This window comes from Acinetobacter sp. 797_lipA (genome assembly GCF_058243025.1).
In genome coordinates this window covers 1,038,084-1,095,754 of the sequence record NZ_JBZAYQ010000001.1, presented here as the reverse complement: position 1 = coordinate 1,095,754, position 57,671 = coordinate 1,038,084, and the positions used below count along the sequence as shown (strand labels likewise).

At 41.0% G+C, this 57,671-nt stretch carries 54 protein-coding genes and 2 pseudogenes (2 of these 56 cut by a window edge); 21 read left to right on the top strand and 35 right to left on the bottom strand.

Going from position 1 to position 57,671, the window contains the following annotated elements; all coding sequences use genetic code 11:
* From AC4CU2_RS05310 to pheA, 3 genes are all read right to left on the bottom strand, one after another.
* Positions 1–1,423, bottom strand: partial view of a bifunctional prephenate dehydrogenase/3-phosphoshikimate 1-carboxyvinyltransferase gene (locus AC4CU2_RS05310; RefSeq protein ID WP_490768386.1) — the 5' portion only. It extends 827 nt beyond the left edge of the window; 1,423 of the gene's 2,250 nt are visible here — the first part of the coding sequence; its start codon is at positions 1,421–1,423; the stop codon falls past the left edge of the window.
* A gap of 3 nt (positions 1,424–1,426) precedes the next feature.
* Entirely contained in the window at positions 1,427–2,518 is a 1,092-nt protein-coding gene (gene hisC, locus AC4CU2_RS05305) for a histidinol-phosphate transaminase (protein WP_490768385.1), read from the bottom strand.
* Positions 2,519–2,585: 67 nt separating this feature from the next.
* The gene (pheA, locus tag AC4CU2_RS05300) at positions 2,586–3,695 is read right to left on the bottom strand and encodes a prephenate dehydratase (RefSeq protein ID WP_004696123.1); all 1,110 of its coding nucleotides are present in this window, start codon (positions 3,693–3,695) and stop codon (positions 2,586–2,588) included.
* A gap of 456 nt (positions 3,696–4,151) precedes the next feature.
* Here pheA and AC4CU2_RS05295 point away from each other — a divergent pair, with 456 nt between their 5' ends.
* Entirely contained in the window at positions 4,152–4,670 is a 519-nt protein-coding gene (locus tag AC4CU2_RS05295) for a DJ-1/PfpI family protein (RefSeq protein WP_490768384.1), read from the top strand.
* Between the two features lie 49 nt (positions 4,671–4,719).
* On the opposite strand, the gene AC4CU2_RS05290 is transcribed toward AC4CU2_RS05295, so the two are convergent.
* Both AC4CU2_RS05290 and AC4CU2_RS05285 read right to left on the bottom strand, forming a co-directional pair.
* Positions 4,720–5,862, bottom strand: a complete 1,143-nt coding sequence (locus AC4CU2_RS05290; RefSeq protein ID WP_490768383.1) for an acyl-CoA dehydrogenase family protein — start codon at positions 5,860–5,862, stop codon at positions 4,720–4,722.
* Positions 5,863–6,005: 143 nt separating this feature from the next.
* A complete protein-coding gene (locus tag AC4CU2_RS05285; RefSeq protein WP_087526574.1) occupies positions 6,006–7,349 on the bottom strand; it encodes a dicarboxylate/amino acid:cation symporter in 1,344 nt (447 codons plus the stop codon).
* Positions 7,350–7,759: 410 nt separating this feature from the next.
* Between AC4CU2_RS05285 and AC4CU2_RS05280 the strand changes: the two genes are divergently transcribed.
* Positions 7,760–8,761 carry a glycosyl transferase family protein gene (locus tag AC4CU2_RS05280; protein ID WP_087012098.1) on the top strand — a complete coding sequence of 334 codons (1,002 nt, stop codon included), beginning with the start codon at positions 7,760–7,762 and terminating at the stop codon, positions 8,759–8,761.
* A gap of 22 nt (positions 8,762–8,783) precedes the next feature.
* Here AC4CU2_RS05280 and AC4CU2_RS05275 read toward each other — a convergent pair whose 3' ends face one another.
* From AC4CU2_RS05275 to AC4CU2_RS05265, 3 genes are all read right to left on the bottom strand, one after another.
* Positions 8,784–9,224 (bottom strand): hypothetical protein, encoded by a 441-nt coding sequence (locus AC4CU2_RS05275; RefSeq protein WP_490769211.1) that lies wholly within the window; start codon positions 9,222–9,224, stop codon positions 8,784–8,786.
* 95 nt (positions 9,225–9,319) lie between these two features.
* A complete protein-coding gene (locus tag AC4CU2_RS05270) occupies positions 9,320–9,586 on the bottom strand; it encodes a YeaC family protein (RefSeq protein WP_058869973.1) in 267 nt (88 codons plus the stop codon).
* A 3-nt stretch (positions 9,587–9,589) separates the two neighbouring features.
* Positions 9,590–10,528 carry an NAD(+) kinase gene (locus AC4CU2_RS05265; RefSeq protein ID WP_078426355.1) on the bottom strand — a complete coding sequence of 313 codons (939 nt, stop codon included), beginning with the start codon at positions 10,526–10,528 and terminating at the stop codon, positions 9,590–9,592.
* 151 nt (positions 10,529–10,679) lie between these two features.
* On the opposite strand from AC4CU2_RS05265, the gene mrcB reads away from it, so the two are divergent.
* Both mrcB and AC4CU2_RS05255 read left to right on the top strand, forming a co-directional pair.
* Positions 10,680–13,076: a penicillin-binding protein 1B gene (gene mrcB, locus AC4CU2_RS05260; protein WP_490768382.1), complete on the top strand. Its 2,397-nt coding sequence runs from the start codon at positions 10,680–10,682 to the stop codon at positions 13,074–13,076.
* 21 nt (positions 13,077–13,097) lie between these two features.
* A complete protein-coding gene (locus tag AC4CU2_RS05255) occupies positions 13,098–13,646 on the top strand; it encodes a tetratricopeptide repeat protein (protein WP_490768381.1) in 549 nt (182 codons plus the stop codon).
* 12 nt (positions 13,647–13,658) lie between these two features.
* Here AC4CU2_RS05255 and AC4CU2_RS05250 read toward each other — a convergent pair whose 3' ends face one another.
* Positions 13,659–14,558 (bottom strand): NUDIX domain-containing protein, encoded by a 900-nt coding sequence (locus AC4CU2_RS05250; RefSeq protein WP_490768380.1) that lies wholly within the window; start codon positions 14,556–14,558, stop codon positions 13,659–13,661.
* Between the two features lie 150 nt (positions 14,559–14,708).
* On the opposite strand from AC4CU2_RS05250, the gene hemP reads away from it, so the two are divergent.
* Complete coding sequence (gene hemP, locus AC4CU2_RS05245; RefSeq protein WP_004696105.1) at positions 14,709–14,876, top strand: hemin uptake protein HemP; 168 nt, start codon at positions 14,709–14,711, stop codon at positions 14,874–14,876.
* A gap of 122 nt (positions 14,877–14,998) precedes the next feature.
* Here hemP and AC4CU2_RS05240 read toward each other — a convergent pair whose 3' ends face one another.
* The 4 genes from AC4CU2_RS05240 to tfpB all read right to left on the bottom strand — a co-directional run bounded on the left by AC4CU2_RS05240 (position 14,999) and on the right by tfpB (position 19,364).
* Positions 14,999–16,336, bottom strand: a complete 1,338-nt coding sequence (locus AC4CU2_RS05240) for a sensor histidine kinase (RefSeq protein ID WP_490768379.1) — start codon at positions 16,334–16,336, stop codon at positions 14,999–15,001.
* Positions 16,336–16,998: a response regulator transcription factor gene (locus AC4CU2_RS05235; protein WP_234950468.1), complete on the bottom strand. Its 663-nt coding sequence runs from the start codon at positions 16,996–16,998 to the stop codon at positions 16,336–16,338. The genes AC4CU2_RS05240 and AC4CU2_RS05235 overlap by 1 nt, the downstream gene beginning before the upstream one ends.
* A gap of 144 nt (positions 16,999–17,142) precedes the next feature.
* Positions 17,143–17,505, bottom strand: a complete 363-nt coding sequence (locus AC4CU2_RS05230) for a NirD/YgiW/YdeI family stress tolerance protein (protein ID WP_004696098.1) — start codon at positions 17,503–17,505, stop codon at positions 17,143–17,145.
* Positions 17,506–17,606: 101 nt separating this feature from the next.
* Positions 17,607–19,364, bottom strand: coding sequence for a type IV pilus assembly ATPase TfpB (gene tfpB / locus AC4CU2_RS05225; protein ID WP_490768378.1), 1,758 nt, complete (start codon positions 19,362–19,364; stop codon positions 17,607–17,609).
* 208 nt (positions 19,365–19,572) lie between these two features.
* Between tfpB and AC4CU2_RS05220 the strand changes: the two genes are divergently transcribed.
* Entirely contained in the window at positions 19,573–20,826 is a 1,254-nt protein-coding gene (locus AC4CU2_RS05220; RefSeq protein ID WP_411370352.1) for an MgtC/SapB family protein, read from the top strand.
* Positions 20,827–20,951: 125 nt separating this feature from the next.
* Positions 20,952–21,989 (top strand): hypothetical protein, encoded by a 1,038-nt coding sequence (locus AC4CU2_RS05215; RefSeq protein WP_490768377.1) that lies wholly within the window; start codon positions 20,952–20,954, stop codon positions 21,987–21,989.
* A gap of 49 nt (positions 21,990–22,038) precedes the next feature.
* On the opposite strand, the gene tsaA is transcribed toward AC4CU2_RS05215, so the two are convergent.
* The gene (tsaA, locus tag AC4CU2_RS05210; protein ID WP_411370403.1) at positions 22,039–22,743 is read right to left on the bottom strand and encodes a tRNA (N6-threonylcarbamoyladenosine(37)-N6)-methyltransferase TrmO; all 705 of its coding nucleotides are present in this window, start codon (positions 22,741–22,743) and stop codon (positions 22,039–22,041) included.
* A 105-nt stretch (positions 22,744–22,848) separates the two neighbouring features.
* Between tsaA and AC4CU2_RS05205 the strand changes: the two genes are divergently transcribed.
* Positions 22,849–23,628 (top strand): ferredoxin--NADP reductase, encoded by a 780-nt coding sequence (locus AC4CU2_RS05205; protein ID WP_004696086.1) that lies wholly within the window; start codon positions 22,849–22,851, stop codon positions 23,626–23,628.
* A 109-nt stretch (positions 23,629–23,737) separates the two neighbouring features.
* On the top strand, positions 23,738–24,538 hold the full coding sequence (locus AC4CU2_RS05200) for a DUF2071 domain-containing protein (RefSeq protein WP_490768376.1): 801 nt from the start codon (positions 23,738–23,740) through the stop codon (positions 24,536–24,538).
* Between the two features lie 389 nt (positions 24,539–24,927).
* On the opposite strand, the gene AC4CU2_RS05195 is transcribed toward AC4CU2_RS05200, so the two are convergent.
* Positions 24,928–25,494 (bottom strand): TetR/AcrR family transcriptional regulator, encoded by a 567-nt coding sequence (locus AC4CU2_RS05195; protein WP_005400544.1) that lies wholly within the window; start codon positions 25,492–25,494, stop codon positions 24,928–24,930.
* 251 nt (positions 25,495–25,745) lie between these two features.
* Between AC4CU2_RS05195 and AC4CU2_RS05190 the strand changes: the two genes are divergently transcribed.
* The gene (locus tag AC4CU2_RS05190; RefSeq protein WP_005400543.1) at positions 25,746–26,588 is read left to right on the top strand and encodes a hypothetical protein; all 843 of its coding nucleotides are present in this window, start codon (positions 25,746–25,748) and stop codon (positions 26,586–26,588) included.
* Positions 26,589–26,730: 142 nt separating this feature from the next.
* Here the strand turns inward: AC4CU2_RS05190 and AC4CU2_RS05185 are convergent, their stop codons facing one another.
* Entirely contained in the window at positions 26,731–27,369 is a 639-nt protein-coding gene (locus tag AC4CU2_RS05185) for a cation efflux transmembrane domain-containing protein (protein ID WP_039890057.1), read from the bottom strand.
* A 76-nt stretch (positions 27,370–27,445) separates the two neighbouring features.
* Here AC4CU2_RS05185 and AC4CU2_RS05180 point away from each other — a divergent pair, with 76 nt between their 5' ends.
* From AC4CU2_RS05180 to AC4CU2_RS05170, 3 genes are all read left to right on the top strand, one after another.
* Positions 27,446–27,877, top strand: coding sequence for a Cd(II)/Pb(II)-responsive transcriptional regulator (locus tag AC4CU2_RS05180; RefSeq protein WP_490768375.1), 432 nt, complete (start codon positions 27,446–27,448; stop codon positions 27,875–27,877).
* A 463-nt stretch (positions 27,878–28,340) separates the two neighbouring features.
* Positions 28,341–29,741: a prephenate-dependent tRNA uridine(34) hydroxylase TrhP gene (trhP, locus tag AC4CU2_RS05175; RefSeq protein WP_125275057.1), complete on the top strand. Its 1,401-nt coding sequence runs from the start codon at positions 28,341–28,343 to the stop codon at positions 29,739–29,741.
* Positions 29,742–29,755: 14 nt separating this feature from the next.
* The gene (locus AC4CU2_RS05170) at positions 29,756–30,010 is read left to right on the top strand and encodes a YfhL family 4Fe-4S dicluster ferredoxin (protein ID WP_010327176.1); all 255 of its coding nucleotides are present in this window, start codon (positions 29,756–29,758) and stop codon (positions 30,008–30,010) included.
* Positions 30,011–30,296: 286 nt separating this feature from the next.
* Here the strand turns inward: AC4CU2_RS05170 and ahpF are convergent, their stop codons facing one another.
* The 7 genes and pseudogenes from ahpF to AC4CU2_RS05135 form a co-directional block, all read right to left on the bottom strand.
* Positions 30,297–31,862: an alkyl hydroperoxide reductase subunit F gene (ahpF, locus tag AC4CU2_RS05165; RefSeq protein ID WP_490768374.1), complete on the bottom strand. Its 1,566-nt coding sequence runs from the start codon at positions 31,860–31,862 to the stop codon at positions 30,297–30,299.
* A gap of 169 nt (positions 31,863–32,031) precedes the next feature.
* Positions 32,032–32,958, bottom strand: a complete 927-nt coding sequence (locus AC4CU2_RS05160; protein WP_490768373.1) for a hypothetical protein — start codon at positions 32,956–32,958, stop codon at positions 32,032–32,034.
* 33 nt (positions 32,959–32,991) lie between these two features.
* A complete protein-coding gene (locus AC4CU2_RS05155) occupies positions 32,992–34,125 on the bottom strand; it encodes a toxic anion resistance protein (RefSeq protein ID WP_490768372.1) in 1,134 nt (377 codons plus the stop codon).
* A 19-nt stretch (positions 34,126–34,144) separates the two neighbouring features.
* Positions 34,145–34,933, bottom strand: coding sequence for a tellurium resistance protein (locus tag AC4CU2_RS05150; protein ID WP_490768370.1), 789 nt, complete (start codon positions 34,931–34,933; stop codon positions 34,145–34,147).
* Between the two features lie 312 nt (positions 34,934–35,245).
* Positions 35,246–35,649, bottom strand: a pseudogene (rnk, locus tag AC4CU2_RS05145) (nucleoside diphosphate kinase regulator).
* Between the two features lie 170 nt (positions 35,650–35,819).
* A complete protein-coding gene (gene glyA / locus AC4CU2_RS05140) occupies positions 35,820–37,073 on the bottom strand; it encodes a serine hydroxymethyltransferase (RefSeq protein WP_339399666.1) in 1,254 nt (417 codons plus the stop codon).
* A 155-nt stretch (positions 37,074–37,228) separates the two neighbouring features.
* Positions 37,229–38,473 (bottom strand): alpha/beta hydrolase, encoded by a 1,245-nt coding sequence (locus tag AC4CU2_RS05135; RefSeq protein WP_490768369.1) that lies wholly within the window; start codon positions 38,471–38,473, stop codon positions 37,229–37,231.
* A 492-nt stretch (positions 38,474–38,965) separates the two neighbouring features.
* On the opposite strand from AC4CU2_RS05135, the gene AC4CU2_RS05130 reads away from it, so the two are divergent.
* Together AC4CU2_RS05130 and AC4CU2_RS05125 are read left to right on the top strand one after the other, a co-directional pair.
* On the top strand, positions 38,966–39,664 hold the full coding sequence (locus tag AC4CU2_RS05130; protein ID WP_062033883.1) for an exonuclease domain-containing protein: 699 nt from the start codon (positions 38,966–38,968) through the stop codon (positions 39,662–39,664).
* Positions 39,665–39,753: 89 nt separating this feature from the next.
* The gene (locus tag AC4CU2_RS05125) at positions 39,754–40,344 is read left to right on the top strand and encodes a hypothetical protein (protein ID WP_490768368.1); all 591 of its coding nucleotides are present in this window, start codon (positions 39,754–39,756) and stop codon (positions 40,342–40,344) included.
* 344 nt (positions 40,345–40,688) lie between these two features.
* Here AC4CU2_RS05125 and AC4CU2_RS05120 read toward each other — a convergent pair whose 3' ends face one another.
* On the bottom strand, positions 40,689–40,907 hold the full coding sequence (locus AC4CU2_RS05120) for a hypothetical protein (RefSeq protein WP_078426587.1): 219 nt from the start codon (positions 40,905–40,907) through the stop codon (positions 40,689–40,691).
* 513 nt (positions 40,908–41,420) lie between these two features.
* Between AC4CU2_RS05120 and AC4CU2_RS05115 the strand changes: the two genes are divergently transcribed.
* Together AC4CU2_RS05115 and AC4CU2_RS05110 are read left to right on the top strand one after the other, a co-directional pair.
* Positions 41,421–41,963, top strand: a complete 543-nt coding sequence (locus AC4CU2_RS05115) for a serine O-acetyltransferase (protein WP_490768367.1) — start codon at positions 41,421–41,423, stop codon at positions 41,961–41,963.
* Positions 41,964–42,146: 183 nt separating this feature from the next.
* On the top strand, positions 42,147–42,377 hold the full coding sequence (locus AC4CU2_RS05110; RefSeq protein WP_490768366.1) for a DUF2171 domain-containing protein: 231 nt from the start codon (positions 42,147–42,149) through the stop codon (positions 42,375–42,377).
* 147 nt (positions 42,378–42,524) lie between these two features.
* Here the strand turns inward: AC4CU2_RS05110 and AC4CU2_RS05105 are convergent, their stop codons facing one another.
* Complete coding sequence (locus AC4CU2_RS05105) at positions 42,525–42,704, bottom strand: hypothetical protein (RefSeq protein ID WP_029575077.1); 180 nt, start codon at positions 42,702–42,704, stop codon at positions 42,525–42,527.
* A 321-nt stretch (positions 42,705–43,025) separates the two neighbouring features.
* Between AC4CU2_RS05105 and AC4CU2_RS05100 the strand changes: the two genes are divergently transcribed.
* Positions 43,026–44,603, top strand: coding sequence for a sensor domain-containing diguanylate cyclase (locus tag AC4CU2_RS05100; RefSeq protein WP_490768365.1), 1,578 nt, complete (start codon positions 43,026–43,028; stop codon positions 44,601–44,603).
* Between the two features lie 118 nt (positions 44,604–44,721).
* Here AC4CU2_RS05100 and AC4CU2_RS05095 read toward each other — a convergent pair whose 3' ends face one another.
* Together AC4CU2_RS05095 and AC4CU2_RS05090 are read right to left on the bottom strand one after the other, a co-directional pair.
* A complete protein-coding gene (locus AC4CU2_RS05095; RefSeq protein ID WP_490769209.1) occupies positions 44,722–46,563 on the bottom strand; it encodes a monovalent cation:proton antiporter-2 (CPA2) family protein in 1,842 nt (613 codons plus the stop codon).
* Positions 46,564–46,973: 410 nt separating this feature from the next.
* Positions 46,974–47,834 carry a DMT family transporter gene (locus AC4CU2_RS05090; protein ID WP_490768364.1) on the bottom strand — a complete coding sequence of 287 codons (861 nt, stop codon included), beginning with the start codon at positions 47,832–47,834 and terminating at the stop codon, positions 46,974–46,976.
* A gap of 127 nt (positions 47,835–47,961) precedes the next feature.
* Between AC4CU2_RS05090 and AC4CU2_RS05085 the strand changes: the two genes are divergently transcribed.
* Positions 47,962–49,356 carry an aminotransferase-like domain-containing protein gene (locus tag AC4CU2_RS05085; protein WP_490768363.1) on the top strand — a complete coding sequence of 465 codons (1,395 nt, stop codon included), beginning with the start codon at positions 47,962–47,964 and terminating at the stop codon, positions 49,354–49,356.
* Between the two features lie 51 nt (positions 49,357–49,407).
* On the opposite strand, the gene AC4CU2_RS05080 is transcribed toward AC4CU2_RS05085, so the two are convergent.
* Both AC4CU2_RS05080 and AC4CU2_RS05075 read right to left on the bottom strand, forming a co-directional pair.
* Positions 49,408–50,184 carry a class II aldolase/adducin family protein gene (locus AC4CU2_RS05080; RefSeq protein ID WP_490768362.1) on the bottom strand — a complete coding sequence of 259 codons (777 nt, stop codon included), beginning with the start codon at positions 50,182–50,184 and terminating at the stop codon, positions 49,408–49,410.
* Positions 50,185–50,350: 166 nt separating this feature from the next.
* Positions 50,351–51,175 (bottom strand): helix-turn-helix transcriptional regulator, encoded by an 825-nt coding sequence (locus AC4CU2_RS05075; protein WP_490768361.1) that lies wholly within the window; start codon positions 51,173–51,175, stop codon positions 50,351–50,353.
* Between the two features lie 67 nt (positions 51,176–51,242).
* Here AC4CU2_RS05075 and AC4CU2_RS05070 point away from each other — a divergent pair, with 67 nt between their 5' ends.
* Both AC4CU2_RS05070 and AC4CU2_RS05065 read left to right on the top strand, forming a co-directional pair.
* On the top strand, positions 51,243–51,656 hold the full coding sequence (locus AC4CU2_RS05070; protein ID WP_490768360.1) for an Mpo1-like protein: 414 nt from the start codon (positions 51,243–51,245) through the stop codon (positions 51,654–51,656).
* 303 nt (positions 51,657–51,959) lie between these two features.
* Positions 51,960–52,265: pseudogene (locus AC4CU2_RS05065) on the top strand (helix-turn-helix domain-containing protein); the annotation flags it as partial.
* A 76-nt stretch (positions 52,266–52,341) separates the two neighbouring features.
* On the opposite strand, the gene AC4CU2_RS05060 reads toward AC4CU2_RS05065, so the two are convergent.
* From AC4CU2_RS05060 to AC4CU2_RS05035, 6 genes are all read right to left on the bottom strand, one after another.
* Positions 52,342–52,959: an ATP-binding cassette domain-containing protein gene (locus AC4CU2_RS05060; RefSeq protein ID WP_490768359.1), complete on the bottom strand. Its 618-nt coding sequence runs from the start codon at positions 52,957–52,959 to the stop codon at positions 52,342–52,344.
* Between the two features lie 4 nt (positions 52,960–52,963).
* Complete coding sequence (gene modB / locus AC4CU2_RS05055) at positions 52,964–53,656, bottom strand: molybdate ABC transporter permease subunit (protein WP_004982482.1); 693 nt, start codon at positions 53,654–53,656, stop codon at positions 52,964–52,966.
* Positions 53,656–54,396, bottom strand: coding sequence for a molybdate ABC transporter substrate-binding protein (gene modA / locus AC4CU2_RS05050; protein WP_490769208.1), 741 nt, complete (start codon positions 54,394–54,396; stop codon positions 53,656–53,658). Before modA ends, modB begins: the two co-directional genes overlap by 1 nt.
* A gap of 282 nt (positions 54,397–54,678) precedes the next feature.
* Complete coding sequence (locus AC4CU2_RS05045) at positions 54,679–55,029, bottom strand: winged helix-turn-helix domain-containing protein (protein WP_224467210.1); 351 nt, start codon at positions 55,027–55,029, stop codon at positions 54,679–54,681.
* 85 nt (positions 55,030–55,114) lie between these two features.
* On the bottom strand, positions 55,115–55,915 hold the full coding sequence (fdhD, locus tag AC4CU2_RS05040) for a formate dehydrogenase accessory sulfurtransferase FdhD (protein WP_279692376.1): 801 nt from the start codon (positions 55,913–55,915) through the stop codon (positions 55,115–55,117).
* An 87-nt stretch (positions 55,916–56,002) separates the two neighbouring features.
* A protein-coding gene (locus AC4CU2_RS05035; protein WP_490768358.1) for an FdhF/YdeP family oxidoreductase crosses the window boundary here: on the bottom strand, positions 56,003–57,671 show its 3' portion. Its footprint extends 746 nt past the window's final position; only the last 1,669 of its 2,415 coding nucleotides appear in the window; its start codon lies off the right edge, out of view — the gene reads right to left on this strand; it ends in the stop codon at positions 56,003–56,005.

Genomic DNA, 57,671 nt, shown 5'->3' with positions numbered 1-57,671 from the left:
CAGATGCCATTGGCAAGTCATAGTGAATGCCTTGTAAAGCTTGGTTTCCAGTGATCGAAACAGGAGGTGTACCACGCTCACCTGTGGTTTGAATCTGTGCACCCATTTCACGTAACGGTTTAGCAATACGTTCCATTGGACGCTTCGACAGTGATGCATCACCCGTCATTACAGAGTCAAATTTTTGTGCAGAGAGCATGCCTGAAAGCAAACGCATCGAAGTCCCTGAGTTACCCATGTAAAGCGCACTTGCTGGCGCTTTTAGGCCATTTACGCCGACACCATGAATCGTCACTTCACCATTTTTAGGACCTTCAATGCTCACGCCCATATCACGGAAGGCTTGTAAGGTTGCTAGCGCATCTTCTCCTTCCAAGAAACCTGTCACATGCGTCGTTCCTTCTGCAATTGCACCAAACATGATTGAACGGTGTGACACAGATTTATCACCTGGCACGCTAAACTTACCTTGGAAACTCTTTTTACCCGGTAATATGGTGAATTGCTGTGTCGTCACTTTATTGTTCTCCATGAAAGGTTTTTGAGCCAGCATATGGTTAAAATGCTGGCGTGCTGCTTGCGCATGTCCAAGCAAGCCCATTAAAGCATGTGAATCTTCATCTTCAATGAGTTTACGAATCGTAGCCAGTTGGTTTTCAAAACCATCTACGGCATTTAAAATGGCTTTTTTATTGGCAAAAAAGATGTCATGCCACATTTGTGGGTCACTTGCGGCAATTCGAGAAAAATCGCGGAAGCCCCCCGCAGCATAGCGAAAAATATCTAAATTATCTTCACGGTTTGCCAGTTGTTCAACTAAGTTAAAAGCCATCAAATGCGGAAGATGACTGGTATGAGCCAAGACTTCATCATGCTTGGCCACATCCATACAAATCACTTCTGCTTTCGCAGCTTGCCATAGTTGAATCAGTTTCTCTACAGCCCAATCAGCACTGGTCGGTAACGGTGTCAGAATCACTTTATGATTTGCAAATAAATCGACCTTACCCGCATGTACACCCGTGTGTTCTGCCCCTGCAATTGGATGCCCCGGTACAAACCCGGCAGGTAATGCTTCGCCATACACGGCTTTGGCCGCGTCGACCACATTGCCTTTGGTACTGCCTACATCGGTAATAATCGTATGTTCTTGCAAATATGGTTTGATGGTTTCCAATACTTTTTGCGTTGCACGAACAGGTAAGGCTAAAACCACCAAGTCCGCACCTTGAACCGCCTGCACAGGATCACTATACCCCTGTTGGATTAAGCCCAAAGCTTTGGCATCCTGTAAGGTTTTTTCCGAACGTGTAGAGGCTACAATATTTTGGGTTAAACCTTCAGCAATCATCACCCGTGCAAGACTTGAACCAATCAGTCCAAGACCAATAAATGCAACTTTTTCAAATAGTGGCACAGACATAATTTAAGCGTTCGCCTCTAAACCTAGTACGTTGGCCAAAGCCGTTAAAAATTTCGTATTTTCAGCTTTAGTTCCAATCGATACACGTAAATGATTGGCGATTCCCACAGGACGAACAATCACCCCTTCTTTTAATAAAGCATTAAAAGTTTGTGCAGGATCCGCTTGTATATCGACTAAAATGAAGTTGGCACGAGAAGGCTCATAGTTTAGGTCTAGCGCTTTAAACCCTGTTTCAAGTTGTACCATTCCCGCTTTATTGACCACACGTGATTGCTCAATGAAATCTTCATCTTTCAGTGCAGCAACTGCTGCCACCATGGCTAAATGGTTGACGTTAAACGGCTGACGTATACGATTTAAGAAATCTGTCACTTCTGCCGATGCTAAAGCAAAGCCAACACGTAATGCCGCTAAACCAAAGCACTTCGACATGGTACGGCTAACAATCAGGTTTGAATACTGTGCTAAAAACTTTAAGCTGTTAAAGTTTTCTGGGAAATATTCCACATAAGCTTCATCTAAAACCACGATCACATGACTCGGTACTTGTTGCATGAAGCGCTCAAATTTGGCCTCTTCAAACCAAGTTCCTGTCGGATTATTGGGATTTGCAATAAATACCAATTTGGTATTGTCTTTAATTGCGGCCGCCATCGCGTCAAGGTCATGCGAAAAACCTTGAGCAGGTACCTCAATCGCTTCAGCATTGATGGCTTGCGTGACCAAAGCATAAACTGCAAATGCGTGTTGGCTATACACTACCGAGTCTTTCTCTGAAACAAATGCACGGGCAAAAATTTCAAGTAGATCGTTTGAGCCATTACCTAAAGTAATACAATCATGTGCTACACCAAACTGCGCATGAACTTGATCCTTCAAGATAAAACCACCACCGTCTGGATATCGTCCAATTTCCGCCAATTCTGCAGCAACTGCTTCTTTGACTTTGTCCGAACAACCCAAAGGGTTTTCATTTGAGGCAAGTTTAACAATATCGGTCATTCCCAATTCACGCTCTAATTCGCTGATTGGCTTACCCGGTTGATATGGTTTTAACTTCGCAATACCTTCATTGGCTGGAGCAAACGACATGTGACCTTTCCATTCTTACAAGTGGTGTACATGGTTGAGTTTAGAGTAAACCCAACCACCTTAGAGATTACAGTACTGCAATCGGGTATGAACCCAATACTCGAACTTCTTTTACGAGTGGACGAATCTCTTCAATCGCCGCTTTAACATTGTCTTGTTCCACATGCCCTTCTAAGTCGATGAAGAAGACATAAGCCCATTTTTCAGGCAATGCAGGACGCGTTTCGATGCTGGTCAAACTAATGTTGTGCTTTGCAAACGGTGCAAGGATTTCCAATAATGCACCTGCACGATCATGTGCAGAAATCAGCAATGACGTTTTATCATTACCACTTTGCGGGATTCTTTCACGACCAATCACCAAGAAACGTGTAGTGTTCTCAGGATTATCTTCAATATTGCTGTGTAAAATTTCTAAGTCATAAATACTTGCTGCAACATCAGATGCAATAGCAGCCGAATGCCATTCAGTACGAATACGACGTGCCGCTTCAGCATTCGAGCTTAAAGCAACACGTTCCACACCTGGATAGTGTGCGTCCAACCATGCACGGCACTGCGCCAAAGTTTGCTGATGTGCATAAATTTGTTTAATACTGTCTTTACGCGTGTTTTCAGACACAAGAAACTGGTGATGAATACGCAATTCAACTTCACCAATCACATTTAAGTGTGAGGCTTTAAAACAATCTAAAGTATGGTTGACCACACCTTCTGACGAGTTTTCTACCGGCACCAAACCATAGTGGGCACTGCCTGCTTCCACTTCACGGAACACTTCATCAATGGTCGGTAAAGGACGAACTACAGCATCATGTCCAAAATGCTTCAACACCGCAGAGTGTGTATACGTACCAACAGGGCCTAAAAATGCAATACTTTGCGGTGCTTCTAGAGCCAAACATGCAGACATGATTTCACGGAACAAACGTGCCATGGTCACATCAGATAAAGGGCCTTCATTACGCTCCATAACATTCCGTAAAACTTGCGCTTCTCGTTCTGGACGGTAAAACATTGGATTCTCTTCAGAAGCAAATTTTGCTTTTGCAACAGCTTCCGCCAGTTTCGCTCGACGGTTAATAAGTTGTTGAATCTGTTGATCAACAGAGTCGATATCCTGACGGATTTGGTTGAGGTCAAGAGAAGTCGTTGTGTTTTGATCGTCTTGGATCATTGTTATGTCGCCCTTCATATACATTGTGCAAACAGTATAACAATAGTTAGCTTTGAAATCTTGCGCAATAAGACTTTGCATGTTTCAGTGCTAAAAACATACAGTTGATTTAATCATCAAGTTTATCAATAAACTGCCCCAATAATAGACATCAATAAAACCACTGAGCCCTGCCTATTTTCTTCTTGCTGTTATGCATAGAACAACACTCAAGCAAAACACTAAGACGATGGTATTTGGGTCTTAACTCAACGCTTTTAAAGCCCTGTCTTGCTTTTGAAAATTTTTGCTACACCTTCACAAAAATCACCATTCATCCGTATTTCAGTGCGTTAGAATATCTTTTAAAATATGCTTTACTTAAGTTGACGTATTCATAACAAAGAGAGTATGCAGCAGCAGCGATTGCTCTATAGTCTCAATAAAACAAAACAATAATGAACTGTAGGTACTGTCATGCACAAAAAAATTGCAGTCTTGGTCACCTATGACTTTGAGGATGCCGAATATGCTGAACCCGTAGAAGCATTTCGAGCAGCTCGGCATAGTATTATTAACCTTGAAAGTCAGGCTGGCAAAATCATTTATGGCAAAAAGCGTAGAGCCTTTGTCACCATCGACCAAAGTATCGATGTTGCCTCCGTGCATGACTTCGATGCCTTACTCATTCCAGGTGGGTTTTCGCCAGACAACCTGTGCCAAGACGAACGCTATGTCTTATTTGTCAGGCACTTTGCAAACACGCAAAAACCCATTTTATGCAGTGCTGATGCACCCAAAATTTTAATGCATGCTGGAGTTGTGAAAGGTAGACGCATGACGTGTATCCATCACCTTCATCAAGACTTAAAAGATGCAGGTGCGGTGTTGTATGACACAGGTGTTGTGAATGACAATAATTTATACATTTCATCACAAACCCGATATGACCTACCCGCCTTTATACAAGAAAGTTTATTGGTACTGAACCGATAAAAAAGAGCCTATTTCAGGCTCTTTTACGCATGTTTATATCAACACAGGCTTAGCGCCCAAGTAGACTACGTGCGACAATTTCTTTCATAATTTCATTGGTTCCGCCGTAGATGCGTTGAATACGCGCATCGACAAAGAAACGTGAAATTGGATATTCGCTCATATAGCCATAGCCACCAAAGAGCTGCAATAAATTATCTGCCACCTTCATTTGCATATCCGTTGAAAAGCTTTTTAGCGCAGCTGCGGTTTCGACATCCAGCTTACCTTGCATATAAAGCTCAACGTTTTGATTGTAAAAAGCAGCTGTGGCTTGTTCATCAATCTTGGCTTGAGCCAAAACAAAACGTGTATTTTGGAACTGCGAAATATGTTGACCAAAGGCTTGGCGCTCTTTGACGTATTGGATGGTAACATCAATCGAACCGCGAATTGCACCTATAGCCGTGGCTGCAATTGCTGTACGCTCACGTGGTAGCTCTTGCATCAGATAAGCAAAACCTTGACCAGCTTGTCCCAACAATTGATCTTTCGGGACTTTCACATTGTCATAAAACAACTCAGAAGTGTCTTGTGAATGTAGCCCAATTTTGTCGAGGTTGGTGCCTTTTTTAAACCCTTCTAAGTGGGTATCGACTAAAATCAGTGAAACACCCTTTGCGCGGGCTTGCGGATCAGTTTTTACTGCCAACACCACAAGGTCGGCATGCTGCCCATTTGAAATAAAGGTTTTAGAGCCATTTAAAATATAATGCTCCCCTTGCAAAATGGCGTTACTGCGCATGGCTTGCAAATCTGAACCTGCACCCGGTTCCGTCATTCCAATCGCACCGACCACTTCACCTGACACCATTTTCGGTAACCAGTACTGTTTCTGCGCTTCACTTCCAATGTGCAAAATATAAGGCGCAGCAATTTCGGAGTGACAAGAAATTCCTGTCGATAAAGCACTAAAACCCGCACGTGCCGACTCTTCCACCAACATGAGTGAATAATGCGTTGGAACACCATAACCGCCGTATTCCTCTGGAACATCGACACATAAGAAACCATTTTCACCCAAGACATTCCAGACTGAGCGCGGCATTAAGCCTTCTCGTTCCCACTGTTCATAGTGTGGCGCAATGTGTTCATTCATAAAACGGCGAAAGTTATCGCGAAATAGTTCTAGGTCTGCATCGTAATTCAACATGTTTCTTCCTTGTAGTGACGTTGTTTTATTATTCAGTCCACATGCTAGCCATTTTTAACGCAACTGTCATGACCGCATCAGGCCATTTTTTTATGCCAATAAAAAAGGAAGCCCTTAGGCTTCCTGTTTAAGATGAACTGAAATTATGCGTGAGCATTTTCTTCAACAGCCATTTGGCGGTCTACTTCATCTGGATTTGCTAGTGCAAAATGTAATTTCTCTTGGTCTAACTGACCGACCCATTTCGCAACAACAATCGTTGCCAATGAGTTACCCACCAAGTTGGTTAAAGCACGTGCTTCAGACATGAAACGGTCAATACCTAAGATAAGCGCAAGACCCGCCACTGGAATATGACCAACGGCTGACAAAGTCGCTGCCATCACAATAAAGCCCGAACCTGTTACACCCGCAGCACCTTTCGATGAAATCAATAACACACCCAATAACGTCACTTGGTGCATGAGATCCAGCTGAGTATTGGTCGCTTGTGCAATGAAGATCGCAGCCATCGTTAAATAGATTGAAGTACCGTCTAAGTTAAATGAATAACCCGTTGGAATAACTAAACCAACCACTGACTTTTCACAACCTGCAATTTCAAGCTTTTTCAGCATACGCGGTAAAACTGATTCTGAAGATGACGTACCCAGTACGATCAACAACTCTTCGCGAATCATACGAATCATTTTCAAAATGCTGAAGCCACAAAGACGTGAAATTGTGCCTAAAACCAAGAAAATGAAAAGTAAACAGGTAATGTAGAAACAGATAATCAACTGAGCCAGTTGCGCCAAGCTACCAATACCATATTTACCGATGGTATATGCCATTGCACCAAAAGCACCAATTGGAGCAAGTTTCATGATCATATTTACAATGTTAAAGAACACATGTGAAATTTGATCGATGAACTTCAGTACAGGTTTACCTGCATCACCCAACTTATGTAATGCAAAACCAAACATCAAGGCAAAGAGTAGCACTTGCAGGATTTCACCTTCAGCAAATGCACCAACCACAGTGTTTGGAATAATATGCATAAAGAAGTCGACAGTTGTTTGCTGCTGACCAGATTCAACAAACTTTGAGATACCTGAAGTATCTAGTGTTGAAGGGTCAACGTTCATGCCCACACCTGGCTTCCAGATGTTAATGACCAGTAAACCGATCAACAGTGCAATCGTCGATACAATTTCAAAGTAAAGTAGCGCAACACCGCCTGTTTTACCCACAGACTTCATACTTTCCATACCCGCGATACCACTCACGACGGTACAGAAAATTACTGGTGCAATAATCATCTTGATCAGCTTAATAAAGCCTTGACCTAGAGGATAAAAAAGCTCACCCCAGCCGGGTACATATTTTTCAACGCCATTGATAACTTGCGTACCACTAGGGAAAAAATGTCCTACTAAGATACCCGCAATAATCGCGACAATAACTTGAAAATATAGTGACTTATAGATTGGTTTCTTAGTCATAACGAATACTTCTGTAAATCAAAAGACTGAAAAAATCGGCATACCTATACTTCCTCATAGGTAGTGGGCTTTCTGATAAACACAAAAAAGCCCACAGTTTGGACCGCATCCAAACACCGGGTAAAAAACTCATGGTGTACAAACAACAGCAATGTGACAAAAATCACAGTTCATTCATATTTACTGCAATGGGAGAGACTAAAAACTAGCGAGTCACAATTATTGGGTAAATTTTACCTAACATTCTTTAATCAAAGTAAACTGATTTCAATCATAATGTATAAAATCTAAACAATATGACTCATACTTTAGTCTAATGGTGAAAAATTTATTTAAAATTAAAAGTGCTGTTTTTTTTGATTGTTCCACTAAAATAGCACAACACAGCCTTCACTTACTTTGGTTTTTCCATGAACAACAAAAGAAATATTTATAAAGATGCTGAGCACCCTTTTGCCCAGTTTGTTCGCATTATTGGCAAAGGGAAAAATGGGGCACGCTCACTCAGTTATGAAGAAGCTTACCAAGCCTTTGATATGATCTTGAAAAATCAAGTGTTGGATGTACAGCTCGGTGCATTTCTGATGCTACTTCGGGTTAAGGAAGAGTCTGTAGATGAACTGGCAGGCTTTGTTCAAGCCACACGAGATCAACTGCCGTTCACGCCTTTAGAGGTCGATTTAGACTGGTCTTCTTATGCAGGCAAGCGTAAACACTATCCATGGTTTCTCTTAGCGGCACTGACTTTAGCTAAAGCAGGTTATAAGGTCGTGATGCACGGTGCATCAGGTCATACCATTAACCGTATTTATACTGAACAGGTATTAGAATATCTCGATTTTAATATTTGCCAAACTCAAGCAGATGTGGAGCAGGAATTAGCGTCGCGTAATTTTGCATATTTACCGCTGCACGCCATCTCCCCGATTTTAAGTGACTTAATTTCCCTACGAAATGTTATGGGTCTTCGTTCACCCATTCATACTCTTGCACGCTTAATCAATCCATTTAATGCCAAAGCAACCTTGCAAGCTATTTTCCACCCTGCCTATCGTGGTTCTCATCAGCAAGCAGCATTTAAATTAGGTTATCAAAACAGTGCTGTCATTAAAGGTGAAGGCGGCGAATTTGAACGTAACCCAGATGCCAAAACACTGATCTGCGGCATTAAAAATGGTGAACTCTACGAACATGAGCTCCCTAAGCTCACCGACAACCGAAGCCCAATTGAAGAAGAGCTAGATTTAGGTGAGTTTAAAGCAGTTTGGCTGGGTGAAAAACAACATGAATATGGTGAAATGGCAGTGACTGAAACCATTGGTATTGCGCTATATACCATGGGCGTCTGCGATACGTATAGCGACGCTATGCAACAGGCTAAGCAGCTTTGGCACACTCGTTTCCAAGCATAAGGGACAAGCAAAAGCGTGAACGTTATTCGTCACGCTTTTCGATCCAGTAAAAGTCAGCCCAGTAAGGATAAGGCTTTTCTGAAGAATGAATATTTCTGAGAATCAACTGATCACCAATATGAATCTCAATTTTTTGAGATTGATAAGGGCCAGATAAATAAACATCTTTTTGTTGTCCAATTAGGTTTGAACAATAGAGCTGATGGCTTTTTATCTTTTTCGATGCTTCGCCTGCATGGGCGTTATGGATCTTTATTCCAATCAACAACATCGGATAACCATCATTTTTCATTGATGTGTATTGTGTGACGGGATTTTTAAAATTTTGACTCGGTAACACAGAAACATCTAATAAACATTCAATTTTTCTTGCATCACTTGTTGGCTCTGCAAATACATTGGTCGAAATTGCAGTAATGAAGAACAAACTGAGTCGAGTGAGCTTTATTATTTTTATAAGCATAATGATTGAAACAGTTTTGCAGGTTATTCTTTTTAGATTCAGTTGTTGAATCACCAAGCATCTGCTGCTGAGCGATTCAACGTATTTTTAATCAATTAAATAAAACGAATAGGTTTAAATTCTGGTTCAGGCACATGAGAATCACACTCCTCACCTTCTTCTTTATGTCCTTTATCGATATAACCCGTACGTTCTTTTTCAGGCGTATTCTGATGCTCCCAAGCAATAACAGCTTGCATACAAGTTTGACGTTGTTCAGCAGTCAACGCAACGCCATTTGGCCATTTACCAATTTCTACAGCTGTTTTTAAACGCTCAACAATATCGGCATCTAAAATAGAAAGCATCTGTTCAATATTCATGATTTAATCCTGTTGAAAAGAGTCAAAATCTTGGTTCCACCCAAGTTTAGTTCGGCATGACATATAAAAATCATAACCCGGTGGATGTAATAAATTCAGTTTAAAGGGGTGCTTACGAATATGTAAGCTATCACCCACATTGAGTGAAACACTGTGTTGACCATCGGCACTGACCATCGGCAAAACACGGTTTTCACGAATCAGAAGCTTAATTTCACTGTGTCCACCCACCACAATCGGGCGTGAAGACAAGGTATGTGGATGCATCGGTACCAAAGCAATCGCATCCATCCCCGGATGCACGATTGGGCCACCACCTGACAACGAATAGGCTGTTGAACCCGTGGGCGTTGATACAATCAAACCATCACTGTGTTGACGGTAGACATATTGGCCATCGATATTCAGTTCGAAATCAATCATATGCACCGACTTACCCGAGTGTAATACCACATCGTTTAGCGCAATCGCATCATAAATCGTCTCGCCCTTTGAGCGAATTTCCATTTCCAATAAGAAACGACGATCTAACTGAAACTCACCTTTTAAGACTTGATCGAGCTTAAAAATCACTTCAGTCGGCTTGATGTCGGTTAAAAAACCCAAACGCCCTCGGTTTACACCCATTACAGGGGTATTAAATTTAACCAAGGCACGTGCAGCATGCAGAAGTGAGCCATCTCCGCCCACCACAATCACCAAATCGACCACTTCACCCAGAAGCGCACGACTCACCGTTTGCGTGTTTTTATAAGGAACCAGTTCAGCGGTTTGCGCATCAAAAACGGGATGTAACCCTAAGCTGAGTAGATGATCATGAATAAGACATAAGGTTTCGACAACTGAAGACTTATCAGGACGTCCAATTAAGCCTATGTTTCGAAATGTTTTATGTGAAATTTGCACCTGCAACATCGCTCCGCTACGATTCTCGCCTATCATAACATTATTTATTTAAATTGATTCAAAAACTAAAGTGACTGCTCCTACACGCGGAATTGTCTATATTTCAGTTTGTTCACAGTTTAATTATTGCAAATTAGCGAAAAGCTTCGCATGATTAGCACAATTTCTCAGGATCTTATTCGTATTTATGAAGTCAGAACGTGGCATAGGTTTAATTGCACTGATCTTCTGCATCTTAGTCATTGCAGCATTCTTGGTGTTTAGTATTTATTTGATAAGACTCGACTCCGTTGTACGTGACAAGTTTGAAGGCAAGCGCTGGGACATTCCTGCGAAGGTATTCGCACGCCCGCTCGAAGTGTATACCAATGCCCCTGTCAGTCAGGCTGACTTCACTCAAGAGTTAAAACTTTTGGGCTATAAGTCCTCGGAAAACTATACCAAATCAGGGAACTTTGTCAGTTCTGGCAATGAGCTATATGTACACACTCGTGGCTTTGACTTCGGTGATAGTGTCGAGCCTGAACAAGTGCTTAAAGTCACCTTTGCCGATGAGCAAGTGGCTGAAGTCAGTGCAACTAAACCCTCTTCTACAGGGATTGCACGTTTAGAGCCGATGCTGATTGGCGGGATTTATCCGCAGCATAATGAAGACCGTGTCCTGATTAAACTCGACAAAGTCCCTAAGCCTTTAATTGAGGCTTTAATTGCAACAGAAGATCGTAATTTCTATAGTCACCACGGCGTTTCGATTCGTGGTACGGCACGTGCGATTGTGAGTAATGTCACGGGTGGAAAACGTCAAGGTGGTTCAACACTGACCCAACAGTTGGTGAAAAACTTCTATCTCACCCCTGAAAAAACCATTAAGCGTAAAGTCAATGAAGCATTTATGGCTTTATTGGTCGAATTTCACTATGACAAAGATGAAATTTTAGAAGCCTATCTCAATGAAGTGAACCTCGGTCAAAATGGCAACTATTCTATTAATGGTTATGGTTTGGCTTCGCAGTTTTACTTCGGGATGCCTTTGCGTGAGCTAAATATTGCGCAACAAGCTTATTTGGTGGGTTTGGTACAAGGTCCAACCTTATATAACCCTTGGCGTAACCCAGAAGCTGCGAAAAAACGCCGTAATATTGTTTTAAACAACATGTTGGTCATGGGCTATCTGACCCAAGAACAATATGAAACTGAAACGGCTCGCCCTTTAAATGTGATTGCCAAACCGACTCTCGGCCCTTCACGTTTCCCAGATTTCTTAGACATTGTACGCCGTCAGTTACGTACCGAATACCAAGAAGGTGATTTGACCAACCAAGGTCTACGCATCTTTACAACGCTCGATCCGATTGCCCAAACCAAAATTCAAGATGCGTTTAAATCGACTGTTGGTCGCTTAAGCCGTGGCTCAAGCCGTCTAAAAGAGCTACAAGGTGCGGTGTTGGTTGCTCATCCTGAAAATGGTGAATTGGTCGCAGCTGTTGGTTCAACCCAAGACTTTACCGGTTTTAACCGTGCACTCGATGCCAAACGTCAAGTCGGCTCACTGCTTAAACCAGTGATTTACCTCAGTGCAATTCAATCGGGACGTTACAACTGGGCCAGCCCAATTGAAGACAGTAGCATTAGTATTCAAGCCAATGGTAAAGCATGGACACCTAAGAACTATAGTGGTGGTGAACATGGCGTTGTGCCAATGGTACAAGCACTGTCTAATTCATATAACTTATCAGCTGTTCGCCTTGGTCAAGAGTTTGGTTTATCGACGTTTAGCAATCACCTAAAACGTTTTGGTGTGACCAGTAATATTCCAACCTATCCATCCATTTTCTTGGGTGCGGTAGACATGTCTCCGATGGAAATGCTCAGCATTTATGGCAACTTTGCCACAGGCGGTTTTAAGTATCCGACTAAATCCATTCGTACTGTTGTCGATCAAAATGGTCGCTTGCTGACCCGTTATGGTTTAAATGTCCAACAAACTATTGACCCTGCTTCAGCCTATGTCCTGAATTATGGCCTACAACAAGTGATGACCTCAGGTACAGGTCGTTCGGCTTATAACACTCTGCCGAACTCGCTTCAGCTTGCAGGCAAATCTGGGACTACCAATGACACCCGTGACTCATGGTTTGCAGGTTACTCGGGTAATTATGTTTCTGTGGTTTGGCTAGGTTTAGATGACAACAAACAAACTGGATTAACAGGTTCTTCAGGCGCGTTGCCAGTGTGGACCAATGTGATGAGCCAACTGCGTCAAAAACCAGTCAACTTACGCCAACCAGATGATGTGCAATGGCATTGGATTGATCGTGGCACGGGTTATCTTGCTGCTCAAGGTTGTGAAGGTGCAATGTATATCCCCCTTTTACGGAATACCATACCACGCAAAGCAACAGCATGTGGCTTACCGCATTATCAAGTTGAACCCACTTACAATCCTGAAACAGATGGTTACCAAGCTACACCTGAACAAAGCGACAGCATAGACAACTATATTCGTGAAAGTGAATCGAACATGCAGCGTAACTTAGAAGATGAGACGCAAGTCATTTCGAGTGGTAGCTATCAACCTGAATAAATAGGACGGATTTAAATTTTGATGTGGTTTAAACGTTTAAGTATCTTAGCAACCATCGTGACTGTGGCAGGCTGTCAAAGCCTCCCACAGCCATCTGAAAAAAAGATACCTGAAAAGCCGACACAGGCGGATAAAGAGCAGAAAACACCCTCAGGCGTCACAATTCATCCTTATGACCGTGAAGAAATTCAACGTCAGAAGATTGTGATTCCTGAACAAAAAAGCAAACAACAGTTTGATGATGGGCGACAGCTTCCTGCTTTTAAAAGTCTGATGCAAAAAACACAAACGGCCTATCGCCAAGGCCAGTGGAGTCAAGCACAAAGCTACGCCATGCAAGCACAGCGTTTAGCGCCACAGTCGAGTGAGACCTTTTTGTATTTGGCTTTAATTGCTAATCAACAAAAACAACCTGCAAATGCGGAATCGCTTGCACGTCGCGGCTTGAGTTATGCCCAAAGCAATGCCATGAAAAAGCAGCTTTGGAGCATTATCTTAAAAGCAGGTCAAATGCAGAAGAATCTGAAAACCATTCAACAAGCCCAAACAGCAATCAAAAGTCTGTCTTAAAAGCACGCTCCGTTAGATGGAGCGCTGCCCTGCTATACCATAAGCGCCATAACTTTGCGCTTTGGCTAAATCAGCTAACTGTAAACCGCCGAGAGCAAAAATCGGGATATGAATCTCTTCTGCAATCAAGCTCAACTGTTCCCAACCCAAAGTTTCACTATTTGGGTGGCTGAGTGTATCAAGTACGGGACTGAGTAAAAGAGCATCACAGCCAATTTCTTGTGCATGTTCAGCACTGCTACGGTCATGACAGGCCGCTATATAACGCTGCCCAACGTTCAACTCCCCTTTACTCAATTGCATGAGTTGAGATTGTTTCAGGTGTATGGCCGCAACTGCCTGCTGTTGTAGTGGATTTAAACCTTTCCATAGTTCTATATTTACAATCACCCGTGCCAATTGTTCTACACTCAGTTCTGCAATTTTTAAAATATGTTCAGGACTGGCAGGCACTCGCCAATACAGCACTTGTTGTTCAGGCAAATCCTTCAACAGATCGATTTGATCTGAAATTTTAATCACGGGTGCAGCATGAAGTCGCTTCAAAATGGCCTGATTGGCTTTTGGAAAGTTAAGATCTTGTAATTCGGCACGCTTGAACCACGCCCATGGTGAGTGAATGTCTGCCAATAGATGATTTGATACTACAGCATGAAATAAATGCAAATTGACAATCACATCGTCATATTCAAACTGAATACAGTCAAAAGCATGCCAATCTTGTATATCAATTCCAACCTCTTCTAACACTTCACGGCGACAGGCTTGTTCAGGCGTTTCACCTGCTTCCACCTTCCCTCCAGGAAATTCGTGCTTATTGCCCTGATGCTGTTCCGCCTGACGCCAACCCACCAACACTTTGCCTTGATGTAAAAGGATGGCTATAGCGACTTGAACCAAAGGTTTTGACATAATCAGATTCCATTTCAGATGTGTAGTGTATTGAGTGACTGCATGTAACGATATTGAAGTTTTTTATATTTTCAGCGAGAAAATGTTGACAGCCTCATTCGATAATGATTATCATTTAAATCGTTCAACATATACCACGGAGTCGCCAGAATGAACGCACCATTTAGCTTATTTACTCGTAACGAAACAGCCCATTCACTACCAATGCTACACTCAAACAACTTATTTGCCCTAGGCCGTGAAATTCGCATTATGCATGCTGGAGAAGAGTATCGTCTACGACTCACTCGCAATAATCGACTCATTCTTACCAAATAAGAACTATAAAAACCCAATAACAATAATCGTGGAAACAAGCAGTATGTCAGCGCGTACTGCTTTTTAATGTCTTTCAGTTTGATCATTTATGCAGTTTTTATCACAGATCACAATCTGCATATCTAAGTCTCAAGCGTATTTAACTGCAGTTCCACTTTTAAACCGCCTAAGTCGGATGAACTAAATAACAACTGCCCTGCGTGTAAATCGACAATTTTTTGACAAATCGATAAGCCCAAGCCTGAACCTTGTGTTTTTGTACCTAAAGCCCGATAAAAGCGTTCACCCAAACGCTGGATAACTGTTGCATCGACCCCATTTCCGCTATTTTCAATCCTCAGTCTGAGTTGCTGTTTTTCGATCGTGAGATTGACAAAAACTTGTGCCTGCTCGGGGCTATAGCGAATGGCATTGTCGAGCAAATTGCGAAGTGCGCTAAATAAGAGCTGCTCATTGGCCAATATATAAACCTGCTCTGCAAGCACCACGTTAATTTTAATCTGTTTTGAGTCTGCAAACGGCTGTAAAGCTTTAATCACGTCCTGCATTAGCAGACTGAAGTCAAACTTAGTCTTCGCCAAGCTTTCCTTTTGCTCAGGGTCAAGACGTGCCAGCAACAACAGATTATCCAACACCTGTACCCCACGACTGACATCTTGTTGGATCGGTTTTAACTCACTTTCAAGTTCAGGAAACTTGCGCTTGAGCACCTGAAGTCGCATTTGTATCGCAGACAGTGGAGAACGTAGCTCATGTGAAGCATCCGCGGTAAAGCGCTGCTCTGCCACTAAAGCTTGGTCTAAACGTGCCAATAAAGCATTCAGCTGCGATAACATCGGTTGCAACTCAATCAGCTCAGGTTCTGGCATAGAAATAGGTGCTAAATCATTAACTGATTTATTTGAAATCTGCTCTGAAACTTGGTGTATCACCCGAAATTTACGTCGAATAGCGAAATGCATCAACAACCACTGTACACACCAGACTAAAAACAACACACCGCTGAAAACTAGGATGCTTTGCCAAAATGCATGGAAACGTTCGGACATCGACTGGGTCACTTGAACCTGTAAACCGTGATTATCCTGCGCAGTATAAATACGCCAAAGTTTCTGCTCTGACCAATAAAAACCATAAGGTGCATCTGAAACCAAACTCAAATGATCAACAGTAATTTTTTCAGGTACATCTTCGGATGCAGTCAAAAGTTGCTGTGCATTATCGAGTCGATAGCGAATATCAAACTCATCACTAAGCTCTGCCAAAGCTTGACCATTGCTGACCGTTAAATCATCTGCCAGCAACATATCGACCATTTCATCCATAATTTCATCTTGCATAGACATGGTCTGATAAACCGACACCCCAATAAACATCAGCAATGCCAAAAGCCCCGCCAGTATCGAACTGAGGAGCGAACTTTTAACAAGCTGACGCTGGAGTGAAATTGGCTGAGCCATTATATGTCCTGATTCATTCTGTAGCCCAAACCACGAATGGTTTTAATACAGTGGCTACCGAGTTTTTTTCTCAATTGATAAATAAAAACCTCGATCGCATTGCTTTCGATTTCATCGCCCCATGCATAAAGACTTTCCTCAAGTTGTTCCCGCGTAACGACATATTCGGGCTTGAGCATCAATTTATGCAAAATTTGAAACTCTTTGGCGGTTAAATTAACAGCTTGACCATTTTGAGTCACACTTTTGGCCTGTGGGTCGAGTTGGATATTGGCATAGCTCAATACCTGCGAGCTACTATGCTGTTGCTGTCGAAGTTGTAAACGAATTCGAGCGGATAATTCCTCTAGACTAAAAGGTTTGACCAAATAATCATTGGCGCCCAAGTCTAGCCCTTCGACTCGATCTCGAATACTGTCACGCGCTGTTAAAAAAATCACAGGAGTCGATAGGTTCTTGCCACGGACTTTCAGCAAAATGTCATCGCCTGTGGCATGCGGCAAACCTCGATCTAAAAGCACACAGTCATAGTGATGCTGTTCAATGGCTAAAATGGCATGGTCGCCCCGTTCCACCCAATCGACACTGTAGCCATCCATTTCAAGCCAAGTTTTAATACTCTCAGCTTGAGAGGCATCATCTTCTGCCAATAATATCCGCACTGCTTAACCTGCCTTATTACGATTGTTTAGATCATGCCGTGAAATGGCTCAAAATACAAAAACCACAGGGCTAAGATCCAATCGAAGCCCTGTGGTTTTTTAAGAAAGTCCAATCAAAATTGAATTGAGCTTGAACTAGCGTATTTAGAATTTCACCTGATCTACATCAATTTCAACGCGTTTTGCTGGTTTGTAGTCAATATCCACTTCACCGATAATGGTTACAGGTGTTTTAGCTGAAATCGCTTTGCCACCCCATAGTTCATCATCAATGTCGACAGTGATTGAACCTGTTTGGTCACGGAATTCATACTTCTCATCCCCAATGGCTTTGACCACATAACCTTTTAACTGGACGTGACTGTCATCTTTTAATGTTAACGCATGCTTAACCGTAGTTGGTGTTGAAGCAGCAACTGCCGCTTGGTTCACTGCCGTATTTGCTACAGCGACAGTTGTTGAGCCAATAACACCAGCAACCAATAACGCTTTCATCATCATATTCATATCCAGTACCTCTATTTAATTGTTCATCTATTCGATGAAGTGATTAAACCAAAGCTAGATGAGCTGAATCTTAAGAAAACTTCAAGTAACGTATTAAACGCTTAGTTGAGTGGGACGACACGTAACACTTCTTCTAGTGTCGTGATGCCTTCTAAAACTTTACGAGCCCCTGCAATTCTTAAAGGCTCAATGCCTTCTTTTTTGGCTTGTTGACGCAGTGCGGTCAAGTCACCATTGGCACCAATCAGTTGCTTTGCCTCTAAACTCACAGGCATAAATTCATAAATACCGACTCGTCCTTTGTAGCCCGTTTGACGACACTCGTCACATCCTACTGCGGTAAAGACTTTTTCAGGCATTTCCATAATGTAATCAAAAGTCAGATGCTCCCATTCTTGGCTGTTGATTTGCTTTTCAACTTTACAATGTGGACATAGACGACGTACGAGACGCTGTGCCAATACCCCTAAAATGGTTGCCGCGGTTAAGAACGGCTGTACGCCTAAATCATGCAAACGCGTTAGACTGGAAGGTGCATCATTGGTGTGCAGAGTTGAAAGCACTAAATGCCCTGTAAGTGCTGCTTGAATCGCCATATTGGCCGTATCATGGTCACGAATCTCACCGACCATAATAATGTCAGGGTCTTGACGCATCAGTGCACGAACACCATCAGCAAAACCAAGATCAATACCTGTATTCACCTGCATTTGGTTAAAACTCGGCTCTAACATTTCAATCGGGTCTTCAATGGTACAGACGTTCACCTGTTCGGTAGCCAATTGTTTCAAAGAAGAATAAAGCGTGGTGGTTTTGCCTGAACCCGTTGGTCCTGTCACTAAAATAATGCCGTGACTATGCGACGTCAGCGCTTGCCAATCACTCAGCAAATGCCCTTCAAAACCCAACTGCTGAAAGCTACGCACTAAAACTTCAGGGTCAAAAATACGCATCACCAACTTTTCACCAAAAGCAGTCGGTAAAGTCGAAAGACGCAGTTCTGTTTCTTGTCCTTTCGGTGTCCGTGTTTTTAAACGCCCATCTTGTGGTTTACGTTTTTCCGCCACGTTCATTCGACCTAAAATTTTAATCCGTGAAATCACCGCGGTTAAAGTATTGGCAGGCATGTTATAAATCGTATGCAGCACCCCATCAATACGGAAACGAACTTTGCCGTTGTCTTTACGTGGTTCTAAGTGAATATCACTGGCACCTTGCTCAAAAGCAAACTGTAGAACCCAGTCGACTAATTTAACAATGTGTTGGTCATTGGCATCAGGGTTTTGACTATCGCCCAACTGTAAAAGTGCTTCTACGCCTTTATTATCACGGTCATAACTCCCAGACTTCTGGGAGTTACTGACGGCGCGACTCACCTGATAATACTCGACCATATAGCGCTGTAATTGTTCAGGGCTGAGTAATACACGCTGGATTTTTTTCGGTGCAACATTCTGCTCCAAATTTGCGATCCAATCTTTCATATACGGCTGATCTGTTGCAATCAACACTTGATTGGCCTGAACTTCAACAGCCAAGATTTTATTGCGGAAGGCGAATTCTTGAGACATCACCGAAGTCAAAGCTTGCACATCGGCTTTGAGTGGATCAATCACATAAAACGGTAATTGGGTCTTTTCGGCTAGCCACTGACACAGCCGATTTAATGTCAGTCTCGACTGTGGATGCGACTGATCCACCAGATTAAAATGAGCAATCCACTGTAAAGGATGCCACTTCAATTGATCGCGTTGACGGTGCGAGGTTTGTACTAGATTTTTTTCTTTTTCAGTAATTCGCCCATCTTTAAACAGTTGATCTAAGCACCAAGTGGTATCAATTTCAAAATTAAAATTCATTGTTATACGTCCCCAAACATAACCCCACTATAGCAAGATTTTCTGTATTCATTCACACAAAGCATAAGCAAATCCCACAAATATCGAGGAGTAGCCAAGCTCATCAATATAATCACGAATTTACTCACAAATCTTGCTCTTTTAACTTGAATCCACCTTCAGCATTCGCCTATATTTTAGACAGGTCATTAAATTTTGTGAGATAGGCTTGGACTTCAGCATAGTTTCCATCAACAACTTGGCTTTATCTGATGTCCTCATTACCTTGGCTTCAGCATTAGGCTGTGGACTGTTGATTGGTCTAGAGCGCGAACGAAGCAAACAACGTGAAAACCAACAGAGCTTTGCAGGACTACGCTCCTTTGCCATTTGTGCCCTTCTCGGTGCTATTTGTTTTTTATTTGGTGTCGGTATCGGTATTGTCGGTGCGCTGATCATCGGCGGCATAGTTATATTCTCAATGAAAAACCAAACAGAAGATTTGGGTTCAACCACTGAACTTGCCTTTGTCATGACGTATTTTATTGGTGCCATGTGCCTGTGGAATACCCCTTTAGCAGCAGGTTTAGCCGTGCTGCTGACCATTATTTTAATGACCAAACATCCGATGCACAGCATTGCGGGGAAATGGATTACTGAGGCTGAGTTTAAAGACGGTATCTTTCTCCTAGCGCTGATTTTAATTGCCCTGCCCTTAACGCCGAATACGCCTTTATGGGGTGCTGTGCTGAATCCCTATATTATTTTAAAATTAGTTACACTTATTCTTGGTGTTCAAGCGCTTGCACATATTGCCAAACGACTGCTGAGCACTAAAAATGCCATGATTTTATCGGCAATCGCCTCAGGTTTTGTATCCAGTACAGCGACTGTTGCTAGCTTAGGTATGGAAGTACGCGCTGGTCGAGCACTCGCCAAACCCAATGCAGGTGCAGCGCTCATGTCCTGTATTGCAACTTTATTACAACTGCTGATTATAGTCGCAGGTGTGAGTATACTTTGGCTCAAAACCATACTGCTTCCGACCCTTGTAGCAAGTGTCCTTTTAGGGATCTGTGCTTATGCGTTGGTACGATCTGCCCCTGCACAAGAACAACATCAACCCACTGATTCACGCATGTTTAGCTTAAAAGAGGCTGGCATTATTGCCCTGACTTTGACGCTCATCCAAGCGGTTGTGTATGGACTCAACCTTTGGTTGGGAGATGCAGGTTTAATCGCTGGGACTTTGTTGGCCTCTTTATTTGAAATTCATGCAGCGATAGCAACTGTGGTCATGCAAGGAGCACCAGCAGACACGGCAGCAATGTCAGCATTTATCTTAGGTTTGACTGCACACGCTGTTGCCAAGTCCATTAATGCCGCCTTAACAGGTGGTAAGCAATACTTTATAGCTTTTGCCCCGATTCAGATTTTGCATATGGTGGTTTTGATTGGGCTACTTTGGTGGACGATTGATTAATTCCATTTAAATAATTAATTTTTATAAAATTTAATTTTTTATTTTCATCATATTAATCTATAATCGGCCCGCTTCATTTTTAAACAATAACTTTATTAATAATATATTTTTGAATTGGGATCTTTATGAAATTTAAAATATTATCGCTTGCTGTTTTTAGCGCATTAATGCTTAGCGCGTGTGGTGGCGGAAGTTCTGATAGTTCTAACAATACTAGTACTAGCAATAACTCAACATCCAATAATTCTTCAACTAATAACTCTAATAATACAAATACAGCCCAGCAATGGGAAACAGTTCGTATTGATTATTGGTATGACTCATATACGCAAGCTGTTGATTTTGGCGTGCTAAATACAAAAATTACGCTGGCTGATGGCAAAGCTTATGCTACTTTCGATGCAGATGATGATACAAATGAAATTTACTTAACTGAACAAGGCGAGTATCAAACATTTGGTCCTACAAATAGCCGCTATGGCGCTTTAATGGGAGAAATGACCTTCATCAATAATCAAATCAAACTTAGTCCTTATTCCGCAATCGGATCTACAGGTTTAGAATTCACCACAACTGTGAATCAACGTAATATCGCTGGTGAAAGCGTACTTGCAACTGTAGACCCTGAACTGAATTGGAACTTAGACTATCCCCAATATAGCGTTAAGTATCCAGATGCAATCAATACAAAATTAAAAGCATACCAAGCATTAAAATTCCCAGCGGGTTCAACCTGCTTACAGGAAACAGAATATTCGAATAATCAGGAATATTTACTCTTATCTGAAGCAGAAAATGTATATCAACAGAACTTTAATGAATTTGTAGAACGGTTTACCAATCAAACCGTACAAAATTATTTTAAGCTCACCAAATTTAAAAATGCACTTGCATATCATTACAGTCCAGATGAAACTGAAGCAAATGCCTTCACTGGATACACTCAATATAAAGGCGCCTACTATACAAGCTCAAAAGAAACTGCTGGCGTAGAGTCCAATCTTGCAAATGATATCCAATTAGATAAAGAGCAAATTAATCAAAGTAATACGTCCACCGATGAGAAAGCAGCTCGGCTAACTAAGGCAGATGGCTTAAATAAAGGTTGTGATTTATACAATTCAGTTGCAGCAAATTATTTAAAACAAAACCTAAAGTTTTAAATCCATTTCGAACAACTCCGTAGATTTAAATTTTAATCGATACAGGAGCTTATAGCTCCTGTATTTCTACACAAGTTTCATTTACTTTAAATTTCACATCTAAATTTGCAAATTTCATCCCATAAATTCGTGCTTCATCATACTGATACGCCGGTCTGGGATCTAAAGATAAAACGGCTTCAAGCTCTTGTACGGTCTGTAGTGAAAGTTTTTCACTCACCAAAAGCTGCTGCTTCTGTTCGATCGCTCGATCCGACCATATCACCGATTTACGTTTAGGTTCATCTTGCGCGTAGCCACTTTCCGCATCTATAACTGCATCTGAGTAGTGAATATAAGGTTTGATATCGACAATTGGGGTGCCATCTAGTAAATCACTTCCTGTGACATACACTCGAACTGACTTCCCTTCTTTTTTGACACACTTGAGCCTTACCACCGATAGACCAATCGGTGAAGGCCGATACATGCTGCGCGTAGCAAACACCCCTATTTTTTTATTCCCTCCTAAGCGTGGCGGACGAACTTGTGGCCGGAACTGGGTTTTATCTGGATTTTTATTGTCATGAAACTGCCACACCAACCATAAATGACTAAATGCCTCAATTCCTTCAAAGGCCAGAACATCATTATAGGGTGCTAGCATTTCAATATACGATTCCACTTGAACCAAATTAGGCTGACGAGGAATACCAAACTTTTCCTTATAAGAAGAGTGCATATAGCCAATAATTGGCAAGGTTAACTCAGTCATCATCACTTTTTCTAATAAGCTCAATTAAATATATTCAGTTTATCGAGAATGATTTTAGATTAGAATAGCAACCTGTTCTAATTTGATAATTTATTGAGACCTTTAATGGCTGCTTTCAACGTCGAAAAGATTACTCACGTCCACCATTGGAATGATACTTTATTCTCTTTTAAAACGACGCGCGACACTGCTCTACGTTTTAAAAACGGTCAATTTGTGATGATCGGCCTTGAAGTAAATGGCAAACCGTTAATGCGTGCTTATTCTATCGCTAGCGCAAACTACGAAGAAGAACTTGAGTTTTTCTCAATTAAAGTTCCTGATGGCCCGTTAACCTCTATTTTACAAAAAGTTAAAGTGGGCGACGAAATTTTGGTATCTAAAAAGCCTACTGGAACTTTAGTGCTTGATGACTTAAACCCAGGTAAAAACTTATACCTGCTTTCTTCTGGTACAGGTCTTGCACCGTTCTTGGCAACCATTCGTGACCCTGAAACCTATGAACGTTTTGAGAAAGTAATTGTAGTTCATGGTACGCGCTTCATTTCTGAGTTAGCGTACCAAGACCTCATTTTAGATGAACTTCCGAACAATGAGTTCTTTGAAGAGCTAGGCATTAAAGATAAATTGGTTTACTACCCAACGGTTACTCGTGAAGAGTATCCAAACCAAGGTCGTGTAACAACAGTAATTGAAACTGGCGAGATTTTTGAAAAGATCGGTTTACCACGTTTTAACCCAGAAACGGACCGTGCAATGCTTTGCGGTAGCCCTGCATTCCTCGATGACGTTGCTGCACTTCTAGACCAACATGGTTTAAAAGAGTCGCCACGTATGGGTGTACTTGGTGACTACGTGATTGAACGTGCATTCGTTGAAAAATAAGATTATATAAAGATATTAAAAAACCGAAGCTTAGGCTTCGGTTTTTTCTTTACTCTACGTATAGTTTTATCTAATATTAAAAAAAATAACAAATCTAGAATTTAAACCCATGACCTTTCCAGAACTCAAATTTAAAGACTATTTACATCCGAAACCCAAGCCCAGCGGCCTCGATGTACAGTGTAAACTCCAGCATTTTTCCCTCATTACTTATGCCGTCGACCCAGCTCGGTTTAAAGAGATCATTCCAGTACGGTTTAAGCTAGACACAGTAGAATACCAAGGCAAACAACAAGCACTAATGTCAGTAGTGCCCTTCATCGATGTCGATTTCAGCTCTGCGGTTTATCCTTTTCCAAAATTCACTATGGGGCAAACCAATTATCGAGTCTACGTGATTGATCAGGAGACACAGGAACGTTGTGTTTGGTTTTTAGGAACGACTTTGGACTCTTGGACGCTAATCGTTCCTCGTTATGTTTGGCAATTACCGTGGCATCCAGCACAGATTGAGTTTGATTGTCAGCAAGATGCAGAGGGGCGATATAGACAATATAAAATGCGTACTCAATCGGCATGGGCCACTTCAGATGTACATTTGTCTCAGTCGGAACATGACCAATGGCATTTTGAAGGCTTTACCAATTTAGAAAGTTATCAAGTCTTCTTGACCCACCCTTTGGCAGGATTTTATCATCGCCGCGATGGAAAACTCGGCAGCTATCGCGTCTGGCATGATCGATTAAATCCGAAACCTGCAACCCTGCACTCTGCCCGCTTTGAACTTTTAGCAAGGCTCAATCTTGTATGCTATGAAGATCAGCTCAAACCCTATAGTGTTCTGATTGAACCAATCAATGAATTTACCATTTATTTACCCCCAAGGTGCCTTAATCATTCGGCTGAATAACACAATAAATAATGAATACCCTACATATTTTAAGGGATATTAAGCATGATGAATAAATTTCAGCCAAAATAATGAGAGATTGGTTGTTTTTCTCCACAAAGTCTCTATAATTCAACAAAACAGACAAGTCTGTCTATTTTTGCTGAAATACTGAATGACCGAAAACATTCAGAGGGTACAAAAAATATAAGGAGGCACATTAAGTTGCTCATATTCATATCATGCATTATTGTCAAATAATGTGCGATATGGAACATAATCATTATCAGCAAAGCGCGATAACTTAACCGTTATCGCGCTTATTTATTTGTACGTGATTTATTTTAAGCGCATTTAAGCCAGCAATATAATGAGTGTATTAGGTTAACCTTAAAATCAAAATTTATATATTAGGCAGCTGAAAGTTCCATTTGAATTAAAGTGTTCACACGCTTCCAATAATCTTCCAAATGCACTTGCTTCGGATCGATTTGCGCTTGTATGGTCATGCCATCCAAAATACTCGATAAAAAAGCCGCCAACTGTTCATCCTGCTTCACACCTAGACGATTCAAAGCCTGACATAACTTGCCTTTTAACCATTCTTTATAATCAATTGCGGGCTGTAGTGAAGAAGGATAAATTTTTGAAATTTCTTCAACTGCCTTTTGGAACATACAACCATTAAAATCCGCGCTATGAAACCAAGCATGGTACCATTCAAAAATTGCACGAATATGGGAGAGATAATCACTTGGGTCACATGCAGCAATCGTCGCTTCAAGCGACTGCTGTAAATTTTGGTTTCTGGTCACTAAGCATTCTTCAATTAATTTAGCTTTAGATGGGAAGTATTTGTAAAACGTCATTTTAGCAACGCCAGACTCGCTAATAATCCGATCCACACCGATAGAATTATAACTATGTGAGTTAAAGAGATTAAGCGCTGTGTTAATGATGTCTTCTTTTTTTGACATTTATTTTACCTGATGCACAAAACTTTAAAATTAAGCCATTAACCCAAAAGAACAGCACATGAAAACGAAATACATCGATTGAAGACGATATTATATATCAAATTTAGATCAACACCGTTTTTTTATAAGAAACAATATCAATATTAAAATAACCATTTGAAATATATAGTTTTTAAAATAAATAAAACACTAGAAGAGTCGGATCTTTTTCACTATGATAAAAATGATGACAATTAAAATTTACTTCGTATATGAATGCTCTCTCCTTCACCCAGTCTGAACATACCCGCGCAGAAGTTTTGCGCTTTATTGAACGATCCTTAAGCTCAGCGTCATGGGCAACCAATACTCAAGCGATCATCCGCTTGAAACAAACGACAGCCGAACATATTTTATTTCAACATCCGATACTGACACGGCTGCATCAATGCCAACTGAGCCTTGAACAGCTGAAATTTATTCATCTGAATTATTTTACCGCCATTGTCAAAATTTTCACTGATGCTTTGAGTATGGCTATGTATCAAGCACTGCAACTTGAGCACGACAGTAATATCGTGGAGCAAGACCGCATTGCAGCCAAGATATATGCACGTTATTTGTTGTCACTAAATCTTCTAGATGAATTGGGTTTTAATACCCATCAACTTGAGAAAAGCTCACCCTCTAAATCGCATTTGGTCTATTTCCTTCAACTGATGCAGCAACTTGAACTCAATGTCACCGATCAAAAACAGACCGAGCCTGAAGCATTTGCAATCGCACAATTTATTCAAGAACATATTCATTCTTATGCAGACTTGCTGCTCATTTTGGCTTGTACTGAATTACAAGTGATTAAGTTTAGTGAAGCACTCAGAACTAATCTCGCAGCCTATGATCCTTTATTTACCCAAGGATACTATGCATGTCATGGCCTTGCAGAAACATGTGATACAACCCTTGCTAACGATGACAATCATGAAGACGACGTTTGGGTGCTATTCACACAATGCTATAAACCTGAACAGGCTCTGTATTTCCAGCAACTTCAAACTGAATATTTAAGTCTATGGAATAACTTTTGGAGCAAGATGAGTTTACGAACTCATTAATTCACCTCAGTAGCTAAACGTCCTTGTACACTCACGTATCCAACTCTTGAATATGGAGTGAATTCACATCTTATGAATGCCAAGCATTAATTTCCAGCAGTAGTATTAAATCTAGAATTAAACCGTAGAAGCACTCTCACTTTTATTGTGCAGTCGAATTTTCTAATATACTTTTTTTGCGCTCAGATAACGCTTTGCTCACCACTTGATAACCCGCCGTCATACCTAAAGTCGCCATAATGCCTGCCACGATTATGTCTGGCCACAAACTGCCTGTACCAAACACACCTATTGCAGCAAAAATAACCGCCACATTCCCAATCGCATCATTTCGGCTACAAAGCCAGACCGATTGCATATTAGAGTCACCTTCTCTAAAGGCATATAAAATGACGGCACAAACCACATTCGCAAGCAAAGCAATCACACCAATCACCCCCATGGTCATGGCTTCAGGCGGAATTCCCAAAACATAGGCATAAATCACTTTACCAATCACGACTAGACCAAATAACGCCATGGTAATGCCTTTGAGCAGTGCCACTGTCGCCCGCCAATACAAACTCGCACCAAGCACCGCCAGTGAAATACCATAGTTGACTGCATCACCAAAGAAATCTAGAGAATCAGCCCATAAAGAGGACGAATGTGCATAAGCTCCACCAATAAGCTCCACCACGAACATGGCTAAATTGATCAATAAGGCAATCCACAATGCCGTTCTAAACTTACTATTTGGCTTTTGCGGTGCGGGTGCACAACTGCAAGAAGAACATGCCATATACACAACCTCTATCCAGACGTAATCATTTTCTATTATGATTAAAAACTATGGAGTCGCTCTAAGGTCAAGCAAAATGAATCAACAAAACTCATCTGCTATTTATTTGATGAAAGACTTAGTCCATAAAACAGGATTAAGTGCCGATACCATTCGTTTTTATGAAAAAAAGCATTTATTAGAGCCTTCTTTTCGCGGAGAAAATAACTATCGCTATTATCAAGATGATGCGCTTAAACGACTCATTTTTATTAAACGTTGCCGCGCGCTGGATATCTCACTCAAAGAAATTGAATACCTGATTGAACTGGAGCAAAAGCCTCAACAAGACTGTAGTGCGGTCAATCAACTGATCGATGAACATTTAAAACAAGTCGAACAAAAAATCATTGAATTACAAAAATTTCAGATACAACTACAACAACTTCGGCAGTCCTGCACAACTCAATCAACTATTGATGATTGTCAAATTTTAAGACATCTTGAAGCAGGACTTTCAGATGCATAAAACACATCAACGCAGAATTTAGAATATGGGTATTACTCAGTTTTGCTAACTATTTACTCGAACCATTCGTGGGCAATGCAGGATTTTTATCCTTACTTTATTTAATTTTTTTATAAATTCACAAATAAAAAAATCTAGCTTCACAGCAAATCTAATAAAAATGATCCCCAATCATTTCGGATAAAATGCCGCAAAGAACTCTAGCTTTTTGATGATTAAAACGACAAGTAAGTTTTATATAACCGATATTTTACTTTATAAAACAAGGATATTTAAATTTACTTCTATCCTTAGCCACATAAAACCATATATTCAAACATTTATAATTGAGCACTCACATCCAGCGTTTGAACATGTAATTTTCGCGCCTATAACCGCTTAAATTCCGAGTTGTTTACTAGGTTGAATCTATTTTTTAAAGCCCTACAATAAACCCATATTTTTTTTATGCCTTAGTTTAATCATGAGCATTCATCACGTTACTGAACTTCTTTCTCCTGCAGGTTCGCTTAAAAATATGCGTTATGCATTTGCCTATGGTGCAGATGCAGTCTATGCCGGACAACCTCGTTACAGTCTACGTGTGCGCAATAATGAATTTGATCATGACAATCTGGCTATCGGCATTCAAGAAGCGCATGACTTAGGAAAAAAGTTTTATGTGGTCGTCAACATTCAACCGCATAACTCGAAACTCAAAAACTTTATTCGCGACCTCACACCTGTGGTTGCGATGCAACCCGATGCCCTGATCATGTCGGATCCAGGCCTGATTATGATGGTACGCGAGCATTTTCCAGACATGGATGTGCATCTTTCCGTTCAGGCCAATGCAGTCAACTGGGCTACTGTGAAGTTTTGGAAAAATATGGGACTGACTCGTGTCATTTTGTCCCGTGAATTATCCATTGATGAAATTGAAGAAATTAAGCAACAAGTGCCTGACATGGAAATTGAGGTTTTTGTGCATGGTGCGTTATGCATGGCGTACTCAGGACGTTGCATGCTTTCAGGCTATATGAATAAGCGTGATGCCAATCAAGGGGCATGTACCAATGCTTGCCGTTGGGAATATAAAGTTCATGAGACTACGCAAGATGAAAATGGTGATGTGATCCCAGTCCAAAATCTGAATACAGACTCCAATTGCTGTTCAAGCCCTGATGCTGATGAACTGCATATGCAAGCACAGCATCAGTTCGATGAACCCGTATTACTACAACGTAATGAAGAAGACATGTTTGCTGCTGAAGAAGACGAACATGGCACTTACTTTATGAACTCAAAAGACTTGCGCGCGGTGCAGCATGTTGAGCGCTTAACCCAAATGGGGATACATTCTTTAAAAATTGAAGGACGTACCAAGTCTTATTTTTACTGTGCGCGTACAGCACAAATTTATCGCAAAGCCATAGATGATGCGCTCGCCGGTAAACCTTTCGATTCCTCACTCCTGACACAACTCGAAGGTCTGGCCAACCGTGGTTATACCGAAGGTTTTTTACGTCGCCACGTGCATAGCGAATATCAAAATTATGAAAATGGTTCATCCAGTTTTGACCATCAACAATACTGCGGTGAAATTTTGGAGCGCAATGGCGATTATCTGAAAGTCGATGTCAAAAACCGTTTTGTAGTGGGTGATGTGCTCGAACTCATGACCACTTCAGGCAACATCACTTTTGAACTAACAGAAATCCTCGATAAAAAAGGGAATCCAATACTTGAAGCGAAAGGCTCAGGTCATGTGGTTGAAATCCCAGTTCCTGCTGATGTCGACATGCACTATGCCCTGCTCATTCGCAACTTACCGCATTCAAGTACCGACATTTCAGCGCCTGCCTTGGCTTATGTTGCAAGCTGACTGGGGTTAATACCATGGCACTACGAATAACGGATGCATGTATTAACTGCGATATGTGTCTTCCTGAATGTCCCAATACCGCTATTTTTGAAGGTGATAAAATTTATGAAATAGACGTCAACCGCTGCACCGAGTGTGTTGGTTTTTATGATACCCAAACCTGTGTGGATGTTTGCCCAATTGCTTGTATCGAGCAACATCCAGAACACGTTGAAACACAGCAACAATTGTTAGAAAAATTTAAAGGATTGAAATTATTTAACATCTAACCTTGGGGAAAGTAGAAAAGAAACCGAGTACTGACCACACTCAGAGTTTCAAAACAAAAACTGGGCAAAGAATAACAATAAACAAAAACTAAATGAAAAAGCCAAAGTGACTGGGGAGCACTTTGGCTTTTTCTTTGTACAAAATATTTGCTTTAAACGAAAAAAAAGGAACTGAGCTGTTAGCGACTCAGTTCCTATCAAGGGTAAAACCAAAGATCAGCGATACAAAATAAAGGGAAAAAGCCAACGTATATTTTGGGAGAGCGTTGGCTTTTTCATTTCACACTTACAGCCCAGAACGAATAATATAATCAAAAGCAGACAGAGATGCTTTCGCTCCTTCACCTGTGGCAATGATGATTTGCTTGTATGGCACAGTCGTACAGTCACCTGCGGCAAATACACCTTTGACATTGGTTTCGTTGCGATCGTTAATCACAATCTCACCACGGTTTGAAAGCTCAACAGCAGTCTCTTTTAAGAAATCAGTGTTTGGTAATAAACCAATTTGCACAAAGATTCCTGCAAGCTCTACCGTATGTTCTACATCAGTTGCACGGTCTTTATATTTCAATGCTGTCACTTGCTGACCATCACCCACAACTTCAGTCGAGAGTGCATTCAGGATCACCGTAGTGTTAGGCAAACTATGCAATTTGTCTTGCAACACTTGGTCGGCACGTAGTTTGGTATCAAACTCAACCAAAGTTACATGTTCAACAATCCCAGCAAGATCAATCGCAGCTTCGACACCTGAGTTACCTCCGCCAATTACTGCTACACGTTTGCCTTTAAACAGTGGACCATCACAGTGTGGGCAGTAAGCAACACCACGAGTACGGTATTCTGCTTCGCCCGGCACATTCATTTCTCTCCAACGTGCACCTGTTGAAAGAATCACAGTTTTAGATTCAAGCTTCGCACCATTTTCTAAAGTGACTTCAACCAAGCCATTCGCGGTCTCATCTGCACCTTTGATGTTAGAAACACGTTGTAAGTTCATGATGTCCACACCGTACTCACGTACATGTGCTTCCATTTCAGCAGCAAACTTCGGCCCTTGGGTCTTTTGAATCGAGGTATAGTTTTCAATGTCCATGGTATCCATGACTTGACCACCCATACGTTCAGCCACGATCCCTGTTTTAATGCCTTTACGTGCTGCGTAAATGGCAGAGGTATTTCCCGCAGGGCCACCACCAATCACGAGAACATCAAAAGCATCTTTGGCATTGAGTTTTTCAGCTTCTTTGACTGCTGAATTGGTATCCAGTTTGGCAATAATTTCTTCCAAGGTCATACGGCCTTGACCGATATGGGTGTTGTCTTGGAACACCATCGGTACAGCCATGATTTTGCGTTCTTCAACTTCATCTTGGAAGAATGCACCATCAATCATAGTTGCTGTCGTGCCTGGATTGTAAATGGCAATCAGGTTCAAGGCTTGCACCACGTCTGGACAGTTATGACAGCTTAAAGAGACAAATACATCAAAGTTAGACTGGATGCCCAAAGCTTTGATTGAAGCCAAAACTTCATCCGATACTTTGGGTGCGTAACCTGAGGTTTGTAACAATGCCAAAATCAAAGAGGTAAACTCATGCCCCATCGGCAAACCCGCAAAGAAAACACGCGGTTCTTCACCGGCTTTTGCTACACCAAAGCTGGGTACACGTGAGTTTTGACCATCAAAACGTGCAGTCACCAGTGGAGACAGTGCTGCAACTTCTTCAACCAATTCTTTGATTTTGTCTGATTTCTCAGTACCGTTCAAAGTCGCAACCAATTCAATCGGACCTTCTAGGCGTTCAAGAAGTGTTTTTAATTGAGCTGAAGTATTTTGATCTAACATTGTTAAGCTCTCCAAAGCAGTCTATAAATTTATTTGATAGAAGAATCATAGAGTAAATCTAAAAATAGATAAAACAGTTTGTTTTTATTTTAATAATCGGTTTTATAGATTTAAAGATATTCATCATAAAAAGTCCCATTAAACGCAGGACTTTAAATGAAGTCAAAGCTTAGGATTCACTCTGCATCCGCTGTTCAATTCTTAACGTTCTGGCCTTTAACTGATGCGTCAGACCAAACAACACAAGACTCAGCACTGCCATCAGTAGCATCAAGATAAGCGAGAAGAATTGCATGACCTTCGTGAACTGCGCTGCTTGCTGAACTTGCTTTTCTACACTTGCAGCCATTGGCGTGAGTGTTTTGCCATAGAGTTGATGCTGCATCGTCCATAACTGTTCAGGCTTAAACCCATATTCAATAAAATGTGAATCATTTTTTTCTGCTTGGACCAGAGCAAGCACATGCGGAATGGCTGCATTTTTATCGACAGGTTGATGTAACAATGCCGTCTGCGCAAGCAAATAATGTTTTACGGGCATTTGAATTTGAGACTGCTGCAAATACTGCGCTATTTCACTTTGCTGAATATTTTTATCGTAGTGTACGATTTGCTGAAAAGCCTCGCTTTCATCATCTTTTAAATCATATTGCACATAAGTCAGCCCTGACCAAAGCAGAATAAATGCAATCAGCCATGCCACAAACTTCAGTATAAAAGATTGAAAACGTACATAGAAAAAATGAATTTTCCGTGCATAGTGCACCAGTACGAATGCCCCAACAAAAGACACCATAATCTTGAGCACAAGCCAACCAAACCATGACAGCAAATTCAGAAAATAATCTGGTTGTTGTCCAAGTGATGCTAAATTTGCATCGACACTCATGGGTATATGCAGTTGCTGTATTTCAGTGCTCAGCCCAAAAAAGCTATAGACAAAATCAGGTTGTAGAAAATAACTAATGCTGGAGGCAAGAAACAAGGCAGCACTCAACATACACCATAAACTCAGTTTACGTTGACGTTGTTTGAGTGCAACCACGCCTTGTTCAATGTGCTGAGGCTGAACAACATACTCATCTAAGGAAGGCAAACGCTTCTCCTCTATCGACCACCCAACTCGGCATTAAGATGGTGTCGTACGATTAGAACTCGAGTCTAAAACCAGTTGATTCAAATTGTCCTGCAAACTACGCAAACGTGTGGTTGCTTCCGCACGTTTCTGCATCCCTTCTTTTTGTATTTGAATCACATCATTTACTGTTTTAATGAGGGTGTTTTGTACATGTTCAAGCGTCTCAATATCAATCACTGAACGTTGATTTGCTTTTGCTGTATCTACTGAGTTTTGATGTAACAAATCAGCATTACGCTTCAATAAGTCATTGGTCGCATCGTCAATGGTATTGGCCAACTGCACACTATTCTTCTGCTCATTTAAAGAAATAGCCAAACTAATTTGGTTTTTCCATGCAGGCAATGTAATGTTTTTAATCGCGTAAAACTTATCGACCAACATCAAATTATTAGACTGGATAATACGAATCATCGGTAATGTTTGCATGGCTGATTGTTGTAAAACCTGCAAATCACTCACGCGTTTTTCCAAATTATTGGCTAAATGATTGAGATCGTAAACTCTCTGCGTCGTGGTTTGGTCTTGTGCCTGTGAAGTCAGTGTTGAGATTTCCTGCTGAATTTCATCCTGTTTCAACTTACCTGCTGCGATATACACACCGAGCTGTTTATATTCACTTTGCACACCATGAAACATCCGATCTAGCGTATCGACACGTGCTTTTAAACCAGACTGCGATTTTTCAATTTCTTTCACCAAAGTGTCTATCTGTTCTTTGGTGGTATTAAAGTGCATATCAATATTATTCTTTGCGCCTTTAATTTTGCTCATCAAGCCACCGAAGAAACCTGAATTTTTCTTTTTATTTAAGATACTTGAGGTATTCAGTTGTTGTGCAACTTGTACCACCTGATTTAGCTTTTGCCCAGTTTCATCCAAGTCCCTGTTTTGCACCAAATTTAACAACTCATCAGTATATCCAGAAGTTTGTGTCGCAATATTTTTACCATACTCCGCCACGGCGTTATGGTTGATTTCTGCCAACTCTTTCCGTGCTGCCAAGACCGCATTGAAGTCATCTTGTTGCAAGCCAATTTCTTGCAAATTTAACTGTTGAAACTTGTGTTCAATCACTTCAGTGGTTGGCTCTACCACAAGACTGTTTTGTTCTGAGTTGGTCATAATTCACCTAATCTATTTCTTAAAGTGTTGGTTTCTGTAGTGATTTTTTTAAGGTATGAATCAATTTTTCACGGCTATTATCGAGCTTTTCCAGTTCACTTGTCGAGCTTGATTGCTGTGATTGTTTGACATGATATTGCCATGCTGGGATCAAGACCTGCTGCGCTTCTTTAAAACGATCTAACAAACTCAATGAAAGCTGCTGAGACAACTGCATTTGCGTAATCGCAATATCATTACTGCTTTGCAAAGTCTGCAAGCTGTTTATTTTCTTGGATAAACGTTCTTCAAAATTATCTAAAGGATGTGCATTCTTCACAAATTTAGGATATTCCATTAAAAATGCTTCAGCCGCAGATACATATTTGGCCATTTGCTCACGTAAGCCTGTTAACTGCTGATAGCGTGCCTGTGACTTTTGAATTTCAATTTGTAATTTTTGGCTGAGATGATTGGCTCGATCCAACAACTGATCCAGTTTTTTATAGTATTCAACTTGGGTTGAACCATATTCAATATCAATTCCGAGCCACTTTTGTAGCCCATTAAATTTACGCTTCTTCAGATATTTTTTTGAGTCAGCCAGTGACTGGATCAGTTGCTCAATGGTTTGGCTCAACTGTAAAGTGAGCTGCGGGTCTATTCCATTTAACAGCGCAGACTGCGCTTGAATGACACTATCTGCATAATGATTGAGACGATATTGATCGTTCAGCAACGGAACCAAATCATTACGCTGGATACTTAAAAGTTCATCTGAATTGACTGGTATATTCCTTAAAGGAACAAGAACGTCAATTTGTGCCATAGTGCTTTAACCCAATAAAGAAATTGAATAAAATCATTTTTATAGTACAGCTTTTATGTCAAATAACATGTAGATTTTTGCAAAAATGCTGTGACATCTTTTGTGCCGTAGAAATTATCATGAAGGTTATATCAGTTATTAAGTACTCTATTCATACTAGACCCAAACCTATTGAGTAGAAATAAAAGATCCAATCAATACATACTCTATTTTTATCTTCTATAGAGTTACAATCCTTTATGAAACAAAACGCATATTTGAAGTCATAAAAAAGCCATGATCAACATGGCTTTAAAATGAGGTGTTTCGATATTATAAATAATCGCCTTCACGCTCAGGTTGATAAACCACTTTTCAATTTTGACTTTCATCATTTGACCATCTGGCTGCGGCCATTCAATTTCTTGACCTTCAGCTAAGCCAAGAATTGCTGCACCAATTGGGGCTACAACATTGACCTGTCCCTTCTCACCTTTAAAATCATGCGGATAAACCAAGGTAATTTCAGATGCTTCTGTAGATGGCGCAATGGTCAGTAAAACTTTTGCATTCATCGTTACCACATTGGCAGGCATATCTTGTGGAGCAACAACATCGGCGCGGGCCAATTCTTCTTCAAGCAACTGCATGGTCGGTGTAAGTTTAGGCTGATGCTCTAACATCGTTTCTAAACGATGAAGATCCTGCTCAGAAATGATAATTGCTGGGTTTGCCATGTGCTGCATTCCTATTTGAATACGGTATGAATAAAATTCTTATTAAAAATAATTTATTAGCCTATAACTTCTGTTATATCAGAAATGCAGTCTAAATTACATTTCAACTGATTTTGATTTTTTAATGCTATAAAAAAAGCCCCCTTGAGGGGGCTTTCTCAAGTCAGAACTTAGTTTGCGTAAACAGGAAATTTCGCACAAACAGCTTCAACTTTCGCTTTAACAGCGTTAATCACAGCTTCGTCACCTTTGCTGTCTAGGATATCAGCGATCCAGCCAGCAAGTTCACGTACTTCAGCTTCGCCGAAACCACGAGTCGTCACAGCCGGTGTACCAATACGGATACCAGAAGTCACAAATGGTGAGCGTGGGTCATTTGGCACAGCATTTTTGTTCACAGTAATGTGAGCTGAGCCTAACCATGCATCTGCTTCTTTACCTGTTACATCTTGCTTAATAAGAGATAACAAGAACAAGTGATTTTCTGTACCACCAGAAACGATGTCATAACCACGAGCAATAAGAACTTCAGCCATTGCTTGAGCGTTCTTCACCACTTGTTGTTGGTAAACTTTGTATTCAGGAGCCATTGCTTCTTTAAAGCAAATTGCTTTAGCCGCTACCGCATGAACCAATGGACCACCTTGGTTACCAGGGAATACAGCTGATTGTAATTTTTTCTCAATTTCTTCGTTTGCTTTCGCAAGGATTAAACCTGAACGTGGGCCACGAAGTGTTTTGTGTGTAGTGGTTGTTGTTACGTCAGCAATCTGAACTGGGCTTGGGTAAACACCAGCAGCAACTAGACCAGCAACGTGAGCCATATCTACAAATAGGTAAGCGCCAACTTTATCCGCGATGTCACGGAAACGCTGCCAATCTACAATTTGGCTATAAGCAGAGAAACCAGCTACGATCATACGTGGCTTGTGCTCAACTGCTAAACGCTCAACTTCTTCGTAATCAATTTCGCCAGTTTCAGGGTTTAAACCGTACTGAATTGCGTTATATGTTTTACCAGAAAAACTTACTTTAGCACCGTGAGTCAAGTGACCACCGTGAGCCAAACTCATACCCAAAACAGTGTCGCCTGGGTTAAGAAGAGCTAAGTAAACAGCAGAGTTTGCTTGTGAACCAGCATGTGGCTGAACGTTTGCGTAATCTGCACCGAAAAGCTCTTTAGCACGGTCAATCGCTAATTGTTCAATCACGTCTACATATTCACAACCGCCGTAGTAGCGTTTGCCTGGGTAGCCTTCAGCATATTTGTTTGTAAGTTTTGAACCTTGCGCTTCCATTACTGCTGGAGAGCAATAGTTTTCAGAAGCAATCAGTTCGATGTGCGCTTCTTGGCGAGCATCTTCATTTGTGATTGCTTGCGCGATTTCTGGATCAAATTCAGCAATTGAGATATTGGCAAACATTAGCGAGGTCCTATGAAATTAGGGCTTTTAAGCCGTGCTAAGATTGGCGCGTATTGTAGCATGAAGTTTATAAATTTCGAGAATGAACTTTACGCAGTTTAAATAAAAAATCGCTCATGAAGCAGAACTCCATGAGCGATTTGGGTCAAAGCAAATTACTGAATTGGCATGAGTGTTTTGACATCATCAACAATATCATCGATATTTTCACTAAACGATGTGGTATGGGTCCACTTTCTCGTTTCACTGTCATCAGTCACATAACGAATATTATTTCCAGCTTGAGAAGCACCAGCATATAAAATATTCGTAATCGCTCTTGGAACAGTCGTGTCATTGGTGCCTTGATAAATAATAATTGGCGCTGTTTGTTTGACCTTCAAAGGCTGAGATGTGTTATCTAAAAAGTTTTTTATGACTGGCAAATCTAGAAAGCCTGTTTTTGGGTAATATCCATTTAATGTGTTATAACCAGTCGCTAAAGCCCACATTTCCGTATAGTAATTTACAGAAACAGTCCCTGAACATGCCGATTCAGCTGTTCGTGCAATACGGGCTGCTTCAGACTCAAACACTTGCCCGTACAAAGTTATATTGGGTGGATTTTGCATACCTGCAGTGATGAGTGCAGCATAGGTATTCAGTGAAGTATAAGTAGCAACCTGTTGAGTTGCTGGCAAATTTGCAACACTTGCAGCCCCCACTTGAAAGATCGTTTTTAAATTAGACGCAGGTGCAATCGCAACTGTCCCTTTATAATCTAACTGCGCGCGACTTTGATATTCACCAGCACCTAAAGCAGCATGACCGCCCTGTGAATGCCCAACCGTCACCCAGTTTTTTGAAACCGATTTACCTTGCTTGGTTAAGTAGTCACGTGTTGCAACTACTGCATCTGTAATCGAAAAAGCTTCACTTTTTAAATTAAGATAAGGATGGGCTTCTGTACCACTTGGCTCTCCCAGTCCTTCGTAATCGGGAGCAACAACGACATATCCCGCGCTAAGTAACTCATTAATCATCGATTTTACATCGGGATCCATAGAAGATTTACTTGGAGCGCAAATATCAGCAACACCAGTAGTACCATGTGCCCACACCACAATCGGCCAACCTTTCGCAGGAGCTACTGTTTTAGGGGTAAAAAGCAATGCTGTTGCGCGAGTTTCTTTATTGTCCTGACCCAGCATTTTATAAGTCATGACCACACTTTCACCAGCCGTAGCTGACATATCTGTAGCCGTATAAGCTGTTGGCGTAGTTACGACTGGATTAACAATATTATTTTTAGGAATCCCATCATCTACACCAACAGAAGTTGAATCGCCATCCCCTCCTCCACAGGCTGTTAAAACAAGCATAGAACTACTGACGAACACGGCCAATATATGTTTTTTCATCTTAAAATTCCTTAATGACATTTTTTCTTGTTGTAACGATTCAAATCACTTGAATACATTAATGATTTACGCCTCAAAATGACACATGGCAAGACCAGTTACGAGAATGATACAAAGTGAACATTGTCTGTAAATGCGCACTCACCATTGTTATAAAAACTGGTAATTTGGAGTTCAAAATAAATCCTGATCCTACAACTGAATTCAGGCAGTGAGCTCTTCTCTAGTCTTTGTTTGAACCAAATCCCAAAGAATTATTTTAATGTTAAGCAATCATTTTGCTTTTCAACCTGCCTAAATAAATCGATAAGTAGCTTCCAACTTTTCCCTTGCTTAAGAAAGCCTGATCTCTAATCACCTAGCTTCACCAGATGATTTAAACAACATCACCGCACAAAATCAGCAAATAAACCACAAATCTGGCAGTCATAGGCTGTCTTGATAGTCTTGGAAATGATAAATTTATTCAGCTTTTAATTTTCGGATATGCACATGCAAGCCATTATTCTCGACACAGAAACCCATACTCTAAATGGTCAACCCATTGAGATTGCATATGCACCGATTGAAATTGCAAATGGCAAATTAAGCCTAGACAAAAGCCAAGTATTTGATCAGCTCTATACCGTCGATGAACCGATCTCATTCGCAGCGATGGCTGTGCATCATATTTTAGAGTCAGACCTCGTTGGGAAGCCACACTACACGACCTTTAAACTACCTACAGAAACGCAGTACATCATTGGTCATAATATTGATTATGATATTCGTGCTATCGAAAAATGTGGTGTCGATACTTCTCATATTAAAGCAATTTGTACACTCGCACTTGCACGTTTGGTCTGGCCTGATGCTGAAGCCCACAATATTTCGGCACTCATTTATATGATTTCAAAAGGCAGTGAAAAAGCCCGTGAAATGATTAAAAAAGCTCATCGTGCCGATATGGATATTATTTTAACGGCCAATATTTTAATGCATGTGGTTCATCAATTAAAAATAAACAGCATGGAGCAATTATTTGCTGTCTCTGAAGATGCTCGTATTCCGCGAGTCATTAATTTTGGCAAGCATCGCGGCACAGCGATTGCCGAACTCCCTGCTGACTATATTCAGTGGTTAATGCGTCAAGATGAACTCGATCCATACTTACGTAAAGCTTTAGAAAATACGAGCATTAAAACGCTCTAAAATATATTGTCATAAATTCTTAATATTGTTGTAATTTTCACCCTGTATGTTCAGCCTTAATTTATTTGTTCGGGGGAGTAAATTAAGGTATGAATCATTATCAAAAAACAGCATTAGGTTTAGATGCTTTACAACAACGTCATATCCCACTCAATGCGCGTCAAAGACGACTATTGGTTTTAATTGGTACAGAAGATTTTGAACAATTGGCTGACCAGTTCAAACAACGCATCGCAACGCCTGAAATCCTCGAACAATTAATTGAATTAGGTTTAATTCATTCTACACAAACATCTCATGCCCCTAGCCCAATACAATCGGAACCTCAACCACCGGCATCAGTACTAGAAAATAGTCAGAATAACGTCAATCCAATAGATTTAAACAGCAAAGCGCAGCCCCCTACACCACCCGCTCCTACACAAAGCGCAGCCCCACCACTTAAAGCTTATAGCTTTGAAGAAACACGCGATTTGATGATGAGCTTATTACAACGTTATTGTGGCTTAATGGCAAAACAACTTATTCTTCAAATTCAATCGGCGACAGATTTACACAGTCTCAAACGCTGCCAAATGCAATGGATTACGACGTTACAGGAAAGTCGAATAGAACCCATAGTACTCAACCAACACTTACAACAGATCAATCACTCACTGTTGCGTTTGCAGGCAGCTTAAATAAATAGATTCAAAGGATAATAATTGAGTCTTTTCGGTCTTAGTTAAGATTTAAAAGCTACAAGTTTTATTAAAAAACTCTTGTTTTACATGTTATTCAGGCAATAAATCTTAATATCTTTAATCGACTGTTTAAGACTTTGGCACAATGGTTACTCGAACCATTTATCAAACAGCTTGATAAATAATAACTATGTGTGAAGTGATATGCTGATTTTATTTTATGACGTTCAAAATAGTCACTCAAAAAAATTTATCTCTTATATACTGCAATAGGATAACTTAACTCGATATAGATCGCCCATAAAAAAAGCCCATGGTTACATGGGCTTTTTTCAATAGGGTTAATCAACAACTCGGTATATATTTTCCGTTTGTCGACTTTCAAATAACAGTTCAATACTAGGCAGAATCACTTCACCATCAACAACGATATGTTCAATTCGTTTAAACAGATCCAAACGTTCTGCTTCGGAGTTTTCAGGGGCTTGCCTCAACTGGGCCTTCACATTATAGGTTTGACTGTACTGGTCCTTTACCTTTACATCTACAAGCTGTGTCATGATCATATTCCTTTTCTTTTTTTAGCTCTGCTTAATCTTATAGCACAAGTTTTTTCCAGCACTGCCATTAGAGTTGTTAGAATTTATCGCAATGTTAATTTATATAAATATTTTCAAAATCATAACTATAAATCATAAACTTAAATCAAATATGATTAACAACTGAGATACATAGTCATATTTTTTCACATAAAAAAAGCTCGCATTGCTGCGAGCTTTTCTATGTTGGAAGGCTAGTGCTGATTTATTGTTTGAACATTTTGTATCAAACTCAACGAGCTGTCATTGATCCGTCCAACTACATCGTAGCGTCTTAGTTATCGACCTACTGTAGGTACAATATAAAAGCATTTTTCACTATCGACAAGGGCTTATGACATTTCGAAACAACTATACAAATAAAAGCCAATTGATATTTTTTAAAAATACGAGATGATGCTGAAGGCTAAATCTAGATAACCGCTCTGCATCAAATCAAGTAAAATCTCGCATTCAACCTATGAGTTCTTTTCCATGTTAGTTCAATTGATTTTGAGTGATTTATATCGGTATTGTGGCAATACGAAATTAAGTTCATTTCTCAAAACTTATTTGTTTAATCATGGTTTTAACTTTAGCGTTTGGTTACGTCTTTCAGCTTCAAAATCGTGGATCGGCAAACTGGCCTACCCTATTTTTTATTATAAGAAGAAGAAATACGGGATCGATATCCACTGCATCACAAAAATTGGCTATGGCTTGTTCATCGGTCATGGGGGACCTTTGATTGTCAACCCAACTACTGTGATTGGAAACAATGTCAACCTTTCTCAGTTTACAACGATTGGTGCCAATGGCGGTCGTCAGGCCGCTGTAATTGGCGACAATGTATATATTGGCCCAAATGTCTGTATTATCGATCATGTTAAAATTGGTGATAATGCCACCATCGGTGCAGGTAGTGTGGTCACCAAAGATATTCCTGATAATGCAACAGCTGTAGGTAATTATGCAAAAGTCATTCACTATAATAATGCTGGAAATTCAGTAAATAAATGCTGGCTGAATTACAACTAAAACAACATCAGCATAATTTAATCGACTTAGCACTCTATAAATAAAACACAGACTGACAATTTTTATACTCCGTAAATTTTAAGACATAATATGTTGCTGTTGTATTTCAAATACCCATGGCTACGAGAAATTAGGTTAGGGTAAATCTTCATTTTTGTTCGATGAATAAGATAGAGGTACATCATGACCACGATTAATATTTCAGACATTAAAGAACATTCTAGTGTAATTGCCGTATGTGGAACGAAGATTGGAGATGTTGACCACATAGAAGGTAAAGAGATCAAACTCACCAAACATGGCGATGGGAAACACCATATTATCCCAAGTGCGTGGGTTAGAGAAATTCGAGAGGATCAGGTCCTTTTAAATAAAGATGCACAAGAAATTAAAGATAATTGGATTGAAGCATAGGTTCAAAGAATTACAAATCTACCAGCCTTTGGGCTGGTAGTTCATATGAAGTACACACTGAGTAGATACAAAGAACATAATGTCCATCACAGTTCGCTCAATATTCATTTATAGCAAAGGTATAAAATTCACTCAATTACAACATTCTTAATCTTTAAAAGGATTTGAAACTTTATCTTTAAGGCTTAACCAAACCAAAAAGGTCATAATAAATATAAGTAATCCAATCACAATAAAGAATGTTTCGCCCACAGCAAAACCTGTAATGAGTGCCCCTAAGCCGATTAATGATAATAAAATGATCAATCCTATGCCTAAGACATTCATGTTTGTTCTCCAATGACCGAAATAATAAAGATCTCATTATTGCGTTTAGGCATGTCAATTTAATGTTGTTTTCATTAAACTTTAATAGTACTTTTGATTGATTATGCGCTATTGTGTACTATTCATATTATCTTAATGAAAACTAATGTAATTTTTATAGAGAATTTACATATAATAATATGAAGCTTCTCTATACTTAGAAAAATATTAGCTAGAAGATTAGATCAATTTTCACGCAGATTAATTCCAATCATGAGAATTGTGCTTTTACAAGCGGCACAACAAAACTTTAAAAAATCTGTACTTGTCTTGGGGGCATAAGTGATCAAGAAATCTGTTTTTCATAGTCTAGATTTACAAAAACTTATTTTGATTTTAATTATTGGCTGTGTTTCAAGCTTATTTCTAATTTCAATTTTTGTATTGAACTATGTCATCAAAGAACAGTTAACCGAAAACTCTTTAGCTGCCAATCAACGCTATGCCTCAAAAATTGCATTTAGTACCGATAAATATTTTGAAAGTATGTTGAGTGAGCTGCGCTATAGTGCTCAAATTGTTGGTCAAGATTTTTCCAATCAACAGGTTTTAAAAGCAGAAGTGACCCGCCTTAAAAATCAATCACAAAAATTCAACTCAATCACGATTATCGATAAAAATGCTTTTATTTTGGAATACTCACCCGAGACCTTACATGTTAATCAAAAAAAACAATATAAAACTCCTGGTATTACCGAAGCATTAAAGCTCAAGAAAACCTATATTTCCTCTCCATACAAAGGCTTGTCAAACAATTTAATTGTGCTGATTGCTCAGCCTATTTTTAATCGTAAAAATGAGTTCCTCGGTATCGTCACGGGCTCGATTTATTTGAATAAAGAAAACTTGGTGAGTGAGCTGTTAGCTACCACTTATTCTTATAAGAAAAGTTATACTTATGTTGTTGATAATAAAAATAAGATCATCTTCCATCCAGATAAAGCTCGCATTGGCGACTCATTAAAAAATAATACCGGAATGCAATATATTACCTCCCACCCCACTGGAAAGATTGCACTGGTCAATAGTAAAGGGATCGAAAACCTTGCGGGGTTTGCGGCAATTCCAAGTGTGAATTGGGTTGTGGTGTCACAACAACCGACGTTAGAGTTATTAAGCCAAGCCAACTCGATCATCGTTAAAGTAACACTGGCTATGCTCGGTTTCTATTTACTCTTGTTCATTTTTGTGTGGAAACTTTCTTACTGGATTTCGTCACCACTCAATAAGCTTGCACAAATGGCTAGCATGTTGACGCGCCCAAATATTGATCAAGACATTAAAAACATCGATCCTTGGTATTTTGAGGCTTTACGCTTTCGCACCGCTCTTTTGCTTAGCTCCAAACATTTTAAAGATGAAATTGCAGAGCTTAAACAACACGTGAATACCGATCCGCTGACGGGACTTTATAACCGCCGTGGTATGAAACTGTTTTTAAATGAATTAGAAGCAACCAATACACCTTTTTCGGTACTGACATTGGACATCGATCACTTTAAAGCAGTGAATGATAACTATGGGCATGATCAAGGTGATCACGTATTGAAAAAGTTAGCTTCTCATATGAAAAGTAACTTTCGTCAACATGATGTGTGCTGCCGTGTCGGTGGAGAAGAATTTATTGTCTTTGTGGTGCATGAAGATCCAAAGATTGCCTATATAGCAGCTGAACGACTTCGTAAAACAGTAGCACAAAGCTATATTGACCCAATTGGAACGATCACGGTTTCAATTGGTATCGCCTCGTGGCCTCAAGACTCAGAAAATATTCAAGAGGTGATTAAATTGGCAGATCAAAAACTCTATCAAGCCAAGAATGATGGTCGAAATTGTATCCGTTCGACATCATCGGACTGATATAACTTTCATTAAATATAAAATTAGGCCAAATCATGCAGTGCTTTCAAATCCATCTGTTCAAAAATGAAAAGGCCTAAAATAGGCCTTTTCATTCAAGATGATAAAAATCATACTTTTAAGTTCTATCATCCACCTCACTCATTTTTTCTAGTTCTGCATCATTTAATAACTGCCCTGTATGTTGCGGCTTAATCAAGGGTGCAGTAGGTCGTGGGTTGCGCTGCGTATATTGTATACCTATGCCCGCTTTGACATCATCAGCTGCAACTTCGGTTTCAAAACGTTGCTGATCTAAAGCTCGGATATCCTCACTTACCTGCTGAATTTCATCCTGACTTGCACCCAGTTGCTGCAAGGCCAGTTGACCTAAAGCCAATGCAGACTCAAAGGTTTCTCGAACCATCAAACTGACATTTTTCTTGGACAAATACAGCGCGTGTTCACGGTCATAGGAACGAACAATCAGCTTAGCCAAAGGAAATTCAGCATTCACCAACTCTACAATTTTATTAATCGTTTCTTTGTGGTCGACACAGACTAAAATTGCTTCTGCGGTATCAGCCCCTGAGGCATGTAAAATATCTAAACGACATCCATCGCCATAATAGACATCAAAACCAAATTTTTCCGCATTTTGGATCATGTTGACATCATTATCAATAATGGTCACATCCACACTACGCGCCAATAACAGCTGACTGGCCACTTGACCAAAGCGACCAAAACCAATCATCAATACTTTACCCGTTAAGCCATCGGCAACCCTGACCTGATCAAGTGAACTTTCATTCTGTTCAAGGGTAAAGCGTTTAAACAACACCCCAATGATTGGCGTCAACACCATAGACAATACGACAATCGCGGTTAAATTCGACTTGATGGTATTGTCAATAATTTGAGCTGTCGTCGCAGCACTAAACAATACAAAGGCAAACTCGCCCCCTTGTGCCATCAGTAAGGCACGATCTAAAGCCTCGGGATGATTACTCTTGGTCAAACGCGCGACCACATAAATCATCAGTGCTTTGGTCAACATCAATGCAATTACACCACTGACAATCAGCGGCCAATTTTGCCTGACCACTGCCAAGTCCAAAGACATCCCGACACCTAAGAAGAATAAGCCCAGTAATAGGCTTCGAAAGGGTTCAATATCCGCTTCAATTTGATGTCGGAAAGTCGACTCGGACAGTAACACTCCCGCTAAAAATGCGCCCAGTGCCATGGATAAACCACTAAGTTGCATCAGCAATGCCGCGCCCAATACCACCAATAACGCCGCAGCGGTCATCACTTCACGTGCTTTTGCGGCAGCTAAAATTTTAAATAATGGATTGAGTAACCAATGCCCTGCAACAATTAACCCAGCGATGGCCAACAGTCCGATGCCTATCCCTTGTAAATCTATAGATGAGCTTTCCGCTACTTGATTGGGTGCCATAAAGGCAACCAATGCCAATAAGGGAACGATCAATAAGTCTTCAAACAATAAGATCGCAACGATCTTTTGACCACGTCGTTGATGCAGCTCTCCGCGATCATTTAACAGTTGCATCACTATTGCAGTCGATGTTAAGACAAAGCCTGCTGCTCCAATGAACGCTATTTTCCAGCTAAAGCCAAACAACATGCCCATACCCGTTAAGGCAATGACCGAAATAAGGATTTGCAAACTGCCCAATCCAAAAATCTCTTTCCGCAAACTCCATAAGTGCGAAGGCTGCATCTCCAATCCGATGATAAAGAGGTACATCACAATGCCGAGTTCAGCAATATGTAAGATAGCTGTGGGATTGTTAAAAAAGGCAAAACCAAATGGCCCAATAATTAATCCAGCAATTAAGTAGCCTAATATCGAACCTAGACCAATACGTTTAAAAATAGGGACGGCAATGACCGCTGCACTCAACAGTACAACAGGCCCAACCAGTCCTAGTGAATCTACTTCTGCACTCATCTTGTTCCCATCTTGGTTGTTGGCAATCCATGCCATTTTCACGCTATTTTAATTTTATTCACTAAGGTCTCGCCTGTACGGAGAGGACGTCTCATCGGTGATCTTTTCGTTCTCGATTTCCGAAGACTTATCATCAACACTCAGCATGCTGCGAATTTAAGCATCGCTTGACCTGTCTATGTTTAAAACTATATACAGCATTGTTGCTATACAGCAAGATTTTATTCGAGGAATACAAAACACATCACTACATATGAACAGAAGATAATCAAGAGCAGATTTTTATAACAGATAGATACTTAAAAATTGTATTTAGTATGATTCCACCATCAAAGATAAATGACACCTTTGATGATAGGACTGACATTCGTAATTTTTACTCCATCAAGATAAAATTAGGCGTCGTATGTTCAAGCATATTTTCTCGCCCCAGCCACACAAACAATGGCTGCCAAAGTGACGGCCAACATCATCCAACTCACGCTTTCATGTAGTAATAGAGCGACAAGTGCAAGACCCATAAAGGGTTGAAATAATTGCAGTTGACCAACAGATGCAATGCCGCCTTGTGCTAATCCTCGATACCAAAACACAAAACCTAGCAACATGCTAAAGACAGAAACATAAGCCAGTCCTATCCATGCGGCTGTACTGACATGCTGAAATGAAACAGGCATGCTCCATAATGCTATTGGCAACATCACTGGTAACGAGAGCAGTAAAGCCCAACTAATGACTTGCCAACCGCCCAGTGTTCGCGAAAGTTTTGCTCCTTCTGCATAGCCCAGCCCACATAAAATAATTGCTGCCAGCATGTATAGGTCGCCTTTCCATGCAGTACTCGTCTCTCCAAGTGCAGCATAGCCTGCTACAAAAATGGCTCCCAGTACTGAAAACAACCAAAAAAGTGGCTTGGGCCGTTCACCTCCGCGTAGAACTGCAAAAATCGCAGTACTAATAGGTAATAAGCCTAAGAAAACGATGGAGTGTGCAGAACTTACATGCTGTAGGGCCAAAGCAGTTAAGAGTGGAAATCCAATGACCACGCCCAATGCACTGACTGCAAGTGCAGGTATGTTTGAAGCGGTCGGGCGTGCTTGGCGAAGTAAAACCAGAAAAAACAATCCTAATAGCGCTGCAATTGTGGCCCGTGCACTGGTTAAAAATATGGGCGTAAAATCGGCAACGGCGACCCGTGTTGCAGGTAAAGAGCCTGCAAAAATAGCGACACCGATTAATCCGTTTACCCAGCCGCTGGTTGCCTGCTTCATTGAATAATTCTCTTATCGTTAATCGCTTAAGTTGAACATAGACCGCATGTTTGAATCGAGATACAATCCAGTACAATAAATAAAAACTGTTATGTATAAAAAGCCCATACGGTTGAGGAGAAATAGAATGCGCAGCCAAACTCGAATTGATGCAGTTATGGATGAAATTAGACTCAAAATTAGCTCACGCACCTATCTCCCCAGTCATCGCCTTCCCTCTGTACGCCAACAAGCACGGACATTGCGGGTCTCTGTTTCAACCGTTGTCGAAGCCTATGAACGTTTAATGGCTGAAGGCATCATTCTTTCTAAACCTGGATCAGGCTTTTATGTGTCTGGCCCCGTCGCGCCACTGGCTTTAGCCCAAATGGGACCTAAGCTCGATCGAGAGGTGGATCCTTTATGGGTCTCTAGACAAGCCTTGGATACAGATCACAGCACACTCAAACCGGGTTGCGGCTGGTTACCACCCGAATGGTTATATGAGACAGGTGTTCGGCGTGCTCTGCGTAGCATGGCAAAAGCAGATAGCTTAGAACTGGTGGAATATGCAACACCAGCAGGACATCCTGAACTACGACAATTAATTTCTCGTCGTTTAACCCACATTGGCGTTGAAGCTTCACCTGAACACATCATGCTCACCGAATCTGGCACGCAAGCAATTGATTTGATCTGTCGTTTTTTATTGGAAGCTGGGGATACTGTTATTGTCGATGACCCCTGCTATTTTAATTTTCATGCGCTGCTCAAAGCCCATCGCATCAATATTGTGAGTGTACCGTATACTCCCCATGGCCCAGATTTGGAGATCTTTCAGTCAGTTTTAGCTGAATACTCACCACGGCTGTATATCACCAACTCAGGCATACACAATCCAACGGGTGCAGTGCTTTCCCCCGTCACGGCGCATCGCTTACTTAAATTGGTCGATCAAACCAATTTAGTGATTGTGGAAGATGATATTTTTGCCGACTTTGAACATACCCCTGCCCCACGACTGGCTGCTTTTGATGGACTCAATCGTGTCATTCAAGTTAGTAGTTTTTCAAAAACGGTTTCAGCCTCTTTGCGCTGTGGTTATATCGTGGCCAAAAATGAATGGATTGAAAATTTAATCGATTTAAAGATCGCCACCTTTTTTGGTGGCGGCCGACTTGCAGCCGATATGGTGCTGATTGCCTTAAAAGACAGTGGCTATCGTAAGCATATGGAAACAGTGCGCTTACGCCTTGCCCATGAAATGCAAAAAGTCATCACTCAGCTCGAAGCTTTAAATATTCACCCGTGGCTAGTCCCACAAGCGGGCATATTCTTGTGGTGTAAACTTCCCGACGGTTTCGATGCTTCGGTCATTGCGCGAGAATGTTTAAAACACGGCGTGGTTTTAGCGCCGGGAAATGCGTTTAGCCAATCCTTAAATGCACAGAATTTCTTACGCTTCAATGTCGCACAGTCGGCAGATCCGCGTATTTTCGAAACGCTCAAAAATGTGTTAGCTCAACAGCAAAACTTAACATAATAAAAGCCTCTACTTAGAAATAGAGGCTTTTATTAACAACTGTTGAATGGCTTATGAACAATATTCGTCGCGTTGATGCTCAATTAAAGACAGCGCGGCATTCCATGCTTTCAGCATCACCATTTCAATCAATTCACTTTCAAACTGTTGAGCCGTATGTTGACGTACAGCTTCAGACGGAAGATGAAGCTCTGCTCCTCCCGCCATCGCTTTAATCTGCGCTTGGCATGCACGTTCAAGGAAATAGATCTCGTGAAAAGCACGTTGAATCGAATCTCCTGTCGATAGCAAACCATGATTACGTAAAATCATGACTCGGTTGCGCCCCAAGTCTTTCACGAGACGCTCACGTTCTTCGGTTAATAACGCCACCCCTTCATACTCGTGATAGCTGACTTTGTTATAAAACTTCAAAGCATGCTGAGACAAAGGCAATAAACCCTGTTTTTGTGCAGACACTGCAATACCATCTGCTGTATGCGTATGAATCACGCAGTGCACATCTTTACGTGCATCATGGATCGCAGAATGAATCACAAAACCTGCGGTATTGACCAGTTTTCCCTGATCATAATCCGCAATAATATTGCCTGCATAATCAATTTTAACCAAATGCGAAGCCGTCATTTTTTCAAAGGGAATGCCGTATTGATTAATCAGAAAATGGCCGTCTTCGTCGGGTACACGTAGACTAATATGTGTATCAATTAAATCGGTCATTCGGAAATGTGCAATTAAACGGTACAACCCCGCAAGCTGACAACGCGCATCCCATTCTTTTTCGGACACGATATCTTTTAGACTTTTCATCGCATGTAAACTGGTCATTTATTATCCCTATTATCTCTATCCATTAAAATTAACATTGAGCTTGAACGAAAAAGCTCAACCCTGCTTAAGTCCTCCTCTCAACATAAACTGATTCTTCGTAAAATAGCGAAACCTGTCTTGAATGATTCTGCTATTTCCGTGTGCTATCAAACAACTTAACACGCTATGACGTCGATGGTGTTTTAATGGAGTCATTCACAAAGATGGTTTTGCCTTTCAGCATTGAGGGCGCAAAATCGGCCATGCTACGTAAAGTTCGGGTGAAATGTGCCTGATCAGCAAAACCCGCTTCAAAGGCAATATCAATCAAACTCTGACCTGCTGCCCAGAGTTTGATGGCATAGCGAATACGCAACCAAAGAATATAGCGCCGCATTGAAATCCCCAATTGCTGACTAAACAAGTGCATCAGCCTCGACTCAGACAGTCCCGTGTGTGCGGAAACCTGAGCTACTGTGGGAATCTGCTGAGGTACAAGTTGTTGAATATAACGACAGGCTTGTAAAACGCGGGCATCCCATGGCAATACCTGTAACGGATTTGGGTTTAACGTCGACAGCAGCGTTAAAACCAATTGTTTGGCATCATCAGGACTGAGTTGCCCAGCGATCAACTTTTGAAACTGTGAATGAAACACAGCGAGGCAAGCGGCAGGTAAAAAACAAATCTTTTCGCCATTCAGCAATGGATACAAGTGTCCATAGAGTGCATGATCAGGATCAATCATGAGCGCAAGATAAGGTTGATTTTCTGAATCGGTACTGTGCATCACATTGGGTGCCATCACCACAATATCGTGATAACGACGTACTTGGTCGTCTAAAGTGATCGCAAAAGGTGTGCCCAAGCCAATTTGTAAAAGTGCTGGAAAATGGGCATGGGCATTATTCAACTGCTCATGAGTCACATACAAAATGACACCATCCCAAGTGTAAATTTTACTTTGATGCACTAACCCTAAACTCGCATCCTTGCTTTGCGATAGCATATTCGTTCAAGACCATCTTTGGTTTGCTGTTTAAAACTACGCCTGATAAACACTAAAGGAGTAGGACATGTTACAGAATACCCAAACCCAAATTAAAAACAATATGCAAGATTTGGTGAATAACGCAAATCATTCTTCTGCATTGGTTGCAAGCCCTGCTGTGCAAATTAAGGGAAGTGATGGCCGTTATAAAACCTTAAAGGAATTCTATCCCTTCTATCTTTCTCAGCATGAAGATCCCACTTGCCGACGTTTACACTTTGTGGGAACCACCTGTGTGATCGGGATTACTGCGGCTGCGGCGATGACCAAAAATCCAAAACTACTCTGGGCTTTGCCTGTGGTGGGTTATGGATTTGCGTGGGTCGGTCATTTCTTTTTTGAACATAACAAACCAGCCACATTTACATATCCTTTTTACAGTTTCGTTTGTGACTTTAAAATGTATAAAGACATTTTATTAAAACGCGTAAATTGGTAAATAAAAAAGCGACTGTCTTATATATTTGTAGGGCAGTCGTTTGATAAAAATCTGACGATTATTGCTAAGGTTACGCGCCAGAAATGTCCTATAAAAGTGATGCTCCTTAAAATAACATCAAATCAAGCCATCTACTTAGGCTGCATCAAGGTCCACTATATACGGCGTCATCATCTACTCTAATGCAAGGCACTCATTTCTCACTGGCTCAATTTATAAAATAAGTCCTTACTTTTGACCGAAAATCCCCCCTTGAATGCTCAATTACACCCCTACTCTCCAATTCTTTTCAGTGATGCACAATATGCATATTTATTAGAACAGCTCATCGATCAGCACCTTCCTGTACGCTTTGATATGCAACTCGCATCAGACTATTTACAAATGAGTGAGCGTCACCTTCGACGCTCCTTATTGCTAGAAGGCATTAGTTTTCAGCAAATTCGACAAACCGTGTTACAACGAAAAGCGAAACAGATGCTTGAAAACAATCTCTCCATTGGGGACATTAGCCAAGCTTTAGGTTTTAGTGAAGTACGTGAATTTCGTCGGGCATTTAAACGCTGGACAGGCCAAGCGTCGTCTGTTTATAAAAATGGTACCGAATGATCCTAAGCTGATACAGAGGCCTTTTTTCTGTTTTTATTCGTTCCCGCTTTAAAAGTTGAAGCTGAAATGTGTTCAATTAAAGCAACCAAACTGCTTCGGTCAGCTGCTTAATTTCATCCATATCGTGGCTGACATACAACATCGGGATATGGGTTTCATGTTGGACGGTTTGAAAAAAAGGAAGGATTTCCTGTTTATGTGCAGCGTCTAATGCAGACAATGGTTCATCTAATAATAATAAATTTGGCGAATATAATAACGCCCGACCTAATGCAACACGCTGCTTTTCACCACCTGAAAGCTTCGTCGGCATACGACTGAGTAAATGATTAAGTTTAAGCAGTTCAATAATATAATCAGGATCAAAACGTCGGCTTTCAGACGGAATGCGCTTATAGCCGAACAATAAATTTTGCATCACCGTCATATGTGGAAACAATTGCGCATCCTGAAAAACCAAACCAACATGACGTTGCTGCACGTTTAAATTAATCTTATTTTCAGCATCGAACCATGTCTGATGATTGATTTTAATCCAGCCATTGACTGGAGTATTAAGTCCTGCAATAGCATGCAAAATACTGGTTTTTCCTGAACCTGAAGCCCCAAATAAACCAACGACAGGATGTTCAGATGAAAATGTCTGATCGAGTTTAAATTTGCCTAAATTTAACTGAATATGACAGTCAATCATCGTCTTAATGCCCTCGTTTGTTTTTCTGATAGCGATGGAACCACTGGGCAAACCATAACGCCAAAAATGCCACAGTTAATGACAGAATAATCAGTCGCCAAACCGCTTGTTCTGTATCGGGTTGCTGCATCAAGCTATACATGGCCAAGGGCAAGGTTCTGGTCTCGCCTGCAATGTTACCGACAAAGGTAATAGTTGCACCAAACTCACCCAGACTGCGACAAAAACATAAAATCGCCCCTACCAATATGCCACTGCTGGCTAAAGGCAAAGTGACATAAAAAAAAGTACCCAAGGAGGAAGCACCGAGCGTTTTCGCCGCCATTTCTAGCCGTTGATCCACCAACTCTATGGCCAAACGAATCGATTGAACCAAGAGTGGAAAGCCCATCACGGCTGAAGCCAAAACTGCGCCTTTCCAATTAAATGCAAAATTGAGCCCAAAAGGCTCAAGATACTTACCCAGTATTCCATTTCCTCCAAAAACCTGTAATAGCAAATACCCTGGCACCACAGGCGGCAGCACCAGAGGTAGAAAAATAAACGTTTCAAATAAGGATTTGCCAAAAAACTCTTTACGTGCCAAAACCCAACCCACTGCCAACGCAGGGATCAGGCTAAATGCCAAACAGGTTGCAGCCACTTGGCAGGATAACTTGAGTACCTCTATCTCTTCAGCCGATAAAGAAAACATCATCACTTAGCAGCAGATAAAATGGTAAAGCCATATTTTTTAAAGACTGCATGTGCTTGTTTACTCTGTACAAACTGATAAAACGCTAGCGCATCTGGATTATTTTTGACAAGACCTAAGGGATAAACAATCGGGGTATGGGTGCTGATAGGGAAAACGCCAACGACAGTGACATCTTTACTGATGGCAGCATCGGTTGCATAGACAATACCAAGCTGACATTCACCACGTGCTACAAAGTTGAGCGCAGCTCTCACATCTTCAGTTTCAACCAATCTTGGTTCAAGTTTTGACCACCATCCCAGTGCAGTCAGCGCCTGTTTCCCATATTTTCCGACTGGAACACTTTTGGTGTCACCTGTACAAAGCTTGCCTTGAAAGGCGGTAGAAGGATCAAAACTTTTATCCATTTTCATTTTGACAGGCTTAGCTTTGGGTGAAATCAAAACAAGACGATTGCCCAATAAATTCACACGTTTATTCGGCACAATTAACTTTTTATTTTGCAGATAATTCATCCACTGTTCATCTGCCGAAATAAAAACATCCGCAGGTGCACCCGCTTCAATTTGCTTGGCCAAAGTCGACGAGCCTGCATAAGAGGTTTTCACGCGTACTCTTTTTTGTTGTTCAAACATTGCATCGACATCTGCTATAGCATTGGTCAAGCTGGCTGCTGCATAAACGGTAATGGCTTGCTCTGCATGTACCTGTGCCGCAAGAGCCAAACCACAACACAACATCGCATATTGCATGCACTTATTCTTAAAATTGAACAGCACCATGTTCCCCTTAAGCATTATAAATTGACCGATATGTTTTCAAAAATATATGGATACATAAGCAACGTCAATTCAAGAAACAGATTATTTATCATTCAAGTTAAAGTGTTTGTATCTTAATCACGTGACTGATACTGCTCTTGCTATCGAGTGAGTAAATAAGAGGTTTTATCAAATAGAGGAAGCTTATTCGTGTACGCCATGACTGGGTACGAAAAGGATTAGCTGACCTAACTAGCTAGATTATGGTTTCAGGTGTTGAGCTATTTCTTCAAAATCCTGCTCAATCGCATCACGTGCTTTTATTTCCATTTGTCTAAATTGACTTAAAATACTTTCGCCCAAGTCCGTGAGTTTTGCCCCACCCCCATGCGTTCCACCTTTTTGAGTTTCGACCAATCCTGACTGAAAGCTATGATTCATAGTTTCAACCAACTGCCATGCACGGCGGTAACTCATATTCATACTTTTTGCAGCTTGAGAAATTGAGCCAGTACGTCGAATTTCTTCCAATAACTCGGCCTTACCCGGCCCAAAGGCAATGTCTTGATTGAGAAGTATTCTGAGCTGTAATTTTAATTTGACGTCCTGCATACATTCACTCAAATAAAGACCTGTCATCGACACAGATGACCTAAAGAAAAATTTTTTACTTTTCTATACAGTAAAATTTTGAATATCAAGTATATAAAACAAAACCATTACCGCGGCAAAAACTTGCTAAGGTCAAACCTGACTGCTTTGCCATATTAATCGCCATACTGGTTGGGGCTGAAATACACGCCAGCAAGGCAATATTCAGTTGAGCACACTTACGAATCAACTCATAACTGGCGCGGCTGGTCATCACGACAAAACCTTGATTTACATCACAATGATGTTCTGCAATATAACCCAATAGTTTATCTAAAGCATTGTGTCGGCCCACATCTTCAAACAAAGCCACTATTTCCCCCGCTTGAACCCATGCAGCCGCATGTGCACCGCCCGTCATTTGGGTGATTTTCTGTCTGGTATTGAGTTGAGCAATGGCTTGCGGAATTTGAGCCAACCATCCCTCACAAAGGGCTGTGGTAATTTGAGGTAAATCCAAATGAAGCTGCTGCAAACTTTCAATCCCACAGAGACCACAACCCGAGCGTCCAACCATCATCCGTCGATGTTGTTTGAGCGCCATAAAGGCCCGAGTAGAAATCGTCATTTCGACTTGAATCCCAAATTCAGTTTCATGTATGTCTAAAGAATAAAGCTCTTTCAAACTCGTCAAAATACCTTCAGACAAGCTAAAACCTTTCGCAAAGACTTCAATATCAGCTGGCGTTGCCATCATTACTGCATGGGAAATCCCATTATAGACCAAGGCAATAGGGTGTTCTTGCACCACAAAATCAGATTGTTCAACAACTCTATTTTCACTTAGACGCTGAATATCAACAGTTTCATAACCCAGAGAATTCAACGTCGACGCCCGAATATCCATAATAATTTTCCAATATTCCCTAAACACCAAACCCTTCAATCATGAAAAAAATGACACCTGCAAATCAGGCGTCATTTCAGCATTGAATCAACTAACCTCTCGATTCACGATCTGATTGGCATCTTCAGGATCAACCGCTTGCGCCAAGTTAAAATGTTCAGGGGCTTGACCTGCATGTAAAATCACAGGCACGCTTTTCGACGCCGGTATTTTGGCGTATTTATCATGGCTACTGAGTGCAACCAATGGATTGGTCTCCGGATAATAGGCTGCGAGGCTACCCCGTGGAATGTTATATGGGACGATTCGGAAGCTTTGAACCGCACGTTTAACACCATCCGAATAAATACTTTCGATATCCACCCATTGATCTGCAACAAAGCCAGCCGCTGCAATATCTTCTGCATTCATAAATAAAACACGGCGCTGACCAAATACCCCACGATAACGGTCATCGAGTCCATACAAGGTTGTGTTGTATTGGTCATGAGAGCGTGTGGTCATTAGGGTATAGACTTTGGCCCCTGTATATTGTTCAGCGTATTTATTCTCTTTATCGGCATACACTTCAGCCAACGGCGTAATTAAAAACTGTGCCTTGCCTGCAGGCGTATTCCATACATGCTGATTGGCTGGATGCTCTAAGTGAAAGCCACCCGGCTGATAGACACGTGCATTGAAATCATGGAATTCATCAAACACATCTTCAATCGAATCTCGAATACGGTCATAACTTTCTACATACCATTTCCACTTGATATCACTGTCTGGTAAGACGGCTGCCGCCATACGCGCCACAATGTCAGGCTCTGAAAGTAGATTCTTAGAACCAGGCTCATTACGCCCTGCTGAAAGATGCACATTACTCATAGAATCTTCAACACTGACTGCCTGCGGCCCATGCTGTTGCATATCAACTTCGGTACGGCCCAAACAAGGTAAAAGTAATGCCTCTTTACCACAAACCAAATGGCTACGATTCAACTTCGTTGCAATCTGTACCGTCAAATCACAACGACGTAAGCCTTCTTGTGTATACGGTGTATCGGGAGTGGCAACAGCAAAATTACCACCTAAACCAATAAAAACTTTTACACCACCTTCATACATCGCCTTAATGGTATCCACCACGCCAAAACCATGTTCACGTGGTGACTTAATGCCGAATACTCGGTCCAGACTATCCAGCAATTTTGGGCTTGGTCGTTCATTGATCCCCATGGTTCGATCGCCCTGCACATTACTGTGCCCGCGAATCGGTGCTAAGCCTGCCCCTGGACGACCAATATGCCCTCTTGCCAACATTAAGTTCGCCAGCATATGTACATTCGCAGTCCCGTGTCGATGCTGTGTAATCCCCATGCCCCAACAGAAAATGGCCGTTTTGGCATCCAAATACATTTTAGCTAAAGACTCTAAATGCTCAGGGCGAAGTCCCGTATGTGCATGAATATCGGACCATGTAGTTCGATCAATTTCTTCCATCATGGCATCAAAACCGACTGTATTCATTTCGATAAAAGACCGGTCAAAAACGCTCTTTTCCCCAGCTGCCAGTGCTTGAATGTCCCATTCACGTAAATGTTTCAGCATCCCGAACATGAGTGCATAATCGCCACCCACGTTGGGTTGGAAATAATAACGACTAATGGGTGTACTGCCATTGGTCATCATCTCAACAGCTGCTTGCGGATCTTGGAAGCGCTCCAATCCCCGCTCTTTGAGTGGATTGATGGCAACGATATTGCCACCACGA

What these genes read in the sequence shown, in the direction of transcription:
- hisC (WP_490768385.1), bottom strand. Translation starts at nt 2,518, where the DNA reads ATGTCGTTTGCTCCAGCCAATGAAGGTATTGCGAAGTTAAAACCATAT.
- pheA (WP_004696123.1), bottom strand. Translation starts at nt 3,695, where the DNA reads ATGATCCAAGACGATCAAAACACAACGACTTCTCTTGACCTCAACCAA.
- AC4CU2_RS05295 (WP_490768384.1), top strand. Translation starts at nt 4,152, where the DNA reads ATGCACAAAAAAATTGCAGTCTTGGTCACCTATGACTTTGAGGATGCC.
- AC4CU2_RS05290 (WP_490768383.1), bottom strand. Translation starts at nt 5,862, where the DNA reads ATGTTGAATTACGATGCAGACCTAGAACTATTTCGCGATAACTTTCGC.
- AC4CU2_RS05285 (WP_087526574.1), bottom strand. Translation starts at nt 7,349, where the DNA reads ATGACTAAGAAACCAATCTATAAGTCACTATATTTTCAAGTTATTGTC.
- AC4CU2_RS05280 (WP_087012098.1), top strand. Translation starts at nt 7,760, where the DNA reads ATGAACAACAAAAGAAATATTTATAAAGATGCTGAGCACCCTTTTGCC.
- AC4CU2_RS05275 (WP_490769211.1), bottom strand. Translation starts at nt 9,224, where the DNA reads ATGCTTATAAAAATAATAAAGCTCACTCGACTCAGTTTGTTCTTCATT.
- AC4CU2_RS05270 (WP_058869973.1), bottom strand. Translation starts at nt 9,586, where the DNA reads ATGAATATTGAACAGATGCTTTCTATTTTAGATGCCGATATTGTTGAG.
- AC4CU2_RS05265 (WP_078426355.1), bottom strand. Translation starts at nt 10,528, where the DNA reads ATGATAGGCGAGAATCGTAGCGGAGCGATGTTGCAGGTGCAAATTTCA.
- mrcB (WP_490768382.1), top strand. Translation starts at nt 10,680, where the DNA reads ATGAAGTCAGAACGTGGCATAGGTTTAATTGCACTGATCTTCTGCATC.
- AC4CU2_RS05255 (WP_490768381.1), top strand. Translation starts at nt 13,098, where the DNA reads ATGTGGTTTAAACGTTTAAGTATCTTAGCAACCATCGTGACTGTGGCA.
- AC4CU2_RS05250 (WP_490768380.1), bottom strand. Translation starts at nt 14,558, where the DNA reads ATGTCAAAACCTTTGGTTCAAGTCGCTATAGCCATCCTTTTACATCAA.
- hemP (WP_004696105.1), top strand. Translation starts at nt 14,709, where the DNA reads ATGAACGCACCATTTAGCTTATTTACTCGTAACGAAACAGCCCATTCA.
- AC4CU2_RS05240 (WP_490768379.1), bottom strand. Translation starts at nt 16,336, where the DNA reads ATGGCTCAGCCAATTTCACTCCAGCGTCAGCTTGTTAAAAGTTCGCTC.
- AC4CU2_RS05230 (WP_004696098.1), bottom strand. Translation starts at nt 17,505, where the DNA reads ATGAATATGATGATGAAAGCGTTATTGGTTGCTGGTGTTATTGGCTCA.
- tfpB (WP_490768378.1), bottom strand. Translation starts at nt 19,364, where the DNA reads ATGAATTTTAATTTTGAAATTGATACCACTTGGTGCTTAGATCAACTG.
- AC4CU2_RS05215 (WP_490768377.1), top strand. Translation starts at nt 20,952, where the DNA reads ATGAAATTTAAAATATTATCGCTTGCTGTTTTTAGCGCATTAATGCTT.
- tsaA (WP_411370403.1), bottom strand. Translation starts at nt 22,743, where the DNA reads ATGACTGAGTTAACCTTGCCAATTATTGGCTATATGCACTCTTCTTAT.
- AC4CU2_RS05205 (WP_004696086.1), top strand. Translation starts at nt 22,849, where the DNA reads ATGGCTGCTTTCAACGTCGAAAAGATTACTCACGTCCACCATTGGAAT.
- AC4CU2_RS05200 (WP_490768376.1), top strand. Translation starts at nt 23,738, where the DNA reads ATGACCTTTCCAGAACTCAAATTTAAAGACTATTTACATCCGAAACCC.
- AC4CU2_RS05195 (WP_005400544.1), bottom strand. Translation starts at nt 25,494, where the DNA reads ATGTCAAAAAAAGAAGACATCATTAACACAGCGCTTAATCTCTTTAAC.
- AC4CU2_RS05190 (WP_005400543.1), top strand. Translation starts at nt 25,746, where the DNA reads ATGAATGCTCTCTCCTTCACCCAGTCTGAACATACCCGCGCAGAAGTT.
- AC4CU2_RS05185 (WP_039890057.1), bottom strand. Translation starts at nt 27,369, where the DNA reads ATGGCATGTTCTTCTTGCAGTTGTGCACCCGCACCGCAAAAGCCAAAT.
- AC4CU2_RS05180 (WP_490768375.1), top strand. Translation starts at nt 27,446, where the DNA reads ATGAATCAACAAAACTCATCTGCTATTTATTTGATGAAAGACTTAGTC.
- trhP (WP_125275057.1), top strand. Translation starts at nt 28,341, where the DNA reads ATGAGCATTCATCACGTTACTGAACTTCTTTCTCCTGCAGGTTCGCTT.
- AC4CU2_RS05170 (WP_010327176.1), top strand. Translation starts at nt 29,756, where the DNA reads ATGGCACTACGAATAACGGATGCATGTATTAACTGCGATATGTGTCTT.
- ahpF (WP_490768374.1), bottom strand. Translation starts at nt 31,862, where the DNA reads ATGTTAGATCAAAATACTTCAGCTCAATTAAAAACACTTCTTGAACGC.
- AC4CU2_RS05155 (WP_490768372.1), bottom strand. Translation starts at nt 34,125, where the DNA reads ATGACCAACTCAGAACAAAACAGTCTTGTGGTAGAGCCAACCACTGAA.
- AC4CU2_RS05150 (WP_490768370.1), bottom strand. Translation starts at nt 34,933, where the DNA reads ATGGCACAAATTGACGTTCTTGTTCCTTTAAGGAATATACCAGTCAAT.
- glyA (WP_339399666.1), bottom strand. Translation starts at nt 37,073, where the DNA reads ATGTTTGCCAATATCTCAATTGCTGAATTTGATCCAGAAATCGCGCAA.
- AC4CU2_RS05135 (WP_490768369.1), bottom strand. Translation starts at nt 38,473, where the DNA reads ATGAAAAAACATATATTGGCCGTGTTCGTCAGTAGTTCTATGCTTGTT.
- AC4CU2_RS05130 (WP_062033883.1), top strand. Translation starts at nt 38,966, where the DNA reads ATGCAAGCCATTATTCTCGACACAGAAACCCATACTCTAAATGGTCAA.
- AC4CU2_RS05125 (WP_490768368.1), top strand. Translation starts at nt 39,754, where the DNA reads ATGAATCATTATCAAAAAACAGCATTAGGTTTAGATGCTTTACAACAA.
- AC4CU2_RS05120 (WP_078426587.1), bottom strand. Translation starts at nt 40,907, where the DNA reads ATGACACAGCTTGTAGATGTAAAGGTAAAGGACCAGTACAGTCAAACC.
- AC4CU2_RS05115 (WP_490768367.1), top strand. Translation starts at nt 41,421, where the DNA reads ATGTTAGTTCAATTGATTTTGAGTGATTTATATCGGTATTGTGGCAAT.
- AC4CU2_RS05110 (WP_490768366.1), top strand. Translation starts at nt 42,147, where the DNA reads ATGACCACGATTAATATTTCAGACATTAAAGAACATTCTAGTGTAATT.
- AC4CU2_RS05105 (WP_029575077.1), bottom strand. Translation starts at nt 42,704, where the DNA reads ATGAATGTCTTAGGCATAGGATTGATCATTTTATTATCATTAATCGGC.
- AC4CU2_RS05095 (WP_490769209.1), bottom strand. Translation starts at nt 46,563, where the DNA reads ATGAGTGCAGAAGTAGATTCACTAGGACTGGTTGGGCCTGTTGTACTG.
- AC4CU2_RS05090 (WP_490768364.1), bottom strand. Translation starts at nt 47,834, where the DNA reads ATGAAGCAGGCAACCAGCGGCTGGGTAAACGGATTAATCGGTGTCGCT.
- AC4CU2_RS05085 (WP_490768363.1), top strand. Translation starts at nt 47,962, where the DNA reads ATGCGCAGCCAAACTCGAATTGATGCAGTTATGGATGAAATTAGACTC.
- AC4CU2_RS05080 (WP_490768362.1), bottom strand. Translation starts at nt 50,184, where the DNA reads ATGACCAGTTTACATGCGATGAAAAGTCTAAAAGATATCGTGTCCGAA.
- AC4CU2_RS05075 (WP_490768361.1), bottom strand. Translation starts at nt 51,175, where the DNA reads ATGCTATCGCAAAGCAAGGATGCGAGTTTAGGGTTAGTGCATCAAAGT.
- AC4CU2_RS05070 (WP_490768360.1), top strand. Translation starts at nt 51,243, where the DNA reads ATGTTACAGAATACCCAAACCCAAATTAAAAACAATATGCAAGATTTG.
- AC4CU2_RS05060 (WP_490768359.1), bottom strand. Translation starts at nt 52,959, where the DNA reads ATGATTGACTGTCATATTCAGTTAAATTTAGGCAAATTTAAACTCGAT.
- modB (WP_004982482.1), bottom strand. Translation starts at nt 53,656, where the DNA reads ATGATGTTTTCTTTATCGGCTGAAGAGATAGAGGTACTCAAGTTATCC.
- modA (WP_490769208.1), bottom strand. Translation starts at nt 54,396, where the DNA reads ATGTTGTGTTGTGGTTTGGCTCTTGCGGCACAGGTACATGCAGAGCAA.
- AC4CU2_RS05045 (WP_224467210.1), bottom strand. Translation starts at nt 55,029, where the DNA reads ATGCAGGACGTCAAATTAAAATTACAGCTCAGAATACTTCTCAATCAA.
- fdhD (WP_279692376.1), bottom strand. Translation starts at nt 55,915, where the DNA reads ATGGATATTCGGGCGTCGACGTTGAATTCTCTGGGTTATGAAACTGTT.